Source organism: Actinomycetota bacterium, from assembly GCA_041658625.1.
GTDB lineage: Bacteria > Actinomycetota > JAHEXW01 > JAHEXW01 > JAHEXW01 > JBAZZW01.
Genome location: JBAZZW010000004.1, coordinates 1 through 52650 on the forward strand (window position 1 = coordinate 1; position 52650 = coordinate 52650).

At 52.5% G+C, this 52650-nt stretch carries 63 protein-coding genes and 1 tRNA gene; 25 read left to right on the forward strand and 39 right to left on the reverse strand.

All coding sequences use genetic code 11. The annotated features are described in order from the left end of the window. Window positions 1–80: 80 nt before the first annotated feature. The 7 genes from WC891_08630 to WC891_08660 form a co-directional block, all read right to left on the reverse strand. Window positions 81–512, reverse strand: coding sequence for a hypothetical protein (locus tag WC891_08630; protein ID MFA5867998.1), 432 nt, complete (start codon window positions 510–512; stop codon window positions 81–83). Window positions 513–1045: 533 nt separating this feature from the next. Next, the gene (locus tag WC891_08635; GenBank protein ID MFA5867999.1) at window positions 1046–1252 is read right to left on the reverse strand and encodes a hypothetical protein; all 207 of its coding nucleotides are present in this window, start codon (window positions 1250–1252) and stop codon (window positions 1046–1048) included. A gap of 157 nt (window positions 1253–1409) precedes the next feature. Then, a complete protein-coding gene (locus tag WC891_08640) occupies window positions 1410–1841 on the reverse strand; it encodes a hypothetical protein (protein ID MFA5868000.1) in 432 nt (143 codons plus the stop codon). 110 nt (window positions 1842–1951) lie between these two features. Continuing rightward, entirely contained in the window at window positions 1952–2242 is a 291-nt protein-coding gene (locus WC891_08645) for a hypothetical protein (GenBank protein ID MFA5868001.1), read from the reverse strand. 658 nt (window positions 2243–2900) lie between these two features. Next, a complete protein-coding gene (locus WC891_08650) occupies window positions 2901–3506 on the reverse strand; it encodes a hypothetical protein (protein ID MFA5868002.1) in 606 nt (201 codons plus the stop codon). Next, complete coding sequence (locus WC891_08655) at window positions 3503–3667, reverse strand: hypothetical protein (protein ID MFA5868003.1); 165 nt, start codon at window positions 3665–3667, stop codon at window positions 3503–3505. The genes WC891_08650 and WC891_08655 overlap by 4 nt, the downstream gene beginning before the upstream one ends. After that, window positions 3668–4006 (reverse strand): hypothetical protein, encoded by a 339-nt coding sequence (locus WC891_08660; GenBank protein ID MFA5868004.1) that lies wholly within the window; start codon window positions 4004–4006, stop codon window positions 3668–3670. A 204-nt stretch (window positions 4007–4210) separates the two neighbouring features. On the opposite strand from WC891_08660, the gene WC891_08665 reads away from it, so the two are divergent. Further along, on the forward strand, window positions 4211–4456 hold the full coding sequence (locus WC891_08665; protein MFA5868005.1) for a hypothetical protein: 246 nt from the start codon (window positions 4211–4213) through the stop codon (window positions 4454–4456). 38 nt (window positions 4457–4494) lie between these two features. Here the strand turns inward: WC891_08665 and WC891_08670 are convergent, their stop codons facing one another. The 25 genes from WC891_08670 to WC891_08790 form a co-directional block, all read right to left on the reverse strand. After that, a complete protein-coding gene (locus tag WC891_08670) occupies window positions 4495–4662 on the reverse strand; it encodes a hypothetical protein (GenBank protein MFA5868006.1) in 168 nt (55 codons plus the stop codon). A gap of 291 nt (window positions 4663–4953) precedes the next feature. Continuing rightward, window positions 4954–5211, reverse strand: a complete 258-nt coding sequence (locus WC891_08675) for a hypothetical protein (protein MFA5868007.1) — start codon at window positions 5209–5211, stop codon at window positions 4954–4956. Further along, window positions 5183–5578, reverse strand: coding sequence for a hypothetical protein (locus WC891_08680; GenBank protein MFA5868008.1), 396 nt, complete (start codon window positions 5576–5578; stop codon window positions 5183–5185). Before WC891_08680 ends, WC891_08675 begins: the two co-directional genes overlap by 29 nt. Beyond that, a complete protein-coding gene (locus WC891_08685) occupies window positions 5571–5831 on the reverse strand; it encodes a hypothetical protein (protein ID MFA5868009.1) in 261 nt (86 codons plus the stop codon). Before WC891_08685 ends, WC891_08680 begins: the two co-directional genes overlap by 8 nt. 194 nt (window positions 5832–6025) lie before the next feature. After that, on the reverse strand, window positions 6026–6775 hold the full coding sequence (locus tag WC891_08690) for a hypothetical protein (GenBank protein ID MFA5868010.1): 750 nt from the start codon (window positions 6773–6775) through the stop codon (window positions 6026–6028). A gap of 19 nt (window positions 6776–6794) precedes the next feature. Beyond that, window positions 6795–7004, reverse strand: a complete 210-nt coding sequence (locus WC891_08695) for a hypothetical protein (protein ID MFA5868011.1) — start codon at window positions 7002–7004, stop codon at window positions 6795–6797. Window positions 7005–7019: 15 nt separating this feature from the next. After that, window positions 7020–7313, reverse strand: coding sequence for a hypothetical protein (locus WC891_08700; protein MFA5868012.1), 294 nt, complete (start codon window positions 7311–7313; stop codon window positions 7020–7022). Between the two features lie 220 nt (window positions 7314–7533). Beyond that, complete coding sequence (locus tag WC891_08705) at window positions 7534–7779, reverse strand: hypothetical protein (protein ID MFA5868013.1); 246 nt, start codon at window positions 7777–7779, stop codon at window positions 7534–7536. A 226-nt stretch (window positions 7780–8005) separates the two neighbouring features. Next, window positions 8006–8803, reverse strand: coding sequence for a DUF5131 family protein (locus WC891_08710; protein ID MFA5868014.1), 798 nt, complete (start codon window positions 8801–8803; stop codon window positions 8006–8008). Window positions 8804–9125: 322 nt separating this feature from the next. Continuing rightward, entirely contained in the window at window positions 9126–9785 is a 660-nt protein-coding gene (locus WC891_08715; GenBank protein ID MFA5868015.1) for a hypothetical protein, read from the reverse strand. Window positions 9786–9831: 46 nt separating this feature from the next. Next, window positions 9832–10539, reverse strand: a complete 708-nt coding sequence (locus WC891_08720; GenBank protein ID MFA5868016.1) for a hypothetical protein — start codon at window positions 10537–10539, stop codon at window positions 9832–9834. After that, window positions 10536–10991, reverse strand: a complete 456-nt coding sequence (locus WC891_08725) for a hypothetical protein (GenBank protein ID MFA5868017.1) — start codon at window positions 10989–10991, stop codon at window positions 10536–10538. The genes WC891_08720 and WC891_08725 overlap by 4 nt, the downstream gene beginning before the upstream one ends. Continuing rightward, entirely contained in the window at window positions 10991–12724 is a 1734-nt protein-coding gene (locus WC891_08730) for a hypothetical protein (protein ID MFA5868018.1), read from the reverse strand. The genes WC891_08725 and WC891_08730 overlap by 1 nt, the downstream gene beginning before the upstream one ends. A gap of 261 nt (window positions 12725–12985) precedes the next feature. After that, the gene (locus tag WC891_08735) at window positions 12986–13312 is read right to left on the reverse strand and encodes a DUF1064 domain-containing protein (protein ID MFA5868019.1); all 327 of its coding nucleotides are present in this window, start codon (window positions 13310–13312) and stop codon (window positions 12986–12988) included. Beyond that, window positions 13309–13515 (reverse strand): hypothetical protein, encoded by a 207-nt coding sequence (locus WC891_08740; GenBank protein ID MFA5868020.1) that lies wholly within the window; start codon window positions 13513–13515, stop codon window positions 13309–13311. Before WC891_08740 ends, WC891_08735 begins: the two co-directional genes overlap by 4 nt. A gap of 77 nt (window positions 13516–13592) precedes the next feature. Next, window positions 13593–13808, reverse strand: coding sequence for a hypothetical protein (locus tag WC891_08745; protein MFA5868021.1), 216 nt, complete (start codon window positions 13806–13808; stop codon window positions 13593–13595). 3 nt (window positions 13809–13811) lie between these two features. Further along, on the reverse strand, window positions 13812–15155 hold the full coding sequence (locus WC891_08750) for an AAA family ATPase (GenBank protein ID MFA5868022.1): 1344 nt from the start codon (window positions 15153–15155) through the stop codon (window positions 13812–13814). A gap of 3 nt (window positions 15156–15158) precedes the next feature. Further along, the gene (locus WC891_08755) at window positions 15159–16247 is read right to left on the reverse strand and encodes a recombinase RecT (protein ID MFA5868023.1); all 1089 of its coding nucleotides are present in this window, start codon (window positions 16245–16247) and stop codon (window positions 15159–15161) included. A gap of 9 nt (window positions 16248–16256) precedes the next feature. After that, window positions 16257–17066: a PD-(D/E)XK nuclease family protein gene (locus WC891_08760; GenBank protein MFA5868024.1), complete on the reverse strand. Its 810-nt coding sequence runs from the start codon at window positions 17064–17066 to the stop codon at window positions 16257–16259. Between the two features lie 548 nt (window positions 17067–17614). Then, on the reverse strand, window positions 17615–17881 hold the full coding sequence (locus WC891_08765; GenBank protein ID MFA5868025.1) for a hypothetical protein: 267 nt from the start codon (window positions 17879–17881) through the stop codon (window positions 17615–17617). Continuing rightward, a complete protein-coding gene (locus tag WC891_08770; GenBank protein MFA5868026.1) occupies window positions 17878–18099 on the reverse strand; it encodes a hypothetical protein in 222 nt (73 codons plus the stop codon). The genes WC891_08765 and WC891_08770 overlap by 4 nt, the downstream gene beginning before the upstream one ends. Next, on the reverse strand, window positions 18096–18461 hold the full coding sequence (locus WC891_08775) for a hypothetical protein (protein MFA5868027.1): 366 nt from the start codon (window positions 18459–18461) through the stop codon (window positions 18096–18098). Before WC891_08775 ends, WC891_08770 begins: the two co-directional genes overlap by 4 nt. Window positions 18462–18910: 449 nt before the next feature. Further along, the gene (locus tag WC891_08780) at window positions 18911–19126 is read right to left on the reverse strand and encodes a hypothetical protein (protein ID MFA5868028.1); all 216 of its coding nucleotides are present in this window, start codon (window positions 19124–19126) and stop codon (window positions 18911–18913) included. Beyond that, window positions 19123–19431: a hypothetical protein gene (locus WC891_08785; GenBank protein MFA5868029.1), complete on the reverse strand. Its 309-nt coding sequence runs from the start codon at window positions 19429–19431 to the stop codon at window positions 19123–19125. Before WC891_08785 ends, WC891_08780 begins: the two co-directional genes overlap by 4 nt. After that, on the reverse strand, window positions 19428–19703 hold the full coding sequence (locus tag WC891_08790; GenBank protein ID MFA5868030.1) for a hypothetical protein: 276 nt from the start codon (window positions 19701–19703) through the stop codon (window positions 19428–19430). The genes WC891_08785 and WC891_08790 overlap by 4 nt, the downstream gene beginning before the upstream one ends. A 169-nt stretch (window positions 19704–19872) precedes the next feature. On the opposite strand from WC891_08790, the gene WC891_08795 reads away from it, so the two are divergent. From WC891_08795 to WC891_08910, 24 genes are all read left to right on the forward strand, one after another. Next, complete coding sequence (locus WC891_08795; protein ID MFA5868031.1) at window positions 19873–20223, forward strand: hypothetical protein; 351 nt, start codon at window positions 19873–19875, stop codon at window positions 20221–20223. Between the two features lie 1279 nt (window positions 20224–21502). Further along, window positions 21503–21644, forward strand: a tRNA-Arg gene (locus WC891_08800). A 331-nt stretch (window positions 21645–21975) separates the two neighbouring features. Further along, on the forward strand, window positions 21976–24207 hold the full coding sequence (locus tag WC891_08805) for a hypothetical protein (protein ID MFA5868032.1): 2232 nt from the start codon (window positions 21976–21978) through the stop codon (window positions 24205–24207). Further along, window positions 24204–24482: a hypothetical protein gene (locus WC891_08810; protein ID MFA5868033.1), complete on the forward strand. Its 279-nt coding sequence runs from the start codon at window positions 24204–24206 to the stop codon at window positions 24480–24482. Before WC891_08805 ends, WC891_08810 begins: the two co-directional genes overlap by 4 nt. Next, window positions 24466–25308 carry a hypothetical protein gene (locus tag WC891_08815; protein ID MFA5868034.1) on the forward strand — a complete coding sequence of 281 codons (843 nt, stop codon included), beginning with the start codon at window positions 24466–24468 and terminating at the stop codon, window positions 25306–25308. Before WC891_08810 ends, WC891_08815 begins: the two co-directional genes overlap by 17 nt. 109 nt (window positions 25309–25417) lie before the next feature. Beyond that, window positions 25418–26572, forward strand: coding sequence for a DUF5309 family protein (locus WC891_08820; GenBank protein MFA5868035.1), 1155 nt, complete (start codon window positions 25418–25420; stop codon window positions 26570–26572). Between the two features lie 27 nt (window positions 26573–26599). Then, window positions 26600–28936 carry a hypothetical protein gene (locus tag WC891_08825; GenBank protein ID MFA5868036.1) on the forward strand — a complete coding sequence of 779 codons (2337 nt, stop codon included), beginning with the start codon at window positions 26600–26602 and terminating at the stop codon, window positions 28934–28936. Next, complete coding sequence (locus WC891_08830; GenBank protein ID MFA5868037.1) at window positions 28933–29226, forward strand: hypothetical protein; 294 nt, start codon at window positions 28933–28935, stop codon at window positions 29224–29226. Before WC891_08825 ends, WC891_08830 begins: the two co-directional genes overlap by 4 nt. Next, window positions 29226–30005: a hypothetical protein gene (locus WC891_08835; protein MFA5868038.1), complete on the forward strand. Its 780-nt coding sequence runs from the start codon at window positions 29226–29228 to the stop codon at window positions 30003–30005. Before WC891_08830 ends, WC891_08835 begins: the two co-directional genes overlap by 1 nt. A gap of 4 nt (window positions 30006–30009) precedes the next feature. Further along, window positions 30010–30315 carry a hypothetical protein gene (locus tag WC891_08840; protein ID MFA5868039.1) on the forward strand — a complete coding sequence of 102 codons (306 nt, stop codon included), beginning with the start codon at window positions 30010–30012 and terminating at the stop codon, window positions 30313–30315. Continuing rightward, window positions 30315–30668 (forward strand): DUF350 domain-containing protein, encoded by a 354-nt coding sequence (locus WC891_08845; protein ID MFA5868040.1) that lies wholly within the window; start codon window positions 30315–30317, stop codon window positions 30666–30668. The genes WC891_08840 and WC891_08845 overlap by 1 nt, the downstream gene beginning before the upstream one ends. Window positions 30669–30987: 319 nt before the next feature. Further along, window positions 30988–31128 carry a hypothetical protein gene (locus WC891_08850; protein ID MFA5868041.1) on the forward strand — a complete coding sequence of 47 codons (141 nt, stop codon included), beginning with the start codon at window positions 30988–30990 and terminating at the stop codon, window positions 31126–31128. Between the two features lie 2 nt (window positions 31129–31130). Continuing rightward, on the forward strand, window positions 31131–31874 hold the full coding sequence (locus WC891_08855) for a hypothetical protein (protein MFA5868042.1): 744 nt from the start codon (window positions 31131–31133) through the stop codon (window positions 31872–31874). A gap of 171 nt (window positions 31875–32045) precedes the next feature. After that, a complete protein-coding gene (locus WC891_08860) occupies window positions 32046–32267 on the forward strand; it encodes a hypothetical protein (protein MFA5868043.1) in 222 nt (73 codons plus the stop codon). 10 nt (window positions 32268–32277) lie between these two features. Further along, window positions 32278–32463, forward strand: coding sequence for a hypothetical protein (locus WC891_08865; GenBank protein MFA5868044.1), 186 nt, complete (start codon window positions 32278–32280; stop codon window positions 32461–32463). 5 nt (window positions 32464–32468) lie between these two features. Continuing rightward, window positions 32469–34439, forward strand: a complete 1971-nt coding sequence (locus WC891_08870) for a hypothetical protein (GenBank protein ID MFA5868045.1) — start codon at window positions 32469–32471, stop codon at window positions 34437–34439. Continuing rightward, window positions 34439–34900, forward strand: coding sequence for a hypothetical protein (locus tag WC891_08875; GenBank protein ID MFA5868046.1), 462 nt, complete (start codon window positions 34439–34441; stop codon window positions 34898–34900). The genes WC891_08870 and WC891_08875 overlap by 1 nt, the downstream gene beginning before the upstream one ends. Then, on the forward strand, window positions 34901–35476 hold the full coding sequence (locus WC891_08880; protein ID MFA5868047.1) for a hypothetical protein: 576 nt from the start codon (window positions 34901–34903) through the stop codon (window positions 35474–35476). It abuts the gene before it with no gap. Between the two features lies 1 nt (window position 35477). Continuing rightward, window positions 35478–36365: a hypothetical protein gene (locus WC891_08885; GenBank protein MFA5868048.1), complete on the forward strand. Its 888-nt coding sequence runs from the start codon at window positions 35478–35480 to the stop codon at window positions 36363–36365. Then, window positions 36365–41455: a hypothetical protein gene (locus WC891_08890; protein MFA5868049.1), complete on the forward strand. Its 5091-nt coding sequence runs from the start codon at window positions 36365–36367 to the stop codon at window positions 41453–41455. Before WC891_08885 ends, WC891_08890 begins: the two co-directional genes overlap by 1 nt. 11 nt (window positions 41456–41466) lie before the next feature. Continuing rightward, a complete protein-coding gene (locus WC891_08895) occupies window positions 41467–42444 on the forward strand; it encodes a hypothetical protein (protein ID MFA5868050.1) in 978 nt (325 codons plus the stop codon). Between the two features lie 66 nt (window positions 42445–42510). Further along, complete coding sequence (locus WC891_08900) at window positions 42511–43554, forward strand: hypothetical protein (protein ID MFA5868051.1); 1044 nt, start codon at window positions 42511–42513, stop codon at window positions 43552–43554. Window positions 43555–43562: 8 nt separating this feature from the next. Continuing rightward, entirely contained in the window at window positions 43563–45110 is a 1548-nt protein-coding gene (locus WC891_08905) for a hypothetical protein (protein ID MFA5868052.1), read from the forward strand. Further along, window positions 45110–48871 carry a hypothetical protein gene (locus WC891_08910; GenBank protein ID MFA5868053.1) on the forward strand — a complete coding sequence of 1254 codons (3762 nt, stop codon included), beginning with the start codon at window positions 45110–45112 and terminating at the stop codon, window positions 48869–48871. The genes WC891_08905 and WC891_08910 overlap by 1 nt, the downstream gene beginning before the upstream one ends. Here WC891_08910 and WC891_08915 read toward each other — a convergent pair. The 7 genes from WC891_08915 to WC891_08945 form a co-directional block, all read right to left on the reverse strand. Beyond that, the gene (locus tag WC891_08915; GenBank protein MFA5868054.1) at window positions 48868–49227 is read right to left on the reverse strand and encodes a hypothetical protein; all 360 of its coding nucleotides are present in this window, start codon (window positions 49225–49227) and stop codon (window positions 48868–48870) included. The genes WC891_08910 and WC891_08915 overlap by 4 nt on opposite strands. Before the next feature lie 16 nt (window positions 49228–49243). Next, a complete protein-coding gene (locus WC891_08920; protein ID MFA5868055.1) occupies window positions 49244–49477 on the reverse strand; it encodes a hypothetical protein in 234 nt (77 codons plus the stop codon). Window positions 49478–49603: 126 nt separating this feature from the next. Then, window positions 49604–49777: a hypothetical protein gene (locus WC891_08925; GenBank protein MFA5868056.1), complete on the reverse strand. Its 174-nt coding sequence runs from the start codon at window positions 49775–49777 to the stop codon at window positions 49604–49606. Between the two features lies 1 nt (window position 49778). Beyond that, on the reverse strand, window positions 49779–49967 hold the full coding sequence (locus WC891_08930) for a hypothetical protein (GenBank protein MFA5868057.1): 189 nt from the start codon (window positions 49965–49967) through the stop codon (window positions 49779–49781). Window positions 49968–49970: 3 nt separating this feature from the next. Continuing rightward, on the reverse strand, window positions 49971–50579 hold the full coding sequence (locus WC891_08935; protein ID MFA5868058.1) for a site-specific integrase: 609 nt from the start codon (window positions 50577–50579) through the stop codon (window positions 49971–49973). A 759-nt stretch (window positions 50580–51338) separates the two neighbouring features. Beyond that, window positions 51339–51773: a hypothetical protein gene (locus WC891_08940; protein MFA5868059.1), complete on the reverse strand. Its 435-nt coding sequence runs from the start codon at window positions 51771–51773 to the stop codon at window positions 51339–51341. Window positions 51774–51813: 40 nt separating this feature from the next. Then, complete coding sequence (locus WC891_08945; GenBank protein ID MFA5868060.1) at window positions 51814–51942, reverse strand: hypothetical protein; 129 nt, start codon at window positions 51940–51942, stop codon at window positions 51814–51816. Between the last annotated feature and the right edge of the window lie 708 nt (window positions 51943–52650).

Consider the following 52650-nt stretch of genomic DNA (forward strand, 5'->3'; position numbering starts at 1 on the left):
CCCCGCCACTACACCCCTACCCCCACCCTGAAAACGCCACCACGTCGATCCTACGCATTGCATTCTGCAAGGTTTGGGCGTTATTTCCGCTTTCCCTTCACTATCGGCTCCAAAATGACCTTGAGGCGCGGCCAAACTTCCTTGATCTTCAATTCCTGATTCTCCTCCAGGATCGCGGCCACCTCCTCGAACGCGCCCTGAATCTCATTCTCGAACCACTGCACACGTCGCCTTGCCTTGCTGGTATCATACGCCTGTAGCCCTCGCAGCATGCCGGTGAGTGTGTCATCATAAGCCTTCACTATCGGAGCAAGCAACTGGTGTGTGCTCAACCAGCCGGCATACGCTTTGTCGAAATCCTCGCTACTCTCCAACTCCTCAAATTTACACAGCCGCAGGAACCAAGCTGCAAGTTGCCACCGGTCACTCCCTACACCGCCATCGAGAGTATCCAACATTAGGGTCATTGGTGTGTGTCCGTCGATCGAGGTGATTCGTTTTTTCGGCCCCATGTGGTTAATCCTTTCGGTCTCCTGTTGTGTGTCTGTGTCTTTCCAGTAGTGGCTCATTGGCTGACCACTTGGTCAAGTTCGTTACAATGCGTCTCCATTCCCTCTACCCCACTATCCATTAGTTGCATCATACACGACATAAGCGTGTCGCTTTTGGGGATGAAAGGCGACATTTACGTGATTCAGTGCGCCCATGCCCTCAGTAGCACGCCCGCCCATGTCGTGCCATGCAGGGCCACCCGGAGGGGAGGGGGCGGACGGGGGTGCCTCGATTTTATATATATTCGGGTCCTCTTTAAGTGACATTCATATATCCTGAGCTTCCCACTGTTTGGGGTGTTCGTAAAGGCTTGGAAGATGGCGTTTATTGGCCCAGTTTTTAACTTGTCGCGTGTTGACTCCACAGATACGGGCTATGGCTTTGAAGTTCGCGCCTTGCCGATAGAGCCGTTCAAAGTCGGGGTATAACCGTTCCATTTCTTTGCGTTTTCGTCTCACGACCTACCTCCCTTCGCCATGTTCGTGAATCATGGTCATTTCACACCTTTCAGCCCCTTGACTAGGGCATAGAGGTTTTGTCTGGCTTCCCACCACTTTTCTGCCTTGATTTGGTCTTCGGGTGGTGGCGTTTCGATGAGGTCTTTCATGAGCGACGGGTTGATGAACAGGATTACGTTTGGCGGCATCGCGTCATGGCAGGAGACATGGACACCTTCGATGTCTTTTCGGGTTATGCTCATTTCCCCCATCCTTTCTCGACCAGGGCCAGGGTTCGGTTCATGATATTCTGTGCGGTTTTGAGGTGGTCGAATCTACGGGCGATGACTTGGGTGCCGCAGTAGGGGCAGGGGAATTGATCCCCGGCTTTTCGGGTTGGTGAGGGGTCAGGCATGGTTTTCATTTGAGTTCTCGTCTTTCTTTATCTGTATCGTTGAAGTCTGTCCAGGGCGCGTGGTCTTGCTCCTCTTTTTCAAGTTGGTCGATGAATCTCAAGAAATCTCCGTAAGAGACGAGGCCACGTTTAACGATATCGACTTCATCCCTCAGTCGATCCCACTTGGTTTTGGGGGGTGGGGGTGAAGGTTGGACAAGTTCCCTCATTTTTATGGCAACTTGTTGAAACGCAGCTTTGTGGCCCTCATTGTATTTGATTTGGTTCCATCCTATGCCGCCAGTGGCACCGGGCCCATTCACATAAGCAGACAGATTCACCCACGCCTCGGCGACGCGGAGAAGGACCATAATGGCATCGGATACTTTTAGGTTTTTGATTATCCACTCTCGGTTCTCATTGATTGTTTTAATCGCCTCTTCGATTGTCATGTTCATGGGTTCCCCCTTGGCGGGTCGGTTTGTTTTTATTTTTAATCCACAGCTGGGGCATATATCCCACGGCCCGGTATCTATGAGGCCCACCCTACACTTAGGACATGAATAGCTCATTCTTCAAACCTCCAGGTTCCGCCTTTGCGGTCGGCCTCGGGGACTAGGGAGAGGGCTTTGGAGGCCCGTATCAAGTCTGGATCTTCTTTGTCGGGCTTCTCATGCCCACCACAGACACAATAATCGGCTGATATTCGCGCAGCACACTCTACCAGGGCTTCATTGAGCGCCTGGATGATGGCGTGGAACTCCTCGACGTGTTTCCTGCTTATGAGGCAGTAGGAGTTGCCGTCCTGGTCCATAAAGCCCTGATCGGTCTCGTTTATTATGACACTCGTTTCACTCATCGCTTTTCACCTCGAAACTTTCCTTGGCCTTGGTGTAACAATCCTCGCAAAAGATCGGGACAAGCTTCCAAGATCCCTTCCAGACTTGTTGTTTGCATCGGTTACATCGGATAATAGGAGATTCCTCCTCGGCCATGATCTGCCGGCCAAGGTAGCAGTAATGCCTAAGGGGCCATGGGATGCGTTTGCGTTGCGGCAAGAGCGCACATTCATAATCTGTATATGTCTCCAGTGGCTCTGATTTCACAACACACGGGCAGTCCTTACAGAATTTCTCTTCCATGGTGCGCTCCTTTCACCACCATCCAAGGTGTTTGCCGCACAAAACGATGTACCCGATAGCGGGCACAATCACAATTCCTCTGCTCACCATTCCGGCCCCAGAGTTGTCTTTTGCTATTAGGGTGACACTTATGATCGCGAGACCAGCCATAGCCAACCCAAAATAAACCATGATTTGCCACATATCATCCTTCCTTTCAGCATTCCTGCATTATTTCCCAGTCTTGACAGGCCATTTCTTGTTGCCAGATGCAGTTGGGAGGACCAAAGAACCCGAGAGTACCCTCAATTTTCCAGAGATACCACTCGATCGGCCAGGCTCGGCGGCGGAAGTGTTGGCCTACTTTGGCCAGTTTGTAGCACTCAAAGAAGTTCATCACATTTCCTCCAAGTCGAGCCTAACTGGGGGCATGTACCCGAGACCTACTTGCTTTACAATCTCCCGTACGGGGATTTCGAGCAGTGGTTCAAGCCGCGGCGCCACCCATCCGTCAGCCGGCCCGAAGTGTTTACCCGCGATGAACTCCCCGACTTTCCGATCGACAAGATACCCCCGAGCGGCATAGTCTTTCAAGATACTCTGAACAGCACGCCGGCCGCCCTTCTCGAAGGCGAAGCGTTGAATGAGCTTCTTGCCGCCAGAGATCCAATAGTTATACTCATGCTCACCACGAGCGCTCTCCTCATCGTTCATGGACATGCCGTAGGTTTGCCCTGTGCATTCGTGGTACGCGCGTGACCAGTCGGCCATGAAATCGGAGGGGTCCCAATAGGTCAGGTCGAGGAAAACCTCGTACAGTTCGTCTACGGTAGGGAAGTGCCGGAACTCCTGGATTGCCCGATTGACGGTTTTCTGGAAGTTGGCCGGCTCGTAGAGGCCTGAGAATTTGTCGAAATACTCCTCGATCTCGAAAGCTTCGGGGCCGGTCGCGAAGTGGTTCCGAAGTTTCTGGAAAATGGATTCAAAGGTTTGTCGGGTCACAGTTTTCGTTCCTTGTGAGCTTGATCCTTCTGAAATTTAGTATTAAGTTCCTCGTGGAATGCCTCACGTATTCTTCGTGACAATTCTTTTGCCTCTGCTTCTTCCTCATCGGTTAATTCTCGCCATTTGAAATCGTCGTTACCTGCGCTTGGGTCCATCATTCACCTCTCCCATGTAGATTTATCGGGGATTTTGTCTGCCTGCTTCCGGGCGATGGTTTGTTGCCTATCACGGGCCTGTTGGATCTCAGCGAGATGGAACTCCAGGGCATTGTGAAAGGTCCGGTTCCAATCCACATAATTATTGGGGTTGCGTCGTGAGATTTGGCTGTTTTTGAATATCGTGAACCGGCTCTCGACGTTGATGCCCCTCCACTCGTACTGTTTCTTCCAGTGTTCCACCTTGACCTGTTCGTCAATCTCCTTCTCTATCTGCTCCGGATCGTGTGTTGCAGGCTTCTTCTCTATCTTTGGTTTTGACTTATCCACAGGTTTATCCACAGGCGAGTCCCCCTGAGTGTCAACGAGGGGGGGTTCTTGTTCTTCTCTTCTCTTCTCTGTATTAGTTCTTAATGTCTTAGTGTGACCATTTGGTCGTGACCTGGATGTCATGGGTGTCAACTTAGTTGACGAAAAATCAGGCTTACCCGTGACCTGTGGGTCATGACCATTTGGTCGTGACTCCTGAGTCATGACCTGGATGTCATGGGTGTCAGGAAATTTGACAGTCAGGGAAGATGGACCGCCGCGGTGTATGATCTTCTGACAATAATCCTTGACGACGAGGCGGTCTATCACCCGTTGCGCATGCCGGAATCCATAGCCGGCACGTTTGGCAATCCCCTGAATTGGGGTCACGCAGCCCTGTCCATTAATCTCGAAGGACTTGATTGCGATCCACACGACCTTTTCAGCCGCGGTGAGATCGCTGCCAAAGATCCTCTGGTCTAATGTTGTGAAGCTTTCCATTGCAGCCCTGCATCCTTATTTCAGTTCCCCACCATCAACTCCATAATGACAACCGAGTCTTTGCCCCCAGAGAAAGCTAGCCCGATATTCGAGGATTGCCCAGCCTTCTCTTGCAAGAAAGCGATAGCCTCCGTTTCTAGTTCGGTAATCTTCATCTCAGGGAGCAATCGCTCTTGCTTAACGATCATTGCACCACCCACCATATCCCGTAGATCAATGCTTTCACTGTAAGGTAAACCGCCGCCAGCGCGCCCAGGCACGCGACGACGAAGCCGAGTTCGTAGGAGTTAGGGTTCATTGCCTGCACCCATGCAACCAAGCATAAAACTTTGACCGCCGGCCTCTCTCTACTTCGGCTCGCTCTTTTTGTTGTTTCCACTTGTAAAAATCATCCTCATTTACTAACCCCTCATTAACCAGGTGATTGAATTCCACTCCGCATTGTGGGCAATTCTGCCAACCACATTTACAATCCATCTTTACTCTCCCGTCATTCCGCAATTACAAGGCCCATTTGGATATGCAGGCTCGTTGTGAACAGCGCAATCTGAAGCGTGGGTGTTTTTCAACTTGCTTTTTTGCTCCTCAATAAAAGCGAGAAACTTTCGTTCAGCCTCCAGGAATTGTGCCTCGCCCATCTCCGCGCAAAGTTCAGCTCGGATCTCTTCGATTGTTTGTCCCTCTGAACTCCCGAGAAACTCAGCAAGGTTATCCATGAACTGCAATACGTCTTTCATCTTCTCCCTCCACGTATTCAAACTCGATGCGGGTTATCATACGATCCGGTGTGCAATGGTGCCCTTTACAGAACCACGTCACGAAGTTAGCCGGGTGCATGTCGGGGAAGCCTTCAAGGGAAACCTCGCACCAGCCGTAATCGAGGTCGTCTATCATGCGGCGGAGAGGTTCCCTGCGTGCCTCGACAAGGCGGATGACTCGAATTTTTTCAACGTGTTCGCCTTTCTTGAGGCCCATGCCCTTGACGACGCCCTGAAGTAAAATCCCGGACTTGCCGACAAGTTTGAGCCATGCAAGTCGGCGGGTGACTAATTTGGAGCCATCGCGGATTTGTTGGGTTGTCATGGAGAAGGACATGTTACGCATCTTCCACCTTCCTTTCCGCCTCTTCCTCATCTTCTAATTCCAGGTAAATCCAATCTGCTCCGGTGTGTAGTCGTCCCGCTGGGGTCCAGTTGCACTTTGGGCACACCTCAAGTCCACCGAACACACCACCATCGTAAACGGGATAGTTGTATCCCTCCCATCCGCATCGTAAGCACTGGCCGTACATTACCTCGTCGTACACATTACAAGCATCATGGACGCCGGGGATATATTTGCTGGCTCCCTTTATCATCTACGGTTCCTTTACCGTTTTCCTTTCCGCCTCTTCCCTGGGCATACCTGCGTCAGTGGCGGCTTCTTCATCGTGAAGTGAATCATAAGTCCTACATTTGGGGCATATGTGCCAATCAGGGTCAACATATGAGGGCGCGAAAGCTGCCGACAACGGCCCACTCCACTTACAGCCAGACCTCCAGCAATACCAGGTCATAGTTCCTCCAGGGGCTTGACGGTCCAGCAAGGTTTGACTAATTCCTCCCCTAGTATCGGACCATCGACAGAATGCCAGTCTATTGTGCAGCACTTGGGGCCAACAGCACCTTCTGGCCATTCCCACCAATAGCGGTCGCGTTTGGCCTTAGCGCGCATACCTTGAATACTTTCAAGGCGCATCCCCGGCCCAAACTTCGCCAGGGCTTCGGCAAGGGTTAAGGGTTGTTCGGCCTCCATTTTTTTCATTGACTGCCTCATTCCAGATGCCTTGCGTTCCCGTTCAATGCAACGAGTAGCTGAACCAAGATCGTGTTTCATCAAAACCACCCCTCCCCATTCCGTCCCGAAGGGCTCACGCGGCGCGGGTTTGTTGCGGGGATCATATTTCTGTACGCCAGCCCGCACGATCTCTAATTGTTGATAGAATAGCGTCAAATTCGGTTCTAATTTCTTATCATACAGATAGCCAATTGCATCCGCCATGCGCCCCCACGCCTTCTCCCATTCCCGGTTGCGCTGCTCGGAGGCTTCGAGTTTATATTTGAGATCAAGTCGTTCTGTTTCCGCCTCTTGATAAGCATCAGACCAATTGTCTTTAAGTCGTTGCAACTTTACGAGTTTGGCAAGGGCCTCATCACGCTCACGGATTGCGGCCACGATGAAACGCACAACGTCTCGGCTCCAGGGATTTGTATAGTCACGCACGCGACACTCAACAAATTCGATAACTTCTTTACTCGTCATCGGGTAGACTCCTTTCGCCTCATTTCCCATAATGGGCGTTGACAATAGCCATGCCGTTTTTATAATTGTCTATTAATGCTTCCAATTCCCGCACCTTCGCCTCAAGTTCATCCACACGGCGAAGGGCGGCGGCACCTCCAGTCAATGCCGCCACATCATGTTGCGTCTGACCTATAATGAAGGGTATCAGGTTCTCTATTCTTTTTGCCGCTTCCTCATTGCTCATCATGGGCGTGTCCTTTCATCAAACCAACTCCACATCAAGACATTCTCGCAGTTCCTCTTGCAGTGCCTCAAAAGGCAGACCACAAAACAAATCCTTGCGAATCGTGGCACAAGGAATGCAAGTTTTGAAATCCATAAATCCGCCATCACTCCAGAAGCCTTTGACGTGCTCGTATTGTTGTCCTGGCCGAATCTCTTGATGACATTCACAGCACTTATGGATTTTCCGTGCTGTCACTACCTGCGTCCTCGAAAATTCGGCATACTCGCCATCACCACCGTAATCACAAACACAGTCGTTCATTTCGGTCATGGGCGTGTCCTTTCATAGTTCGACACAGGCTCTATCGGATCAATTCGACTTTTCCACTTGTATCCACAGGTTTTGCAAGTTATGGTGTCCTTGTTTCCAACTTTATAACAGTGAAGTACATCCCAAACACCGTCTAAACATAGGCCGTATTTGAATACCTGGTTCATTAGCCCCTCCAGATCATTTCCGCCACATCTGGGGCATTTCCATTTTCGTCGTCTCATTTCCCTTGCTCCTTAAACGGGTCCCTTCCTTGTCCTCGCTTGAAAAACTCCCTCGCGGTCTCGATCTCGATAGCCTGGCGTTGCAACTCCGGGCGCAAATCCTCGTCTTGAGGGAATTGCCATTCGTGATAGACCGGCACAGGCACGGGTTTGGGCCAGTAGGAATCCCAATAGGCCAACTGGCCGAGCCAAAAGGCCGACACGAGGGCCACGGCGATCAGGAGTCGGCGGGTGAGGGTCATTTGAAACTTACCCCCTCCCATTCGTCTTTGTCGTACCTGAACCTGTCAGCCCTGAATGGTAAGTCCCGAGCATTGGGTTGTCGCGCCTGATGCAAAAAGAAATAGGTCAATTCCGGACGCGGATGTCCACTGCGGTATGCGATGTCTTCCAACGTTAAGTAGGTCCCCTCGGCCCATTTCGGCTTACGCACTGTTCTATAACCACAGTTGATAGCTTGCTGCAGCGTCATTTCCCCTCCGGCAGTTCGGACCACTCGCGGTTGTCGAGAAGGCGTTTCGATTCAGGAGTCATTGATGTGCAAGTAAATTCCCCGATAGACCATTTTTCACGATAGCCCGCTCCAAACGACTTGAACCAGAAAGGGATCTTTGCAGCTACGCACTGGTCCCGCAGATCGCGAATCCATTTAATGTCCGGTCGCCTCGCTCCCGGCCCGGTCTCGCCGCCCACAATTACCCAATCCGGTTTGGACATGAAGTGATTCATATCCACCGGCCCGAGTAGCGGTTCAAATGATACATAGCGTACCGCCGAAACTAGGTGATTAATGTCCGCCCATCGCTGGTCGTACCGCTCTTGATTTTCGGCTGTGATACCCAGCCATATACGGCAGTGCATTTCTCGGAGGTAAAGCCAATGCAGACGAAGTCTCGCCATCTCGTCGGCTCTTTTCGTCAAGAAACAATAAGTATGTTGGGGTGCTTTTAATGGCATTTCTATAACGTGATTGATCCAATTATCCGCGTAAATATGTCCATCCTCGGTAGCTGTCTCAGTAATTTTAGTCTGGAACATATCCGTCAAACTACCTACAAAGTACCGCGTGGGTCTCTTTCGGTTGAGCGGAGAATTGGGTGTGTTAAATCGTTCAGGATAATAACGAATTTCCCCCGGCTTCTGTCCATCCCTGAAGCGCCGCAAAAATCCCATCGCCCAACAATGGTCACACGCTTCTGAAATTGGCGTGCAGCCTTCAATCGGGTTCCACGACTTATCCCACCAGTCACCCGGTTTTTTGCTCATGTCTTACTCCTGCAATTGTTCGGCTTCTCGTGCCGCGGCTTCGTAACGTTCCCTGCTATCGGGATATTCTTTGGCCCACCGCCTTCTGTTAGATGCGAATATCCTGATAGATTCCTCTAGACTCTTGCCGTAATGATCGGAGATCCTTTTTTTGTTTATGCGGAAGACGCGCGTGTCAAACCAGAGGAAGCATGGTGTTTCTCGGGTTACTCTACACTCCCTTACGAAGAGCTTTTCGCCCTGTCTGTAAATAACCTCATAATATGTATCGCCAATCATCCTATCCCCACCATTCCTATCTGTCTGGTTCGGTCCTCGATCATCACTTCCTCATTATCCACCAGAAGCTGTGATTTTTCCGGGCATGAACTTGATGGTCATGCCTCATTATTGGGGTGCGATCCTGCACCATAAGAAATAGATCCACCGGTTCCCACCCGGTCGCTTTCCAATCTTCCCAGATGTCACAGTGGAACCAGAACTGCGTTCCATTGTTCACCATGTCCTGACATTTGATGATCGCTAATCCACCACGTTTTAGGACGCGTCTAGCCGACAATCGACACCTGAGATACATCTCGTAAATATCGGCGGGGCCATTCCCGCTTTTGAGGCTGTAACAACGCGCCAAGGAAGTCTTACGGCCCGTGGTTGAGCCCTGGCCATACGGTGGGTCAATTACAATCACGTCAAGGCTCCCATCCCTGTACGGCAGGCGCGTCATGTCGGCCTGGAATCGCAGGAATTCATCAAACGCGTGAACCTGCGGGTTGAAGATCCTATCCGACAAATCGCTCGCCAGGACCGTGTATTTCGAGTTGTCAACCAACTTCCAGAACCAGCCATGTCCGAAAGTCACGTCGGCGATGACTGACCCTTCGGGGACGTAGAGCCTGAGAATATCCGCGAACTGCTCGGCGTTCTTGCCCACGCTCGCGGTGACAATCGGCTTATCGGTTATGGGGAGGGGCCGAGATTTCATAAATACTCACGGGCGTCGGTGTAAAGCACGGTGTTGGTGTAGTCGATCATATCAAATCCCTGTATCCGTCAGGCTCTCGGTCCTTCTTTGGCCCCCGGGTAGCCGATTCAAGTGCCTTGTCAGCTTCAAGCGCCCAAAGGACATAACCCATTGCAGCCACGACCGGATGGTCTACGATATCCTTCGGGTTCGCGTGCCGCCCCATGCACCATTCGATTTGTTTGCATTGGGGATGCAGGAGAAGGTTCTTTTGGGCAGCCAGGCTCAGATAGAGGTTGATCCCTGCTTCCGGCCGGGTATGGATGAAATCGGGGACACCTCGTAAGATTACTGCGGTTTTCTCATGGCCGCGGGAGTATGGCCATTTCTGTTCCGGATTCTTCTCCACATACAGTTTGCGGTTAAACACGTCATACCCGGCATGTTTGTACAGAGTCAGGCCGTCAATCTCCCGGATGGTCCGAATGACCCCTATGTTGGTCGGATCGCACCATATTCTCCGGAGCCAGAAACGATCCTTGACGGAAATGGCTGCTTCGATGACGTCATGCAGTAGGCCGGTGTGTTCCTCGATCAGGTTATGCCGGCCGTCTTCCTGTTCACCACCGAGCACGAGGGCATGAACAGCCTTCTCTTCGATATCGGGATTGGGCAGCATCCACCCAAACGCTGCTTCAAATCTCTTGAAGCGCCGGTCCAAACCGTCGAGTTCGTAAATCCCTTCGGATTCGATGTGTTTGGAGACTTTGATCATTGCTCGCGACCTCGAACTAGAAACAGATATAGCCTCTGTATCTCGTAATTGAGAAAATCATGAATGTTGAATAGAATCATTGGCGGTCCGTTTTTCAGTGTGATGTGTAGCTGGCGTTCTTCAATCTCGTCAACCTTGAATCCTCCAGAAAAGACAAGACCGTAAAGGAAGAAATTATGGAAATAATATTTGTGAAACGACTCGACATCTAATCGCGCCAGAAAACTTGCTCGTTGATGTGGCAGAATGCCGAAGTCCCTAAGTCGGACAACAAACATGGCCCGCACTACATCCTGGGGAGACCATTTGGATTTTGCGCCTTTGGCATGGGCAGGGATTGTGGGCCGAACTTCGTGTGTAATATGAATCAACTCGGAACCCTTGATCCCCAGAAAAGCACATACATCCTTAGGGTTCAGTGCAGCATCGTGGGGCAACATGAGATCAGCCATTAATCTCCCCTCTCGGCCCTCGGCCATGAGCTGGCCTGTTTGGGGGCGAAGAGTACGCCCGTGTAACACATTGCGCCGCCCATTATCAGGTCATCCTTCGGTCGAACAGCGCCTTCCTCTTTGAAGCTCTGTTCAAAGGTATCCTTTTGGGTGATGGAGCCCTTGGTTGTGACAAAGACCTTCGGGGTCAGAACAAGCCCCTGCATCTGTTGGAGTACGTCCAGATCGGAAATCTCGATGGTTCCTGCATTGAACGCCTCGGCATAGTTCAGAATGATGCGCTCTCGATCTCCTCTGCCAGTATGGAATCCGATCCTTTTCTCCATTTTCATTGTGTCTTCATTCAGCTTCATGACGCCAAATAGTCGGTCTTTATCGTATAACGGAATCTCCCAACCCATTTGATTGAATCCATGCGCAAAGAGTCCGACCGTGGTCTCTCCGATTCCAATTTGGTCGATGACCAGGAAAGGCAGTCTCCCGCCAGCACGAAGATATTCTGAGAGTAAATAAATCTTCATTGCGAATTGGTGAGCAGGGATGTCATTTTTCTTGTACACGGCAACCAGGCTACACGGGGTCCGTGTAAAGAAAATTGCGGCACTGTCATCGAGCATAACGCCTTTGCCGGTATCTACTCCCCCAGCTACCTGGTCAGTAGGCTGCACTTCCTTATAAAGCTTCAAGGGTCCCCTGCGATCCGTCTCCGGTGGGGGAGGAATCAGTTTTGGGATTAACGGTTCCAGCGGATCAAACCAGATGTCCCCTTGATAGAGCGGTGTAATTTCAGGTGGAGCAACTGTGCCGTCATCCTTGGCTTGGGGGGTTATCAGTTGGATCCTGTTGGCGATAAGGTGTTGACTGAAGACGTAATTTGCCGAACTTGCCCAGGCCAGGGCCTCAGTCCCAGGGAACTGTCTATGAAATTCCGCCCACCGGCTGCCACACAAATCTATGAGAGTCCGATGCACCCAATATTGTTGTTGGATATCGAGGATAAGATCGGGGGTCTCCCGTTCGATCAATTCATAATACGCCTGTTCATCCTCGTTGGGTTTCCATTGCGGCGCCGGTTCCAATCTGCATTCTGCATCATCCCAGGGGGGGAAAAAAAAGAATTGCCACGGGGAATCGGGCTTATGCGCCAAATCCACATAGTACTTGAATTCGCCCAGGCCATTAGGCGTAGACTCGATATCGAAGATCGAAAAGTGAGGCCTCTTAGCGATGCACTTGTTCAGCGCCTCCATTTGAATTGAAGCGTTCGGCCAGAAGGCCATTTCAGACGCATGGATGCCATTGTATCCGGCGCCGGCCACGGGCGCTCCGGCTGCTGTCAGGACCGCGCTTCTATTGTACCAGGGCGCGGCCAAGGTGAGATGGCCCCTGGATTCTTTCTTTCCACCCATAAGGGGAGGCCGAATATCGTCTGGCAGTTCGCGGTGAAACGTGCGTTGCATGTCGAAGATAAACAAGGCCGATGGTTCGCAATGTGCCAGGGTCAGAAACTCCATGTGGTTGCCGTGGGACAGGAAATAGGCGAAGTCGCCCTGAGTGTTAGTTGAATGTCCATGGCGCCGAGATTTGAGTGTTACCGACCAAGCCGGTCGATTCTCATCGAAGCACTTCTGTCTGAAATTCGTAACCCGCAATTGCACGGGCCGGTGTTTGAATGGAACGAGACCCCCTTGTTCCGGGCGGACCCTGAGATTGGCTTCCTTCCATTCCACCATCCGCGGCCATGTCTTCGCCTGCCGAGAGGCTTCCTTGGCCGCGATGTCTGTACGGAGTGAGTCGAAATCATTTGTAGGGAGGGGAGATTTCATACGTTTGCCGTCCAGCGATGTTGGTTGTAAATCCGTTTCAAGTTTTGATACAGTTTCCTCATGCCTACCAATCTTACAGAGCCATCAAGCATATGCCGGTAATTGCTGCCGCTCGGCATTTTGGAAACTGCCAGCTTTCGCAATCTTTTCGCGACGATCTTTCTCATTTCAAAATTCCTCAAATTCCCAATTGTTGTTTTTCCATTGCACGGCCACGAATTTGACTGGATGAACCTCAGCAGCCGCTCTTATTCTCACCTTGGCTGCTTCACGCCAAAAGCCTTTGGTCTCATGGGCTTCAAGAAAGCCATCAGCCGTCATCAGTGTAAAATCGGGCTTGTAATACGCCCCTTCACCTAACCGGAAACGCCAACCCTGAGTCATCCACCAAAGAATTTCCCCAGCCTTGAGACGTAGATCAAGCAATTGGGCGTACCGTGCCTCCAGTTCGTTGCGTTTAGGAATCTTGATTCTGCCCTTTGCGCGAAATCTCATTGCAAAGCCTTCCGGTCATCATTCACCAGCCTTAAATGCTTAGGTGCTTTGCACGCTTTCAGTTCATTCCGGTATTCATGGACAGCCGCCAAAGCGTCTGTGGCAACCGATTTCATGCGTGCCATTTCAGACACGTGGTAGCAGTGCTGCCCGATGATGACTGCGACCAGGGCGATAATTACGATGAAGAGGGTTAGGTACATGTCCATATCTCCATTAAAAGTGGGTCACCGCGGCGGTCCATGAGGGGGCAAGGTGTGAGCCGCGGCAACCCAAGACGTTACTCTTTCGGCGGCTTCCAGCCTTCCATTTCAAGCAGTTTGCCAACTTCCCGCATAGCGATAAAAGTTGTCGAGTACATCATCTCAATACGATGAATTAGGTTAGGGTCGCCGCTCAGGTTTGCAGCCTTGTGCGCATCACCGAGACCATAGGAGATGCTGCCAAAAGCCGAATTGATCTTGATTCTCGTGTCTTCTACGTCTTTCGGGAACATTGTCTACCCCTGCTTCTTTGCTTTGATCTCGCCGTCTTCGAGAAAAAGACCGACTTTCCCGCTGTCGTCTGTGATTTCCATCCAGATTTGATACTGATTATCAGCCGCCATCTGACGGATGACTTCACGGTTCTTGCTGTCGAGAAGCGAGCCGTCACGCACGAACATCACGCGGAGTTTGGGGTTCAGGGCCATGCCCATAGCGACAGAGACCCGGAGTCTTTCCTCAGAAGAACACTGCTTGAAGGGGATATCGTTGAACCGGACACCACTTTCGTCGAAGGATAGTCCATCAACCGGCATATTTGCGGCTTTAAGAGCATCGGCTCGTTGCTGGTCAAGGATAGAGAGGCGTTTCGTGGCGGTATCGCTTTTACCTTTGTGGAGGGCGAGGTTGTCTAATAGGCGGGCGTATTGCTTTTTGGTTCGGACCTGTCGGTTGATCTCCTCCACTTCGGCAATACGAGTCTCGAAGACAGAAAGGTCAGGATCTATTAACGCGGCTACCGCCGCGGATCGTTTTTCAAGAAACTCACTCGCTTCTTTAACGTCGCCATTCAGATGTGTTAGTTTCAGTTGCGCGACACTCAATTCCTCTTTGAGTCTCACAATATCGGCCTCTGCTCTCCTTGCGTCCTCACGGAATCCTATTACTGCGTCCTCTGCCAGGCCGAGCTTTTCCCTGACTTGTCTATTCGAGTCAATAACCGCCTGGGCTTTCCGTTGCTCTTCCAAAACCGATGCCGCTGAGATTTCCTCATCCGGGGCATCTTCTGGGACCACGAGCCCCTTGACTTGCCCCTCTAATTCGGAAATCAGTCGATTTATCGCTGTCCGCTCGTCGTAAACCTCTCGCCTCTCCAATCCCCATTGCTCAAGATCCAAGCCGATATCGACAAGATTAAGAAGCGTGTCGAGTTGGTCTTTCTCTCTGAGATTTGAGAAGGCGAGCGGATCAAACGTCAAGTCTCCGATAATCTTGTCAAGCATGGATTGGGGACTCTTGAACACCGCTCCATCCATGTTCTCAAGTTTCAGATAAGAACCCTTCTCCGTCCACGTCCGAGTTGCCTTGAGGTTCGGTTTGCACTCGATCTCCTTGCCGTCATCTCCATACTCAGGGTCACCGAGGTAGAGATATGAAATGGCCTTTTTCTCGCCACGTCGGACAGGTTCCTTGATATTCTTGGTGGCTTCCTTTTCGGACAGTATTAGTTGAATCGCATCCAGGACCGAGGTTTTGCCCTGTTCGTTCGCACCGGACAGGATAATCATATCCTCATCGGGTGTGATATCGACGACTTTGAGTTTCTTCACGTTCTCAACGTGTAGACCAGTGATTCGCATGCGCTACCCCCTCACCATCGGAATAAGGTCGTGTTGCTCAAGATCCTGGTAGAGCACTTCATTCAACCAGGCGCCAAATTCCACCGCATTTTGATCGGGGATCTTGTTCAGGCCGGTGTGATCGACGGCCCATTTGGCCAGCATCGCGTCGGTGATAAATTGCCGCGCTTCCACAGACATTTTCTTGAAATGCACTCTCACCTTGAATTCCTCCCATGCTTCTTTGCAGGTCGCCCAGGGTTGGGGGTCAGTGACCTTCTCGCTGAAAAGGGGTTGAGTTTGGGGCGCTCCCAGCGGGTCCCTCACGTCGGTATGATCTTCGGGGTCGCCGGGGTGGATATCGTCAAGGCTGATTGTGGCGTGAGCAGGCTCGGGGCGGGACGATGAAAATTCTATCTTCTGATCGTGGTCGATGGCCTCTTGAGTCTCAATGGACAACGGGAGCAACTTGCAACCGTGCCTGATAACCGTCTTGATGCACATGGCGGGATACCATTCTTTCCAAGGCCCACTATTCCCCATTTTGCTAAACCGGCGAATCTTCTCAATTTCTGTACGTGACATCACATGAACATGGTGTCCACCGTCCATGAAACGAGCGATCATGTAGGCTTTGACGATATCTTCATCCTTTCGTTCGGCCTCGTAATGGGGGATATGTTTGAGCGTTTCTTCAAGGCCTTTGGTGTGTTCAAAGAAATCCTCTTTGTAAACTACATCAGCGCTCACGCTCCGCACGTCGCCGCTATTCCGGCAGAGATCAATCAGACCTAGATATCCAATAATGAACTGCGCTTGATTTCCGTAGGGGATAACGTAGGCCCTTCCAAGCACACCAGAGAAATCAAGGCCAAGTTGAGCCCCGGTCATCACTGCCTTTAAGAAGCTCTCCTGAGTGCATTGCAAGAGTTGGGGGTTTCTGTTCGTGGCAATCAACGCCATCTTGAGGAGTTTATCCGGTGTCAGGTGCTTGGCGATGACTGCGGCAAAACTGAGTCGTTGGGATTCGAGTAGTGCTTGGAGAGTGCCCCTTGTCGCTACGGCCTTATTTGGTTCATATCGAACCGGGACTTGTGCTTCTATCTCTGCCATTTCAACTCCTTACCTGTGACGGCATCCATTCTTGAAGAAGCCGCAATAAGCGCGGCTGCATTTATAGTTACTCGGGTTTGTGGGTGGGAAATTTCCCGCCAGGATCGTTTCGTAAATCGCGGCTACACGATTGAAAAAGGCTTCATAGTCTCGTGCTGTCTTGCTTCCCACGAAAGTTTTGACCTTCGGGGTTTTTAACTTTACGAGGTAATCCAATGCCAAAGGCGGTGAGTAACCATCGTATTGTTTTGACCACAGGGAATAAAGGGTCATCTGAATACTGCTATCTATGGGATCTCCGCTGGGGGTAGCACCCACGGTTTTCAGGTCGTGGAGAATGCCAGGTATTTCAGTCGGTTTCTCTTGCAAGTCGAGTTTCCCTGCGAAACTCACCGGGTAGTTACTAACTTCAAGGGACCATTCATGCTCGATGCGGTCTGGCACTAAAACAGGGGCCAACTTGTCGTGGTGCAGCGTTGCTAAGGCAACCCCCATGTCTATTGTTTCAGCCAGTATGGCCTTCTCGCCCTTCGCGTCCTGTTCGTCGTTTATCAGTCTAGGCCCGCCGACTTCATCAACCGACCGCTCGTAGGAGGCCATTATAGTGTCGCGCGCCGTGTCCTGAACTTCCTCAAGCGGTAGCAACTCACCAGCATCTCTCTTGTGGGTCAGATCCTTTGCAGAAGATCCGTGTGCCCCATCCCCGCAGAAAAGTGCGAATCCCGGCTTCGACCGTTTCCCCAAGATGTGCACAAGTTCAAACTGAGCCAAGCAATCACATGCCATGTTTAAGTGTGATGCGTGCATACGGTAGGTCACAGCAACCTCCTTGCTGTCTTTTGGCTGGCTCCTTCCACTTGGCTGCCGATGTAATTCCTCGTGACCCGATCTGCCGATGACATCCCGACTTCGGGTACCCTGGAAGGATCATAGACTCTGCGTTTGTTACCGGTCTTCGCCTTCCACTCCTTCTCCGGAATCCAGTGTGGACAGGTGAAGCAGGTCTGAAACATTGCCCGTGGCTTGCCGGTGGAGGGGAATAGTCTGACATTGCCGAGTTGCCGTTGTACGCAATGGCGTTCTTCCTGAATCTTGAGCGGGCATGGAGGGGTCATTGCGACTTCCCGTAACCTGATCGGTACGGTCTCTTCCCAACACATAGGCGCCTCTCCTCGTTTCGTGCCCCCGCATTTACCAAACCATACACGCGCATTTGCTTGAATAGGCAGATTATGGTTATGCCTCCAAGTTCGGACAAACATCGAGCTACATCCCGTTATCCGCTCTATGGCTCTGTCTGGTGCTCCTAACTTATAAAGGCATTCCATAAGTGGGACCATGCGTATTGCATGTTTAAGTGTGGTCATCTATTCCTCCGATTCGGTCATCGCTTGCCGAAACTTCTCAGCCATTGTCGGCGTCTGTTGGATCTCCAGGACTTTGATTGGCCAATTGTAGCCGTGGGCCTTCAACGCATTTTCCAGGCAGAGCTTTATCCCGTTCCGCGAGTACCCGACAGCATCATTGAGGAACGCGTCGATGATTACTGTGGCTTTGCCTGCCTGAAGCCGCTTTGTGTTTGAACCATCGCGTGATTTAAGCGGGGCATCCGGGTCTAACGGGGATTTGCTCATTTTTTCGGTTCCTCCTCTATCCCGCCATCGTTCCAGCGGTATTCAATAGTCTCCTCCGGGAACGCATTCCCCTTTCCCCACCAAAAACCCTCACCACACCATGAGTCCGCGGCTTTGCTCCTGAATGTTGGTATCCTGCGGCATTGAACCATCTTTTTGCTGCTGGCCGTGGCTGCCGAATAATGGCACTTCGCGCATGTCATCTCAGAACGTTTCATGGCGCTGTCTCCAGTGGGAGTTTTTCCTGCAATTCGGCGGCAGTCATGGGCGTTCTTTCCACTTCGGTTTGTTCATCCAGACGTGTAACGATTTTCATCCTAGATCCGTAATCAAAGACCATTTCGCACTCTATGTCTCGAAATTCGTATCCATCCTTGACATGAGTAGCCAGGCGGCTAATTTCAGTCTCTAGAGATGCAATGCCCGAATCGAGACTCTTGACCGTTTCCTTCTTTTGGAGTTGCTTTTGTTTCAGGTCATTGACATCGTGGGCCAGTTCGTCGGAGAGTTTCTCTTTTTCTTCTCTCGTGAATGTGTACTTAAGATAACGCTTGCACGGTCTCTTTTCTGATTTGCTCATTTCTCCCCTCCCGTCTCATCGCCTGCCCGTGCCTGCCGCAGGGCCTCAGATTTCCCGATTGCCGCCGCCGCGAGCAGTTCAAATTGTAGGAGCCAGTAATCGAGAGAGGGGGGCTGGTCCCACACCGGCAAAACTGCACGTGGAGCGCATCCCTGCATGGCAAGGTGAAGCCCCCCGAGCGCATCGTTGAATTCGCGGGTGAATTGAACCGCGGGATCTGGTATGGCTTGTCTTTCGCCGCCAGCGATCGGTTCAGCCGATGCTCCTTCTGCTTCCTTGTTTCTCCAGTATGGGAATGCCATCTGATTTTCCTCCTTTTGGTTTGAGCCCGGGACCCGCGAGCGAGGCGCTTTTCCGTCGCCTAAAATGAGGCCGGATCAACTATTAGGTACGCCTCTCGGTTGCGCCCGCAGTATCCCAGGTTTAGGGCAACCTGCATCGCCCTTTCGTTAAGGTAATTCCTTGCCGATGAACTTCTCCACGCTCTCCCGGCTGATTGCCCATCTCGGGGCATACGGCGAACCGTCCTCCTTGCGCCGGCCTTCGTTCTGATCTTTGGCCTTGAGGACTCCCTGATCCATCAGCTCACGGATGCTTGTCCGCTCCCGGCCGGTGAGGTGCGCCACTTCCGAAATCTTGAAGACCTCGCGCTTGAGTGGGGTCATGGGCGAGCCCCTTCCGGTGGATTCTTCACGATGCGGTAGGTCTTTTGACTTTCTATGTGATAGCCTGCACGCGTCAAGACTCCGTACAAGGATTCGCTAGAGGCGTATCCCAACGCGAGCGAGATGCTGGCGATTGATGGGAAGTTTACTCCATTGACCAAGGTCTCTATTCGGGCACGCCGGTTACGACCCTGTGAACGCACCACCTGCCATATGGCCTGTTTTGAAACGCCGAATATCTGCGCTATGGAAACCAGGGTTGCCCCACAATTCCAAAGGCACTTGGCCTCATCGATGTCGATCATGGGCGGGCCTCCCCCTCCACATACCGCTTGAGCCGCTTATTGAATTTCACCAACTCTTCCGGCCCAGTGCCGTCATAGAGCCACATCGGGCTTCTGCCAGTGCATTTCGCTAGTTCGTGGAACGCGTCCAGCTGAGGTTTGTAGAAGCCGTTAAGCCACATCCGGACGGTCTCCAGGGGGAAACGTGTAGAAATTGCTTTCTCTTCAGCCAGTTTATTGAGCCGCCTGACAAAATCGGGGACGCTTTCATTCGGCTGTATAAGTGATTTCAAACGATCTGCAAACGTGGAGGGCATGCCTGACCCCTTTTCTCTTGACACCACACAAGAAGTTGTGTATGCCGAGAAGAATGATATGTGAGTGGTAAGTCGTCGTGTAATGTCGAGTGTAGCGACAGCCGACACCCCTTGTCAAGACAATTTTGCAAAGTGGCTGCAAAAAATGGGAAAGAAGTTTGAAGTTGAGAAGAAGCTTGAATGGTCTCATCCTATGCGTAGGATATGGGTTTTTATCAAGCCAGAAGAAAGGGAAAAAGAGGGACCGTTTCTGACACGACTAGGATGGTCGCGGGATTTTAAGAGTAATGCTAAAGATAATCCTGATCTTATTTCAGTAGGTATGATGAAAAGATTGGCAATAACCCTCGGGGTTCCCAAGAATCAACGTTTGTGGTTTTACGAGGGCGATGGTCCGCCCCCGGCAATAACCCTTCTTGAACCGCCCGGTGGGAGGGCAAAACGAGAGGTGGCCCACGGGGCCACCGGTAGTACTAAAAGGAGGATTTCAAAATGAAGGCCATTCTTGTCGCGATTGGTTTTTTGCTTGCACTTGCAACCGCCGCGAGTGCCCAAGGCTACGGCTATGGATCAAATCCGAGAAGCGGAAACGTCGGGGGGTACTACCGCTCTGACGGCGGATATGTGGACAGTTATCAACGCACCATGCCAAACCGCACGGATTACGATAATTACAGTACTCGGGGAAATTACAACCCCAACACTGGGCAGACAGGGAACCGGATACCGCGGCGTTACTAATGCCTGTTTACGTCCGTTGTCCATATAAAGATTGCAAACGGCTTGTCCCTTATGAGCGGGACACCTGTAAATGCGGTCGAAAGCTGCCCATAACCGGGCGATATTATTACCTCTGGTTCAGGCGGGGGGGCTGTAGAGTAAAGTTATCATTAGGGAAATGCACTCTCGAATATGCGAGGCAAAAAGAGGCGAAACTCTCGACAGCCGCACCTTCTCAAAAGCCGTTGACATGGCGAGAAATTAGGTACGCGTACCTTCGCAAGCTTGAAGCAGAGGGATTATCCGCAAAGTATCAGAGCAATACTCGGCTTTACTTGCAGCGTTTCGGTGAATTTTGGGGGGATGATACTACTGCGGATCAAATTACTCCCGCATTGATCAAGGAATTTCAATTGACCGTCCTTGAGACTCCCATCAATCCCAAGCACAACAGGCTCAAATCCAAGTATTCCGCGGACCGGCAGCTTGCCGCGGGTAGGGCTGCATTCGAATACTGCGTTGACGATCTGCCGAATCCATTCCATAGGGTCCCCCAATACAACCCAGACAGGACCGTGAAGCGAATCCTCACCATTGGCGAGCAAACGAGGATGCTCGCCAAGGCACAAGAGATTTTTCCGCCTCTATTCGAAATGCTCGTTGTGGCCCTGAGTACGGGGTTGAGAAAAGGCAATGTGCTACACCTGAAACGCTCTGAGGTTGATCTCAAGAGAAATGCTTACACCGTGGTAGCCAAGAGAGGAAAGGAACATTCTGGTTTTTTCAACTCAGTCGCGAATGATATTCTCGCTGCGATCCCGGACAACGGCACAGATTATTTTTGGGTGAATGCCAGAACCGGCCGGCCTTATCATGTGGACTGGCGGAAGACCTGGGAGCGGGTGAAAAGGACTGCGGAGATCGACCCCAAGTTTCGGTTCCATGACTTACGGCACACCGTGGGGACCATGGCTTATTTAGTCACCCGCGACCTACAGGCCGTACAGCACCTGCTTGGGCATAGTGACCTACGCACCACGCAGATATATGCCGACGTGCCTGAGCAGGTGATGCGAGAACTGGCAGAGAAACTTGTCCCCCCTTTGTCCCCACCCCCCCAACAAAAGTAATAAATTCAACCCCTGCGTCTGACTACGGATCAGAAGGTCGGGAGTTCGAATCTCTTCGGGCGCACCAGAGATATCAAGAGGTTGTGATGAAAATCACAGCCTTTTTTGATGGTCAAGGGTATCAGGGCGACTGCAACATTCCAGTAACTTACAGAAGTCTGCAACCTGGGTTGTCCCCACCTGTCCCCACCTTTTTTTGTTGACACGACCCCACCTCTGAGATAGCCTTCCCTCAGCGACAAACCAAAGACCTACCTCTACATCAGAGAACCCGGTAGAGCCCTGCCGGGTATTTTTTTGTCGTTTTCCCTTGACATAAGATTTCCTTATATATAGATTCCCCCATAAGGTAAGTGACACTCACTTACCGCTAGATGTTGTATCGACTCGGGGGAGTCATGACACAAATGGACCCGTCCATGATGGCGGGCTCCAATAGTCCCGCGATTGATCCATACGCTTCTGCTTACGGGATGTCTCCGGACATGCCGCCGCCCGAACCTCCCCCGTTACCCCCTCCGTACAAAAAAAGACCCGAACCCCCGACGAGTAAAAAAGAACTTGAAAAGATCCAGAAGTATGTCGGCGCTTTTGCCAAGGCTTCCCGGGCTTACATGAAGGCCAAGGAACCGGATATCAATCGGCGGCGAGCACTGTACGAAAACCTTCTTAATTCCGATCAATGGCAGGCGTGGTACAAAGGTGAAGCCTACCCGCCATCGCAGTCCCGCAAGGATATCCGCAATTTTTATCAGACAAAAGAGGAATCAACCCGCAGCAAATACGTCCATTCCATAACTGACAAAATAGATGCCACGGTTGATAGTGCTTGGCCCGCTCTATTTGATGGACCTGAATGGCTCACGATCGTGGATGCCTCTACCCAGCCCAAAGCGCCTACCAACGCGCCGCCTGATAGCATTTCCTCGCTGACTCTGGCTGATGCCGTGGGGAAGCTCCTCACAGATAAATTGGAACACACACAGGCTCATTCTCGCTTGACCGATGGGCTCAACGCCTGGGTCCGGGACGGTACAGTGGTCTTTAAGATTTCCTTGTTCACGGATCGCATCCCAATCACCACAGTCACCACGGAGGTGGACCCTGATTTTGCCCGTGTGAGAATGTACCGTACTCGAGAGGTTGAAGAGGACGGATGGGAAACTCTTAGGGAAGATCCACTGATCGAAGTCATTCCTCTGCACCGTTATCTGCCGGACCCCCAAGCCCGCCATAACGATGTCCAGCGATTCCGCATGGTTGGGCATTGGACCCTGGTTACATACGAACAGATCCTGGATCGCTTCAGTTCCGGAATGTATGGGAATGTCTGCAAGTTGAGCAAATTCAAAGAGCGGTGGGACGGATTAAAGAACGAGAATCCACCCGCGGAAATAGATACCGATCCGGATGCGTTAATTGATTCTGACGAAGATGCTCACCTTAAGGTGTGGGAACTCCACGGCAAGGTGCCCACAGATGACGGGTTAAAAGAGGGCTTGTTCACCCTTATCACCGAATCCGGCGTTGACGATCCCACGGATGGATTACTGGTCCGACTCAATTGGGGACCCGTGATCGACAGCGTTGAATGGGCTGCTCGTCCGTTCGCAACAGCTCATTTTTATCAGCGTGAAGGACCTCTTGGCGTGGGTATGCTGGAACGCGAAGAATCACTGCTCTGGTTGTTGTCTCAATTCATCGGTCAAGCTCAGGATATAGCCCGCAGGTGCGCGAATCCCGCCACACAAATGCCTCCGGGGATGATGCGGTACATTGACGATAAATTCCCCAATGGTTTGCCCGTCGGAGCGAGACTTCCGTTAGAACTCGCGGGCGAAAAGGCCGAGCCCCTGCACATGTTCGATGTCTCGGCAATTCAGCTTATAGAGAATGCCATTAAGCTCTTACTCTCAATGGTTGAACTCCACACCATGTCCGAGGTGATGCAAGGCGTCGGCAAGGGCGTCGAGACCGCACACGAAGCCAATATTCTTCAGAGTAATTCACAGCGACCTATTACTACCCGCATTTCCCGATTCGCCATGACGTGTCTCAAACCCGCACTCAATCAGGCATTAGGGTTCATCGTTCAGTATTGCGAGGGCGACCAGACCGTCCACATTCCGGGGCGTGATGGCGCCTTCATCCCGTACACGATTGCTGAGGACGATCTCAAGAATTCTCGATTCGTGGTTTATCCCGTCCTGGCCAAACAGGATCATACCAGGCTGGTCAGGGCTCGGGCCATTCTTGACATGCTGAACAATGCGGCCAACTTCGTGCCGCTCCTACAGCAGGCCGGGTACGTGTTCGACGCGGGAGTCTTTATTAAGGACGCGTGTCAACTTCTCGATGTTGATGCGAATAACCAAGGACTACGGCAAGTTTCCACGTTCGAGCAGCAACTCATTCAACAAATTCAGCAACTTCAACAGCAATTGCAAATGGCTGCCCAGCAACCGGCACCAGGATCGAATGGGAAGGGCAAAGCCCCCGCACCTGTGACTGATCCTGGTATCCGGAATGGTGGACCGCTCGGTCCTGAGCAGACTGACCTTAACTTGATGATGCAGGCCAGTCAGATGGACCCGACAGTCAATCCGGGTGGAGGTTTTCAGGAAGGATGATCCCTTGGGCGCTCAAAGACTGGGTTGAATGGAATGAACCGGACGCGGAGAAAACGGCGCGGGACCGGCTCAAGGAATTGGTCAGCCAAAACACGAAGGTCCGGGAGGCTCTAACACTCTTGGCTGCATTGAACCAGGTTCGCCATTTCGGAGCTGTGGTTGCGGTTATGAATGGAAAACTCAAGGAGCACACGTATTTAATGGCTCTACAAGAGCTTGATTCTGAATTTGAAACTCTACTAAAGGAAGGAAAAAAAGATGCCAGCCGACAATGATGAATTTGTCAGCGACGAGTTGAGTCCGGACGTTGACGCGAAGACCACAGAGGAGACCACCGCGACCGCTACGATAGACCCCGCGGAACATGCACGGCTCAAGACTGAGAAAGAAATCTCAGACCGTGAGTTGGCCGACCTCAAACGGGAAAAGCAAGAACGGGACGCCGAAAAGGCCCGGATTGATCGTGAAAAGGCCGATGCTGAACGCGCGAAGCTGATGAAAGATGAGGGATTCAAGCAATTTGCAAAGCAGCTTACCGAAGTGAAGGCCCTGGAAATGCGTGCGAAGTCGTTAGCCGACCAAGCCGAATACGCCGAGAGCAAGGGCGATATGGCCAAGGCGGAACGCTTGAATGGCCAAGCCGGGCAGGTTTGGAACGAGTATTTGCAGACATACTACAAACGCATTCAGGGCGAGAAGGCCGCGGATATCGAGGCCCATGTCAATGCGGCCAAGGGTGCATCCAAACAGGAGCGTGAGGCGCAAAAAGTCGTGGAAGAAACCCGAGCCGGCATGCTCATGGATAAGCGATTTGAGGATCTTACCGAAGCACAGGTCGAGTACGTCATCGGTCAGAGCATCATGCGTCGAATGACTGTTTTCGATGCAGCAGATGAACTTCGGCAGGTCATGGGCGTTCCAGCTGGGCAGAAGGCCCCACGGCCCAGGTTACAGGTTCATTCGGGCGGTCGTGGAGGAGCGCCCCGCATGGAAGGTGTCGATGATGGTGGTCGTGGTGAGGACCGAGTAACTGAAGAGGATCAAAAAACAGAGGACAGAGAAGTCAAAAGATACGCCAAACGCTTGGCGGGACTTGCGTAAAGGAGATTAAAAAATGACTGCATTTGCTACGCAATCGGATTTTGGAAAGCTTTGGACACAGTCTGGAGTGGCAGCCGAAAGGTTACTCAAAAAAATCATATTGGCGGGGATGGATGAGATTGGGAAAGCCATGTCAGACATCCGGTCCAAGTTTGGAAGCGCAGAAACGCTCAATGGGCCGGTGGCTCGATGGTTGGAGGAAGAAGATTATCCCGACGCAGTAACCGCCACATTATCGGACTACGCTGGCACGCCGACGCTGACGATTTCCGGTAATTTGCAGAATGCCGCGGTATCAAAGGAATCAATCCGGCGTTGCATTCGTGTGGGCACAATCCTTGAGCGGCAGAGCGACGGGGCGCAACTGAAAGTATCGTCAGTTGCAGGGATCGACGATGCAGCCGCGCCCTGGGTATGCACTGGAGCCGCTTATGGCAACTCCACATTGTCGAACGATGGCGGCGCGGTGACATGGGACATTCTCCATGAGGTGTGGTCGGATTTCAAGGATGCGGACGAAACCCGGATGTTGACGCGGACGACTCGGGAAGTTGGTTCACAAATCTGCGCGGAGACCTTCGAGATTGGGAAAACCCGGGAAAATACCTCATATGAGATTGTAGGCGATGAAACGGAACATCAGGTTGCGGCATTGATCCGCAAGATGCGCCGACAGGAGGCCAAGACTCTTCTACGTATGCGACCGTACTACAATGCAGGATTCAAGTTTGGGAATGCAACTGAAGAGCCGACGCTTTGCGGTCTTTTCACGTGGCCGATAATCGTCCAGGCTGAAGCCGCGAACACGAATGTGTACAAGAATCTTTCCGGCGGACAACTCTACAAGTCCCACCTTGACGATTTGGCAGAGGCCATGTGGCTGGAGGAAAACGCGGAGTTTCAAACGGGCGACTGGTGGATTGTATGTCATCCAAAGGTTCACAAGCAGATCCACGATTTCGACAACGTGTACCGTGAGATGACCAAGGGTGATACCTCAATCGGTTTCAAGGTGTCCACGTTCGACGCGAAGATCGGGAAGGCATTCCCGATTGTTTCCGACCAGTATGTCCGCCCGGACGTAATCGGCATCGTCAACTTCAAGAACATGAAGGTCGGATACTATGCCAATGACAAGTTTGACCGGAAGGAACTCCAAACACAAGGGCGTTATCGGAGGTGGTTGGTTTCTTGGCAGGTTTACGGTGTCATCGCGCGCAAACCGCGCCAAATCGGCATGATCTACGGAGCAGCCACAAGCTAGACCGGAGCATGAAAGGAGGTAAGGACCATGTTATTTACGATTCCCGTAACGCCCCGGTCGCACGTGATTACCACAGGTCAAGCCCTGAATCCGAGGGATTTCACTTCCCCGGAATATACACACTGGGTAGCTACTACTGGCGGCGTAACGCATACGATGCCCACGCCGGTCAAGGATCTGGCCGGGTTCATAATGGGACTCATAAACGATTCATCCGGGAATGTGACGTTCTCGGGAACCTTTCTCGCCGGCACGAGCATGACCCTTGCCACAAAGCAAGCTACTCTCGTCGTGTGTATGCCGCTCGCGGGGACAACCTATAAATGGATGAAGCTCAGTGAGCTGGGAGCGAGCACTGAGTTATCCGCTGATGAGTTGGCGGGTATTCAGGCCGGCGCGCCCACGGCTCTTGACCCTGTAGTTAAGGTGTCCGGTGTTCCTGTCAAAGCCACGGGCGCTGCGGTTGATATTGGCACGAACGACACGGACTTCTTGACGCCGAAGGCCATTGAGGACTCGTCTTATGCAAAGACATCGGCTATCCCGACTGTGGCCACAGGAGCGGAGGTCAACACCGGGACTGATAACGCGAAGATGGTGACGGCCAAGGCAATGGCCGATTCTGATTATGCCAAGACCTCCGACATTCCGGACGCATCGGCGGGCTTCGATTACGTGCGGACCGGCCGAGTTGGTGGGACCGCTAACGATCTGGATGGGATAGCCTATGCCCTCATTTCTGATGGTGAAAAGGCATGGACAAACACATCCGGTTCGATTGCCACGTATCATTACGATGCCACAAGTGCCGCGGCCGAAAGTGACCCAACAGTCATCAAGCCGGATGATGCAGGCGCAAGTAATGGCCGATGGTTGATTGATACAGTCAACCTTAGCATGATTTCCGGCCTCGTCAATGCAAACGTTGCAGCGGGTGCGGCCATAACTGAAGCCAAGCTCGCTCTTAACTACGCCACACACTCAAACGCAAACGACATCACAGTCTATGCCGACCTGACCGCGGCGGAGTTGGCAACGAGCGTTGATGGAAAGCTCTGTTGGGTTAAATCGCTCGACACCTTTTATGAAGGTTTGGCAGCCGGGGGAGCATTCACGCGGGACGCGACCTATGTTCTTAATACGGCGGACGCCGGGGATACAAGATGGATCGGATATGCCGGGCTGTACGTCTACCACACCCTGAATGTCAGCGATGGCACCAACAAGGCCGCCGTAACCGCCACGATGATGAAGGGTATAGAGAACGCGGCAATAAGCGCGACAGACATTCCGGCAAAGGCCAGTAGCACGGGGATACTCAGACGGTATGCGGATCTGACCGCGGCGGAACTAGCCACAAGCGTTGGCGGCTTAATGTGTTTCGTGATTTCACTTGGCACTCTCTACGAGGGACTTGCGTCCGCCGCTGCGTACACGAGGGATGGGACATTCGTACTTAACACCGCCGATGCAGGAGATACGCGATGGGTCGGCAGGTCGGGTAAGTATGTTTACAATTCCCTCGAATCTTCAGATGGGACCAATAAGGCTGCCCTTACCGCATCAATCCTGAAGGGGCTTGAAAATGGAGCGCCCACACCGACAGATCCCGTAGCAAAGATGTCGAATGCTCCAACAGCCCTTCAATTGGCCGCTCTTCCCAATTATGAAGCGACCGCTCTCACGGGTGGCGGAGCCGGTGCACTTGATTTGTTGGCAACGGCAGGGACCGCAACTGTTGGTGGCGAAGAGTGCGTTGTTACCCTGGGGGCTGCTCCAACTCAGACGTTTGCGCGGTACCGGTTCCTAAAGACTGGAGTAGCTGCCGAGAGTTCTCCGGATGTCATCCGACCGGACGATTTCGGGACTGACGGTCAGGGCAACTGGAATCTGGTGCTTTACGATGGGACCGCACTTCCTTATGGCACAGCGGCCGACACTGTTTGTGTAGGCAACGATACCCGGCTTTTGACTGCCGATGAAAACACGGCCCTCACCGGGTCTCTCAATTGGGGGGACTGGTCTCCGACCATTGCGAGCGTGCCGGCCGTGGATACGACGGTTGCTCGGTATCAACGGGTCGGTAATTCCGTCAGTGGCTATGCCGATGTACGCGGGGCTGATGGCGATGCCTGGACCCCAAGTACCTTCTCTCTTCCCGTGGCCCCGGTGGATTTGAATGCCCGGATACCCTGTCAAGCTTATCAGAAGGTTGGTGCAGCGGCTAAGATAAACATGTTGGCTGAGATTGACGCCGAAACTGGTGGATCTTTGAACATCAAGTTTAATGCGGCTATTGCCTGCACCAATGCTGAAGCTTGGCAGATCCAGGTCCATTTCGGACCTTATGAGGTGTCTGCATGAGCGCCATAGACTGGAAGGGCATTGTCAAGAGCCGGGATGACTGCCTGAGAATGAGCGCCGTATTTGAGGAGGGCGGCTTACCCCGTCCCTCCTGGCGCTCCATTGAAGGCATTTGGATACCCGAATGGTCAACGGAAGTTGATCAGACGCTGGTGGAGAAGATCGCACGGGCTGACAAACCACTGAAAGCAACAGCGGCCAAAGCGAGTCCTTCTCCACCAACCCAAACCGAAACAAAGCCACATACCGGCGGATGGCGCAAAGGACACAAGCGCAAGGGAGGTGACTAATGGGTGATTATAAGCCATGTGTTGTCACCGCCAATGATCAACATTTAATACCACTGGGCTCCGAGGTGTTCTGCGATGCCAGGACACTCACATCCTCATTCGTGCCGTTTCAGCTCGCGGGGGATATCAAGGGATTCGACCTTTACGTGATATCCGGCACCGCGGTTGTCCGTGGAACCTCGCCGGTGAGTGTGGCGTTACTGGACGCCGGTGCGTTGACGGATAATGGCGATGGCACGGTGACGATTCCCGCAGCAAATCATGGGTTCGCGCATGATGGGTCGGTGTATGCCACCATCGCCGGCACCACCTACTATGATGGGTATTGGCTCCTTGAGGCTGCGAGCGATGCGAATAACCTCGTCATCACGCCGACTGCCCATGTGGTCTACCTCGATGCTGCGGCTGCGGTGGATAACGGGGATGGAACCGTAACATTGCCCTGTGCAGCGCATGGCTTCATTGACGGGGATACGGTCACAATCGCAGGGACCACGAACTATAACGGTGCTGAGGTCTTGGGTGTTGCTTCGGATGCGGACAACCTGGTCATCACTGCGGCTTATGTCGCGGAGACTTTCGACGGGACTGAGACAGCTACCGGCATGGTGGGTGAGACAATCCTCGCGACAGCCACCGCGACAAGTTATCGGGATTGCTCTATTGCCTCCACGGCCATTCAGCCAAGATCATTTCCGGTTGCTGTTGAAGCGAATACGACCATCTGTGAACTCAAGTCTGCTGATGCCGCAGTGGTGAACATCATCGCGTGGAGGTAAGCGAGTGGCTGTAACTCTCGATGCTCTAGGCGAAAAAGTGGATGCTCTGATTTATTCTGTGGATACCCTTCGTGGTAGTCTTGGAGAATTCAGGGGTTTTTGCCGTGAGGACATGAGGTTACACGAGGCACGTTTGCAGGTTTTGGAAAAAGCTCAGGTCGCAACTGAAACAGAAGAGGGCATCGAGTTGCGTCGAATCAAAATCCGGCCGCACTGGCACATTGCAAAGGCGACCTATATGTTGGGCTTGTTCACGTTCCTGTTGGCCCTGGATATCATTTTGAGAATCTTTGCTCATGTGAGGTACTGATGGATTCCGAACAACTAAAAGAGTGCGAGGATTCGGTCGAGGTCCAAAAGCACCGCGAATTTCGTAAGGCGGCTATCGTAGTCGGTAGCGGTTTTGTGTTTATGTTCGTCCTTTGTCTCATCAGTCCATATTTTCAACCCGAGGCAGATCCACTCGGGTTCATAGCGAAAATGATTTGGTCATCGGGCCTGGCTACTTTGGCGGTAGTCACAATTATCAGCCTCGTATGCGCTTTCAACTGGGTGACGAAACATGATTGGTGGGAAGAACTCAAACAGGGCAACCTTGCCGTGGCCTATGTCATTGCTGGGGCTTGTGTGTCTATCGGTCTTGCTCTTTCCGGGATTCTGTGAGGCTCTTGCTCCGGAATATCAGGCAAGAGTCGAGAGAAAAGCCATTGAGCATTACATCCGCAAACCCGCGTACATCTATCGGTTGGGCGGTGACCCTGCAAAGGGGTTCATTGATTGCTCGAAGTTCATACAAAAGCTTTTCGAGGATACCGGCATAATCACCGGACATCCACGCACTCAGGCATGGAGAATCTTCAAGGGTCATGATGGATTCACGAATAGGGAAGTCCTCTCGCATGAAGAGACGCAGACGGCTGATATACTTTGCCTCGCGGTTCCCGGAAGCCTACAAAGGCCTTATGGCATTAATCATGTCGGAATGGTCATTCGATGGAATAATGACTGGGCCGTTATTGACGCGAACGCCTCAACCAAGGGCATCAGAATCATGCCGATAATAGGTATTTGGCTGGAACATTTGCATCCGGAGGGATGGAGAAGGGTTACGATAGGAGACTGACAATGCGCGATCTTATCAAGTTATGGTCCCTTATTTTGCTGGTCCTAATCTTGGGCCTCTGCATGCCGAAGTGTTCTCCTGCGGAGATGCCGGTGGCTGTGTCTCTCGATGCCGGGCCCCTGTTCGCGCAGACCCTCGTGCAACTCTCTCGCGGTGACAATGAGGCCACAGTCAAGGCTAGCAAGGCTTTGTTTCAGTTCGCGGCTAGAGCGGCTATGCAGGGCACCGGTGAATTCGCCTACACCCTGACAACGGGCGCACGAGGGGACACAGAGATCATACCGCAGGGTCTTTTGCAATTTGGGGCTCTGGAGTTCGGAGAAAAGAACCAGGGCAGCCGGCAAAATCAGAAGCCTGTTCAATTCGATCTTACTCAGGCGGCATCGCATCGTCTCGAACTTTATACGCAGACAAAGAGCCTCCTGCAGCCTGCATTGGTAGCCGAGGTTTTTGATGCGATCTTAATGGCCACGGGTGAAGTCAAGGGCAAGCAAGTATCAGACACGGAGCGATTTCAACGGATTGTCGGTGGGCTGGGCGCTCGATTCATCTATGAGACCCCGCCGTTTTGGGTATCGCTGGTCGCGGCAGCATCGGCAAACTACCAATTTGTGCGAGCGGATCTGCTTTACGAATTGACGGAACGATGGGGCCTCGGTCTTGGCGGCGAGCATGTCAAGGCCAAATTCGGGGATGTTACGATATCGAGGGACGGATTCATGATCAATCTGGAGGTGGTGTTTTGAGCGGTCAAGTCATCGAACTTGACGATTACAAATCCCATGATGTTTTCACCGCGGTCTGTGATGCGTGCTGTGAGAAGTGGATCGCTGTCCATCTTGCAGGAGAGCCCCACAACTTTCTTGAGTGTCCTAGTTGTGGACAAGCACGAGGGGCACAAGTAAAGGAGAAAGTCAATGGCTGACGAACCAGTACAAGTGCAATCGCAGGACTTTTGGACGATGCGAGCCGTGGTGATGGCACTTTCTGCCGTCCTGCTGATCGCAACTATTGGGCTGATTTTATCACCGATACTCGGGATTACAAAAGCCTCTGAGTTGCCGGGGATCATTCAAATGATCATCGGCGGTATGTTGGTGTACATCAACCCGCTAACTGTCGCAGCCCTGAAGAAGTAACGGAGAGGCAATGATTCTTCCCGGAGATATGCGAGATCGTGTAGCCCGGTTAGTTCAGGGGGTGTTTGAAACACTACGGGAAGAATATCCTCGGGAGAAATATCCTGATGTAAAGGATGCGACCATCTTCGCGATCATACAGACCTACGCGGAAAAGTACAAGTGGTGGGCATTGCCCACAGACGAAGATGGGTGATTCGTGTGGCCAATCTTCTTGATCAATTCAAAGCACTTTCCACAACATTGCAGCGGCAGTTGGCCTATGCCCTGCTCAAGACCGGTTTCTTTGCGACAAGGACTGAAAGGTACACCGGGACCGAAGTTCACGGCAATGAGGCGCACAGTCCCGACTTTGCTTCCGATACCGACCTAAGCACACACACCGGCGCCGCTTCCCCTCATTCAGCACATGCAACGCTTGTCGGCGGGAAAGTCCCTGTTACTGAATTGGGCTCCGGAACCGCGAACGACACAACATATTTACGTGGAGATCAAACGTATGGGGTGCCAGTCGGCGCGGGCATGGCGGTCCATAATAACGATTACCATGACCCGGATTATGTTGCTGTGAATGCGGCGATTACAGGCGCAACCAAGACCAAAATTACTTATGACGCAAAGGGTCTTGTTACCTCTGGTGCTGACGCGACATTCGATGACATAGGAGACGGCACCACGAACAAAGCCTATACCGCGACCGAAAAAAGCAAACTTGCGGGGATAGCAGGGGACGCGAACAAAAAAACCATCACTCAGGCCGGCCACTCCTTTGTCGCCGGGAATCCGCTCTATCGCAAGTCCGATTCTACGTACGCGCTTGCCAAGGCTGATGTCGAGACTACCGCGGAGGTCGTGGGTATTGTTGAAAGCGTTGCTGGTGATGATTTTGTGCTCGTCATGGGAGGCTGGATAACTGGCCTTTCCGGTGGCACGGATGGGAGTGTCGGTTTCCTTTCGGCAGCTACCGCGGGTGCAATCACCACGACCGAACCCGACCCAGCACTTTACATTTCCAAACCCATAATTGTCTATACCGGGACCACGACCGGCATTGTGCTGAACATGCGGGGCCTCACACAGTCCGCGGTGTCAGCAGCCTCAGTCGTGGATGTTGTCGGCGGTCGACTCGAATACGTTTCCACAACCTCCATGAAATACGGATTCCTCCATAACAATCAGTTCATTTCGCATAATGGCACGGATTTGCGGCTCGTAAAACTTGCAGCGGAACCAACCCTTTCAAGTACGGCGAACGATATCGCGGGTGTGGCTCAGACCTACGACATTATTTATGATGTTTTCGCCCTGGACGATTCGGATACAGCCTTCTCGTTGATCGGCCGTAAATGGGCCGTTTCCACGGCCGGTTCAAGTTCCAGAACAGCAGTATGGGTGACATCGACAGCCTATAAAAAAGGTGATGTCCGATCAAATGGTACTCCTGCTCACTATTACCTGTGCAAGCACGATCACACTTCAGGAGCATCGACGGAACCGGGCGTTGGCGCATCCTGGGCGGATGAATGGACTGATCTTGGCGTTGCGAATGGTTCCAATGTTGGCGAGGGTCTTTATCGACAGGACGGGATTTGGGTTCTCGGGCCGAACGACATAGGCACGAATCCCATAGATGGCCGTAGATACAGATGGCTAGGAACATTTAGGTGCATAAATAGTTCGGGTGCTAAATTTGCGATGGGCAGCCAACAGTGTTTCATATCTAATTTCTATAATCAAGACGCTTGGCCGCTTGCGAAAGTCGGCGGGACTAATACCGTTGAGGTTATCACCTGGACCTCACCGCAATCGTGGGATGCAAACGGCGATGCTTTCAAATTAGAATTTGTGTGCTCCAAACCTATGACCGTTGTATTTATCGCATCCGCAGTGCCTGAAGCACCCAATGTCACATCAGACATATGCCCCGTTATAGGTATTGGGATAAACGCGAAAACCCTTGCTGCGGAAAGCAGTACTGGTGTGGTGTTAGTGTACACCGCCACAGCCATTGCTGGTTTTAAAGCCCCTGCGAATTGCGTGGCACGCAAACGGTTCAGCGCAGGATATCATATTGCCTATCCGTTGGTTTGGGCCTATGGCTCAGCAGTTGGGGCTATCAATTATAATCGTCTGGGCATCGTTGCATCATTTTCGACAGAGGTGAAAAACTAGTGGGTTCAACATTCTCAGTCAGCGGCCCAAAAGGCGACGCGGGAACTCCTGGAGTAGACGGCACAGACGGTGTTGACGGGCAGGATGCGCCCACGATCTACCTGCCGCTGACCTACACGATTGACAACGACACCAGCGCGATTACCACGGGTGACAAGCAGGGACTTGTTATTCCATTTTCGGGGAGCATCATCGGATGGACAGCGTTGTCGTGGGGTGGAATCAGCGGTTCCATTGTTATTGACATTTGGAAAGATACTTACGCGAATTTCCCGCCGACTGTAGCGGATTCGATTTGCGCGAGCGCATTGCCCACAATCAGTAGTTCGACAAAAGGGCAGAGTTTCGTGTTGACTGGATGGAGCCCAACAATCACCGCAGGAGACATACCAAAATTTAATGTTGTCTCCTGCACGGACATTAAACGGGTTACGCTCACGCTCTGGGTACAGTTAACGTAAATGGCGACTCAAGAACGACTCCCCAATTCATTGGTGTCGAATGTCGGGTGGACAGGAGCCTATACCGACATAGATGACCCTGTTGGCGCTCCGGATGACGATACTACTAAAATTACTCATGTCATGGGTTCGCCGCTAGCCACGATGAAGGTAGGTTATACTCCATTCAGCGTTCCAGCAGGATCACTTATCAATTACGTCCGGATTGTGAAGCGAATATGGAATGAACAATCCGGAATTAATCATTCCGCAGTAGATAGCTGGATAACGACAAAGGATGGCTATGTAAGCTTACAGAGCGATCACTCCGATAATACTTGGGGGACAGTCAACCATACAGCCACTGTTAATCCTCATACCGGAGTAGCATGGACGGCTGACGAGATAAATGGGACAGGGACCACTGCACTCGATGATGAATTTTGGATATCCGATTCTGGAACATCTGGCTATGAAGCTCGATGTACACAGGCTTATATCATGGTCGATTTTGATTGTCCCGAATATGCCGCGGGCATTGTTGGCCCGGGTTCGTTCAAGGCCGCGGCAGGCTACTCGATAAAGATAGGGGGATGATGTGACCATAGCGTTTGCTGGACGATGCTTGAATATAGTTAACGATGTACGATTCTTCCTCCAGGAAGAGAATTGGAAGGACACTATTTCTGACGAGATGATCCTGCGTCTCATGAACCGGTGCCTTGCTGAGGAGATTTCTACCGGTGGGAACATACGGGATGATGCGGACATTGACCTGGTGCAGGACCAGGAGGCTTACGATTACCCCACTGGGTATGTGAGCCTGATCTCCGCGGCATGGAATGAGGATCATCTACCCATTGAATGCACATCGAACCAGGGGGACTTCGAGGGATATAAAGCCTACGTTCTAACCTACGAAAGGGTCCTTTACATCTGCCTTCGGCCTACGGACTTCCTCGTGTGGCCTGTGCCGAGTGCAGCCGCGGCCGCGGCAATGAATTTTGTGTTCAACAAGCAGGGCGCATCACTGACCGGATACCAGGATGTGAAGGCTACCATAACCTATTTCAACAGGACTGCGGCGGATACCGGAATCTTCAAGACCGCGGTGGCTGGGAGTGATGTCACAGTTGGCAGCGGTCAGACCAATGCGAATGTCGTGGTGGGCTCCGTGGCTCAGATCAATGGCGCGGCTTATGCAATCCTGACGATCAATGGGACGGATCATAAGACTGTAACTCTCGATGGCGACCCTTCAAGTGGCACGGTGACGGATATTGTGGGCGACAGGAGTGTCCCCCCGGTACTCGAGGTTTACGACAAAATCTTCACATGGTTTTGCCTGAAAGAGACTTTCGCCCGGAAGCAGGGAAAGAAGAACGCGCCGAGTCTGGTCCAGTACTATACCGGCCTGTTCAACAAGGCGATGAACGACTACTGGATTAACAATTCCACCGGCGGGTACATAGGATCTCCAAGATAATGGCAGATTCAGTAATAAAATTCAACGACTTTTCGGGCGGATTCATCAATTCCGGTGAGTCGCTGTTCGACTTTCCGACGAATGCCCTGACCGGCACATCGAAGAATCTCGAAGTCACGAATAAGGGGCTCAATACCCGGAAGGGATTCGAGATCAGTGGGTATCTATTCAGCAACCCGGCCACCGCGGGGGATGAACTTGGCCCCATTACCGGGTTGAAGCAGGTGCGTTTCCAGACTGAGGACCGGAAGTTTCTGCTGGCGGAAGGGGTTTTTTGCAGGGAGGATGCGAGCAATTGGGGACATTCGTTGTTTTCATTCGTTGGGACATTGCCCACTGCGGGGTATTTCGCTGAAGAATACCAACTGACCCCTTATGAAATTACGCCAATTGGATGGACGCTGCTCTCTCCCTCTGGCACAGCGCCTACGCCACGGAATCTGTACGCCGTGGCGCTCGATACTGTTAATCGCCAATTGGTCTACTTTGGCGGCGAGTTGCACGACAGCACTTATACGAACGAAGTCCACAAGTACAACATTGATACGAATACGTGGAGCGGAGTTGTTGCTTGTGGAGGTGTGGCCCCGACTGCAAGATGGGGGGCACGTGCCTTTTATGATGCCTCAAACCATCGGATGATTGTTTATGGTGGGAAAACCGTCGCATCACCGGCCACGTTTGTTAATGATGTTCATTATCTGGATCTGACTACAGACACATGGAGCGGCGCGGTTGCGACAAGCGGCACTCCACCACCGGCCAATGCGTATGGTTTTTTTGCCGCGGCCATTTGGGATAGTACGGCCGCGAGGCTGGTGGTATTCGGAGATTTGGGGGGGCAAAGCTTGCCCTATATTCGAGCATTTGACCCGGCTACAAGTGCCTGGTCTGCATTATCAGAAACCGGGGCATCGCCATACTTTTCCAATGGCTATACGATGTGGGGCGTCTATGACGCATTGACCAATACTGCACGTTTTATGACGTATTGGACAAGTCCAAAGGGCCTATATACGTACAATCTCTCAACCGGAGTATGGACGCTGGTAGCAGATTCCTTACTGAGCGATTGGGCTCCGGTGGTCCATGAGCGCAGGCTATTAAGCGTCTACGCCGGGGTCTCCCCCGAGGCCGTCGGCATTAATCTTGATACTGGAGTGCATATCGGTCCTTTTGCGCTGGCTGGAACCGCGCCGACTTTCAGCAGTGGTGCAGGCCCTGGACCAGTTTATGATGCGGTGACGGATCGGTTCTTTTATTTCGACAATGGCGATGCGTACACTAATGCAATCAATGATATCTATGAACTTGATCTGAGTACTATCGAGACTTCTTCAGCCGTGGATGATCGCGAATGCTCCATCACATCCCTGCTCGACGCTGCAATCATAGCCAGTGATTCAGCCGCCCCAGTCGTGTTTAGCGGTGCGAAGGCAGTTGACGCGTCCAACTGGCCGTACCCTCTCCATGTCCTCTTGAGTCTCGAAGGTGGGAGCTTTGACGATATCTCCGCAGATGTGTGCGATCCCGATTCCGACACCACGGCGCAAATTGGGGGCATCCGTCCTGAGGGCGGGATACTGATTTGCACCCGGGACCCGCTCAATTCCGCAATTTGGGTTGAAGTGGTCAGCCCCAATACCGGCGGCGTGACGGTGTTGCAGAGCAACGTTTATATGCCGTTTTCCACATCGAGTTACATCGACCGGACAAACCTCAAGAGCACAATCACGAATTGGGTGCTGGACACAGAGGCGAACAAGACCGGTCATTTCACAGACGGGGTGAATCCTGTGACCCTCGGGGCGGGCAAGACCGCGCCGGATGTTGAAATCGGTCTTGTGGTTGTGGGTGCGCTCGGGACCTCATTCATTCTTTCCATTACGCCGGATGGCGAAGGCGCTGATGAAGTGACACTTGAGGATGCTCTCGCTTCCCAGGCAATCACCGGGATCTACGGCATACACCTTACCGACGATGATGTGGTGACAGTCGCTTCCGGTGAAGCGGCTACAATGGCCACAGTCTATTCCAAGACTTTGGCGGGTGGGCCGCAACTCTCCGGGTATAGTCTCAGGATTATCCTCTCAGCCGCGGATATCACCGCGAGCGGCAATGGATACATTCAGGTCACATTCAAAAACACCACGGCGTACCCGGTCACAGTCGATCATGCCGCTTTCGGGCAACGATCCGGGACCTCCGATGATACCGTAGCAACTCCCGTGGAATTGCTCTTCGGAGGCGCAAGCAGCTTCATCCTGGCCTCTGCGGGTGAAATTACCTGCGATCGCACAGCTTTCACGCTCGATGAGACATTGGCTCACCTGTGCATTGTTGATATCGCTTATGAGACCGAAACTCAGCAGTCCGGGGGCGGGACACAACTCGTTGATAACCCGGCCTATGCTGCATGGCTCATTCAATTCAATCAGTTACGGACCAGTCAACCGGGGAGTCTGATTTCTGAGACCTACTATGTTGGTAATGTGCCGTACACGCATACGGTGACTAACCCGGCCTGGACAACATGGAGTGCCTCATATACGGCGTGCTTGGCATCGCAGCCGCCCGCGAAGATCAGCGAAACAGTCCCGGTGCAGGAGACCACATTCGCAATTGGCGGCTTCGGTGAGGCCACGGGTTCCGGGTACTACAAGAAGGCCGCTACCGCTTCTTATGACACCGCAACAGTCACGGGATTTACCCTAGTCTCCGGGATGACTCTTGGCGTGTCACTCCTCACCACGAACACCAATCCACCGGTCATTCCCGCACCGGGGTACGTAGTACTGACCACAGACACGAGCCACGGGTATGTTGGGCATGTCGAACACTTGACCGGCCTAGATTTTGATTACACGGCTCCTGCGGGCACGGCCTTGTTCGGTGCCGTGAGCTTCGACGGACGGGCGACATTCTGGATTTGGAAATCTGCGGCCTGGTATGAGGTTGTCCGAGAGAATGCAGGGCTCTGGCAATACCGGGACACCAATGGAACATTTCAGAATGCTTCGACCGACGATTTGAAAGTTGCCGTTAAGCAAGCTCTTGCCGTTGCCATTAACCAAGTTGCGCCCGCGGCTTATGAAGCTTTGATTCAAGCCAACATTGAAAGCACAAACGGCTTCTTACCGCACCAGACAAACTACGTGGACTGGGCTTTCTTCATGGATGGGTCGAGTACTGTCGTCCCGACACTCACTTCAGTGAAGGTATTCTTTGAAGACCTGGGAACCACGGCGGTCACAGCATGGGATGGCACGACCTGGAATGAAGGCGAGGGCTGGACGGATGGCACCGCGGTCGCGGACGTCTGTTTCGCCCAGTCCGGCATAATCGAATATGATGGAGCCGCGCCGTTCGAGGCTGAGTACCTGAATTACAATAATATCCCCGGCTATTGGTACAAAATCAATGTCACCACAAGCGCGGATTGTGAAATCTCACAGATCCGGGTGCAGCCGCCGACGCAACTCCTGTCGAATATCGGGGATGGCCAGCCGGTCGCGCCTCTGGCCGTGCTCTATAACGATGTGACGAATGCGAATGTCACCGACCATACAATTACCTGCACAGACAACGTCTGGTCGGACCTGAGCGCCGCGGTCATTGCCATGGACACTGCTGCAGAACTTTTCATCGGCATGGAGTTCGAGAAGTTCGGTGAGATTGAGATCATTCCGTTTGTGGGCAATGAAGAAGATGCGGATATTCGGGGTTTCTACTGGAACGGATTGCAGTGGACACCGATAGGCGTTTCCGATGGCACAGCCAATGCAGGCAAAACCCTGACCAAGCGGAGCAAAATCACATGGGCCATACCGGATGACTGGCGGACGTGTGTCCCGTTATCAATTGGCGCACCACGGGCCTACTATGTGAAGTTGATGGTATCTGCCACACTATCCACGACTACCTCCCTGGCAGAGATCGCGATCTATCCACAGCCGCAGCCGCTCAAGAAATACAAGTTTGCTGAAGCGTTCAATGGCCGGCTGGCCCTGGGTAGTCGTAGCGATGCACCGGACCAGGTGGATGTTTCGAGACAATTTGCCGAGTATGGATTCTGCGGCGCGGATTCCTGGAAAGGGAAGGGGAATTCCATCGGCGGTATCACCGCAGTGACCACATTCCAGGATCAATTATTCGTGAGCAAGGTGGACAGTTGGAACCAACTCACGGGGACCGATCCGAGTAATTTCAGCCTGCAATCGATCGAGGCGGCCCGGTACACACCAATCAATTCCGAAGTGATTATCAAGGCAAAGGCGGATTTTGGCAGTGGTCTACAAGAGGCATCGTACTTCATAAATCGTCATGGGGCATTTGCTCAATCCGGGCTGCACCTACAGCAGGTTTGGAATACGGCGCGGTCTATGGGATTCTCGAAGTCGGTTTCATGGTGGGATGAGGAGGGATCCTACCCGAGGCTGGACCTCGACAATTTGGGCTGGTCCTGCGGAGCCTTCTACCCTCCCAAGAACTGGCTCTGTTGGGCCGTCCCATTTCTGGCCGCGGTTGATACTCCATTTGCAGGGAACACCCATTTGATCGTGCTGGACCTGAACAAGAATGTCTGGCTTCCGCCCATGGCATTCGAGGAATTGATCGCTGATGCAAGCACTCCATTCACGATATGGAGCCTGGCGCTTTGCTACCATGATACCGGGAGTGTCGGGCTGTACGCGGGGACGGATGGCGGTCGCATGATCCGGCTGCTCACCGGGGACACGGACGGGACTGGTAACGATGCGAACGATATCGAATGGATTGCCGAGACCGGCTGGTTTGGAGACGAGCAAAACGTGTTGATATTTACCGGCCTCACAGTCTACGGGTCACAGCAAACAGCCGACTCAATTACTGTGGAACTGTTCACGGATGGGAATCAGACCGCGATTGTGTTCGACCAGGCATTCACGATAAGCACTCTAGCCGGCCTATCCGGTAAGGATTTTGCAGATTACTTCATCGGTCGAGACATAAAGGCGAACTTTTTCAAGCTCCGATTCACCGGCACGGGATGGGTGAAGGATCTCCGGTGGACTGTTGGGCTCGATGCAGATGAGGACAGGTTGGCATAAGGAGAAATATTATGGCTTATTCATATGTAGCGCCAGACAAATACGCAGGAACTTCTGGAGGTGGTGTTGGAGGCCAAGTATCCGATTACTTCAAGACGAACTCCTACGAGGATCCTTACAAGGAATATTTGCCACAGTATCAGAAGTACGCGGACCAGTACCTCGGGGGCACGAACCCCCTAGCGGGCGGTGCACAAGGCTTCAAAGATTATTTCGGGTATTCGAGCCTCAATCCGAGTGATCCTCGCATTGGCGGCTTCCTTGGGAACCTTCAGGGCGGGGTGAGGAACGCGGTCAATGAAAACGCAGGCCGTATGTCCAATGCTGGGATTGCGTCGTCACGTTCCGGAATGGGGGTTCGCGGGGTTCCGGACATGCGAAGTGCAGCCTTGCGCTCGGGGAATGAGACCGTGGCAAATAATTACGCGGATGCTTACGGCCGGTCGGTGGACTGGACACGGGACGCGGTAGGACTGGACAATCAGGGCGCAAATGCAATGGCAGATGCTTACAAAGCTCAATTGGGCGTTGGCTCGAACATGATGCAGATGCTCCTCCAGGCCCTCCAGTCCGGGGACGCGTCCGCGATGCAGTGGGCGAAGATGCAGCTTGACGCGTTCGGTCAGGACACCGCGACATCACAGCGGCTCCGTGAGGGTCAACGTGCGTGGGATTGGCAGGCCGCGGATAGACAGCAACAGCAAAATGCGGCAAACTCAGCTTCGTACGGTGCTATCAACAACGAGAATCTTATGCGGCGGGTTGCCATGCAGGGCGGCACTCAAAGCCGTTATGACCCAAGTGTCGATCCTGGAGCTACAAACTATGCTCAGTTGATGGGCCTCTCCCCGTACTGGATGGGTGGCGCGGGGAAGACTGGGGGCGGCGCGGCCAACTCCATGATGAGCGGTAGCACGGGCAGCACCTATAATATGGGGGACCTCGAAAAAATGTTCGCGCCAGAAAAACGCACATCAAGGTCCTATTAGGAGGGCATCATGGGCCGACAATTCGATTATCAGGACCCGAATTGGGATTACTAGAAGGTGTTTTCGATGAACCCATACGAAAAAGCATATTACGATCAGGGCGATACAGGTGGGAATCCCTCCTTCGGCCAACAGTGGGGACCATCCCCGGATGTGTCGTGGCTGACTGATGCCTTGAAAGCCATGCAAAGCCCCTTACCCGCGGATTATTGGCAACAGCCCTTTGATCAACAACTCGCTGGGCTGGGGGCGGAAGGTCTTGGCATGGGTGCGACGGGGCCGCTGGGAGTGGGGGGTGTATTGAAACGAGTAGGAGCCTACGGTCCTGAAGAAGAAGGGATTCGTACCTTACAGTCCTGGCGGGGAACACCCCCAAAATTGCGAGGGGAGGCGAGCTATGAGCATCTGGGGCCTGATTATCCGCCGACATGGAACATGATCTGGTCTAATTCTCCTCTGGCCACTGGAGAAATATGGAAAGGTCTAGAAAAGGAATTAGGGCCAAGACTTGATGAAATGGTTTTGAATCCGATGCTCCCCGAAGCAATTCCAGGATGGGAAGCTTTCGCTAAAAGCAAGCGCACTGATCCCTATCCGAACTTAAAACGAAACATGCTCGAGTACGCGCGAATAGGCAGGGAAACTAATTTACCTTCTGACATCCCCCAAAATACTTATGCTACTAGAGCAGGTAAGGGTTACGCTGAAGGTCGTTCCCTGCCTGATGAAATTGATTGGGATCGCATAGGTGTCACGAGAGAAGAGGCGCTGGCCTCTGGCTGGCGTCCCGAACACGAGTTTTCTCCCCAACAACTCCAAGACTGGGGATACACCGGCGTTACTTCACGGGTGCCGGGGGAACCGGGTAGCAATGCAAAGCCAGGGCAATGGTTGTGGGATCAGATGCACTCCAGCTCACAGGATATGGCCGCTCAACGCCTAGAGGAATTGGCAACTCAACCTATACCGGATGCCCTACAGGCGATACGAGAATGGGCAGAGCGCAGACCATCTGAGTCAACAACATGGAGAGGATACTTAGAAACAATACTTGACCACTATCGCACACTTAACGAAAACCGCACAGTCGGCAACTGGTCGTTGGACTAGGAGGCATCATGCCTGATTACCGTTTATATACTGATGAAGAATTAGGGCCTTACGCGAACCCGTACCCGACTATGGAGCAGGACAACATGGGGAGGTACAAGAACCCCCTTGAGATCCTTCGGCAACTCGCAAGCCAGACGATGCCATACGGCGGGTTCGATCCTGAATCTGACACCTTCTCTGATGCACAATCCGTTTACCGGGACATGATAACCAATGCCCGCACTCCGACAAGATGGAATTCACTGAACCAGACATGGCAGCGAGGTGGTGGGCCGTTAAATACCCGTGCCAATTATGGTCCGAACCCGTGGGAGATGGAGAGCTTCAAGACCGCGTTCGAGAATATGCAGAAGCAGAGCGAAGTTCAATATCGCAGACGACGCGACAAGCAGAACGCCGCTGATGCTGCAAGTTGGCAGATCCCCAAAGGCCAACCGGGATATCGTCAAGGCCCCACAAGCGTAAGCGGTGGCTTCCCGGAAGTGGGTTACAGCCCCTTCTTCCATCGGGTAGGTATGCCTAGCGGAGCACCGGAAGAAGCGCAGTATCGGTTTGATAGGCCATTCGGGAAGCCGAACCCACTCACGACCAATTACATGGAGCAGGGGCCGGAAGGGCAAGAGGCTATCCCTTCTGTTAGCGACACAATTGAACCCTCCTATCGCACGGCATCGACCACACCCGGCCGTCCTTTGCAGCTTACCGGCCCAAATGCCGAGAAATTCCAGGTCCCCTCGTTTTGGCGCAACATGGAGGACAAGGCCAATAAGCCAGACGCGGACCTGCAACGTCAAACCATGCAGGACTATCTCAATGCACGCATGGGTGGGATACGGGATGAGGTTCATAATAGGGTGGGTGGTTCGGATTTTGAATCCAATAAAAGGAAAGCAGCAGTTGAGGCCAACGCCGAATCCCAACTTGAGCAACTGAGACAAACGCTCGCACAGATTCATGGTGTCCAGTATCCATACCAGACGCCGAAGGAAAGAGCGGCTGATAAAGAGGCGGTGATAAAGGACCCGCAGTTGACGCAAGACATCAAGACCGCGTTGGGTAACATCCTCGATCCATCGGGGCGCAAGGATGCTGAGGGCAACGTCCTAAAGAAATACGGCCCAAAGCCGATAGCGCAAATGGCCAGGATGTGGGCACAAGATGTTAACTCACTCCCTCCCGAAGTCCTGGCCGATTTGCCTGAGAAGTTCCGCCAACAGTACCGCACGCCGCGGCCTGCGTTGCCGCCGATGAACCCACAGACTGAGCAAAATGCACCCGCGCCGGCCCCGACATCGGCAGCGCAGCCCACTAAGGGTGAGCAGGCAATGGATATCGCCAAGGGGATAGGGAACATGGCTCGTCCCTTCATGCCGCCCGGTATAGAATGGATGAAGAGGGGAATAGAAGCGGCGGCACCCTACATACCAGGCCCCTCAGAGGATCTTAAACAAGCTGGGCGCAATCTAGCGCAACTCCCCAGCGATCTTCGCAACAAAGTCTGGCCGCTTATCCTTAAACTCTACATGCAACAGTACGGCCTGGGTGGTAAGTAATGGCTTTCGAGGATTACATTCAGACCTTCGGCTCGGATCTTCCGCCCGCGCCCACGCAAAGCGGCTCCATCCCGAGGCATGTCCTTGACGCGCTGGCATTCTTCGGATACCCCGTCAATGCACTCGCTGGTTTGACACAGGGGCTCATAAGCGAAGATCCGAACGAGTCGGCTCTGAGTAATGCTTATCAGGGTATCACCGGGAAGCGTGCATTTCATTTCGGCGATATAATGGGAATCCCGCGGCCTAACGATGATGCGCCCTGGTCAGAGTACCTTCCCCAGTTAGTGGCGCATGAGCTGCCGCAATTTATGCTAGACCCTCTTAATGTTGTCGCCGCGCCGGCCAAGGCTGCGGGATTATTTCCTCGTGTGGCAAAGGCCGCGTTCCCATTTCTGAAAGAAGGCCAATCCCTCGCGGGGAAGGGCGCTGAATTGGCGGGCGCGAATGTAGCGAAGGAATACTTGGCTAGTGGTCCATTGGGCAAAGCATTCATGCGGCGAGCCCCGGAGAGCATCCCCGGGGCGAAAGGTTTTGAGGAGGCGGCTGACAGGATCGGGTACGAGCATGACATAGCGCCCATTCAGAAGCAGTGGGTTGAAGCTGACGCGGCTTTAACCGGAGCCATGAAAGATTATCCGGGAGTGACCAAGGCCGATGTATATGACGCCCTGGAACGTGAGGGTAGCCGTCCTGACCTTCAGCCCCTTGTCGATATTGCCAGGCCCATCCAACAGATCCAACGGGACTTCTACGAGAAATTGCAACAGACCCGTGATGCCGTAGGGCGCGAGTCATACCCTGCGTTAGAAATCCCCGGTGAGTACAACTACATGAAGCACATGGAGATTCCTACTCCTGGCAAGGGCGGCGCCAGGGGACAATTGGGAGATCCAAATGCGTACAAGGAGCCGGGGCGCACAATTTGGAGGTATGAGGATGCTACCGGCAAAGTAATTGCTGTTGGCAAGGACAAAGATCCTCGAACGGGAATTGTTCAAATCCCTACAAGCGGTGAACCCGAAACTTGGTTTGTTGGGAAGGACAATATAAAGAAGGGCAGGAGTGGCCTAAGAGTCAAGCAGTTTGCTGAATCTGACCCCAATCGGCAGGGGCTAAAATTTACAGATCCTGACACTGGCAAAGTTGTCGCTCTCGGTGACGTAGGTACAGCCAAGGCGGGCGTTGTGGCCGTGAAGAAAGCAACCGGCCAAGTTGATGCGAATGGCAAGATGATCTTTGAGACTGAACACTGGCTTGTTGGCCCTGACAACGTGAGGAAGGGAATTATTAAAGTCACCCCGGAGTCACCCGGCTATACCTGGGCGGACCAGAGCGGCAAAGTCTATGCTACGGGACCAGCCACGCCTGAGACCGGCATTGCCACAATGAGGAAGGCGACAGGCCAACTTGACGACAAAGGGAACATGATTTACGAGACGGTGTACAATTACGCACCTGGGAATGTTGACAAGGCGGGGCATGTCCGCGTTTGGCCTAAAGAGGGAGTGCATGACTGGATAGATAGGGAGACCGGAAAGATTGTAGCCAGTGGCCCACTAGGCAAGAATGCAACTGGCGTAACGGCGATGGAGACCTCTGAAGGCCCCCGGTTCATGTACAGCGGCGAGAATATCAAGGGCGGAAAAGAGATCCCCGTTTGGCCACGGCAGGGTCAATATGAATTCTTTGACGATGCGTTGAACAAGGTAATTAAGACCGGAGAAATCGGAGAGAATGGCATCATCAAACTTGGCAATGAGTATTTTGATATCGGCACACCCGCCGAACGTGCCTTCAGACGCATAACTCCCATGGGCAAAGCGTCCGGCGAGACAAAGAACTTCGTACCTGAAGAGTCAATGGTTCCGGTCCAGGCTCGTCCGTTACCCCTCGATGTGATGCCTGGGATGGAAGTCACCGCCTCACCACATCCCATTGTTGAGCCGGGAGTCACGGTCAAACCGACCCCTAATCCTATCACCGAGATAGGCACAAAGGTTGTCGGTACACCACAAGAACCGGTTATGCCGGGGTTCCAAGTCTTCAAGAAGCCCGCGAGCCTCAAGGAAGTCCAGGCCGTTGCTCCGAATCGAACATGGCTTGATGATCCAATGGCCGCGATGCTCCTGGAGATCACGAGACGTAATGAGCAGACCAAGTACATCAAGATGCTTCAAGCCGGGATTGATAGCGGCCTTGTCGAACCAGGATTGACCGCACGTGCAGGGTTCAGGCCGCTCGCCGTCAAGGGTTTCGAGGATTTTCAGGCGCACCCTGCGATTGCCAACCGTCTCGAAAACATGGGCAAGGGTGTGTTCGATCCTGAGAGTGGCGCCGGTTCCATCGCACAATTGTTGGACAACGTTGTCAACTCTCGCGCAGGGCAGGCATTACAGAAAGGAACCAACTTTTGGCGCCGTCTAGTCCTCGGCCATGCCGGATGGCTGTCCGGAAACCTCGGAAGTAATCCATTCCAGCAATTTATGGAAATGAACCCGCTTATGTGGCCATACCGAACAGCGGAAGCTATCGGGCAGCAAGTCAAGGGTGGTCCACGTTATGAGGAATGGCTTGCACGAGGGCTGGAAGAGAGCGGGCAATACGGTGGGGTTGGATCAATAGGGCAGCAGGTTCAGGAACGTCTTGGTATGGCAATGGGCAAGGAGCCTCCCGGAATGTTGGGCAAGGCAACCGGGGCGCTCGGGAAGGTATTTCTGGACCCGATATTCAAAGTTGGTAGCAAGGCCGAGGGGAATGCCAAGATTGCCGTGGCGAATGACTGGATTGCCAAGAATGCGCCGAACCTAAAAGAACTCCCAATTGAAGAACAAAAACTCATGCTCAACCGTGCCGCAAGGGTAGCTCACGAGGCCCTTGGTAATTACTCACGACAGGCCATGACCCCCACAGAGGCGAACCTCGCCGCCCTGCCTATCCCCTTCTATGGATGGTTGAGCCATGTTGCACGCTCGACCTGGAAGAATGCTACGCAGCAACCACAGAAATTGAACCGGCTGGGAATGACGCTTGACACTGCATTCGAGCCGATATCTCAGTCCGACAAGGATATTGCAGACCCGTGGATCAAAGAACAGTCCCCGGTTCGCAAATTCCTTGGAATGGATTTTGGAACATCGAGTACCGGATTGCCGAATATTGCCATGCTGGGTAGGTATCTCCCCCAGGGGAATCTTGAGCAATTCCTGAAACGTCCGACCGATGCCGCGCTCTCCTGGGTCAATCCATTCATCAAGGGCCCTGCTGAATTGGGCGCGAACAGGTCCGCGTTCAAGGGTCGAGAGATCGACGCGGTGGCTGGAGGATTCCCGCAGAACTTAATCAACCCCATCCGTAGCCTGATACCTGGGCAGGAACGACCCTATGAAATGGCCACCAACAAATTGTTCGGCCAGAGCGTACCAGCCGGCTGGGATTACATGTTGGGTCAATCCCCGTGGGGTAGGCATCTGAAAGAAACTGATGTCATGGGTGAAGGGTTGGGCTTGTGGAGAGATCCCAACCGTGAGCCATCCTCACCGTGGGAGGCTGGGGCGTACACTGTGAGTGGCGGGAAATTCTACCCGTTTGACAGGAGCAGGTACGAGAAAAGCCGGAAGTGGGAGGCGAGTCAGATCGATCGACGTTTGGCGGCTGATATCAAGTACGCCCAAAAACGTGGGGACACTGTGAACGAAGAGCGGTACAGAAAAATGCGCGAGCAGGAGCGATCCCGTCGCGCTGGGATGGTCGAGAATTAACGGTACGGCCGGCCACAACAGGGGCAACTTCCAAATACTATGGCATTACCCCGCAAGGCAGCTTCAAGAGAAACACCGTTCAAACCGAAGCAATAAGGGGATTGACTGAAATAATTCGGCATTGGTTGAGCATAACTTTGTTGCTCACGCGCTCTGACATCCTGCATCATTTCAGCTTCCCATTGGGCCTTCTCATGAGTTATTTTACGCTCCATCAGAGATTTCATGTCCCTAATTTCCCCATCTAGCCAGTCAAGGTACGGGGAAATGGTGGGTTCTGGCACTGGTCTCGTTCGTTGTTCTGTGCCGAATATGTCAAACGCCCATTGTTTCCAGAATTCTCTCCAGGTTACCATCACACCCTCCTTGTCCTCAAGCCGTTGTGATCAGCCGAGTGAAATTGTCCTCATTCACTGACGGGGCTATTTGCCAATTATCGTGAATGATAGCCCTGTTTCCCTTACGTTCGACAATGGGGCCACCTTCAAACCACTGAATAGATAAATCATCAACTTCATACCCACCAGCCAGCCACCACATCGCCACGGCTGTCATGCGGATATTTTGCCCCTCGATAATTTGGCGTATGCCAGTAAGGCAGAGCATGTCCTCACCCCCTTGTCCATTTCACCACCACGCCCCACAACCAGTAGAACGCTGCGGCGGTTATGAGAAAGAGCAGGCCATTCATTTCGCCTCCTTTTTCAATATCTTGGTTTGCAGGTATGAACCTCATTCCACGTCAGAATCATTTTTCGTCATCCAAACTATGTCTTTAAAAATCGGATCGTCCCACATGGCGCCTTCTGAATAATGAAAAAGGGGTAGAGGCTCAGTTGAAACTTTAGGGAGGACACAGAACGGCCCCTCAACCTCAATCCATTCTTTCATGGTCGGTATGTCCATATTACTCTCCATAGATGTATTCTCCATCAAGTTCCCATGCAGCTATAGCGACGTTGCTCGGATCTAAAGACAACATCTCAGCCCTCGCCTGTGCCTTGCCCTCGTTCGAGAATATCCCGTGAAGAATCATGCGAGGATACTCGGAGCATCCTGGAATATCCTGGATTTCATTTAGTGCGTACACCACCATCTTTCACCCCGCAATCCTAAGTGCTGGTTTATCCTGGCACAAAGCTACGCTCCACCATTTCGGCGGCTCAGTGCTGTACGCGGACTCCGCGACGGCATGGCCGTAGTAGTTCATGGTAATCTCAATGCGAACATGCCCGAGGAATTTGGAAACCTGGAGTATATCCAGCCGCTTCGATCTCAATTCCTCAGTGGCCCATGTGTGCCTTGTGCCGTGCATCCCTGCCAGGTTCGGGAGGCCGGCCGCGGCACATAACTCATTCCACCATCGTTGAAGGTGTCGGGTGGTGTACGGCTCACCATTTGACTTGTGGAACAGGTACTCTCCCTCTTCCATCTCCTCAAGCCATGAGCGCAAAAATGGGGCAAGCTCGGGTGTGCAAGGAGTCTCCCTCGGTTTGTGGTTTTTGGACCACTCAGCGGCCACGTGCGCAGTGATTTGATCGTTTCTATCCACAATGGTCGTGCCTTTGGCCTGATGTACGATCTCGATCTCACGGAGGCCATTTCCAAGTGCAAACCTGGCCAAGCGGCACTGTTGCTGCATGGCTGGGGTGTGCTCGTTGGCTCTGATAAACGTGTAGAGGCTGACCAACTGGTCATCCGTGAACACGCGATTCTTCTGCACCCGCGGAACCCGGGGTGGCGGGGGTGGATAAAACCGTTCGAGAAGGTCTGTGAAGTCGTCCATTAATCACCTCCGCATCAGGATTGCTTTTGCCGTTTGACATGCCGCGATTGCCGACACGATAAGCCACCATGCAAGTAAGATTTCCATCAGTCGTTCCTTTCTGCCCGCAGGCGAGGGGAGTCATTGTCGCCATTTCTCATCTATTCTCGAAATTATTGGTCGTTCCTCTTTTTTTTCGTGGATCGGGATGTTGCCCCCTGGATGTTTTATCGGCCATCCCATCATCCAGAGTCGCCGTATATTGCTGCGGATATCTGTGGCATGGTCAAGGGGATTTAGGTTACCGAAAAGCGCCTTTCTTAGATCGTCAATGGTGCCTCTCATTGCTCAATCCTTTCTTGCCCGCAGGCAAGGGGTGGGTTAGTCGTTCCATGTTCCGGGCCGGCCATCACAATCGGAGCATGGGCAATACCCATTATGGATCCCGACTTCTACTGTTCTCACGGTAGCATTATAGCGGCCCCAATGAATCACACCCTGGAATTTTGCAAGATTGGCCAGTGATTTAATTCGTACGTGGCATGTGTAGGGTTCATGTTGATAAACATCTGCCCATGCCCTGAAAGATTCTCCGTTTTCTGGTTTGAACGTGTGCAGTTTCATCGTTCGACCTCCTATGGTCTGATTTAAGCCTTGACAGCTTGCCCCTGCCCCTGGTGAAAGAGGCAGGAGCGAGGAAGGTCAAGCCCATTTTCCAGTTCTCAAAAATTCCCTGACTTCGTGGTATGCCTGTGCCCGGCCAACTGCGATCTCTTCACAAGGTTCACACTCAGGATCTTTGTTTCTCAAGATCGAATCGAGTTCTTCAACGCGGGTTAGAATGGTATCCACATTAGTAGGTGGTGTGATTCCTTGAATCACAATTTCTATTGCCCGCATAAATGCTTGTTTCTTGCCTGCCCAGTATGCAGGAGACCCCAACAGACCAGGTTCCCATTCAATGCTCGGCTCGTTTTTACCGTGAAGGCTGTGCCAGTTTAAATCGGCCTCTTCTTGTAGTTGAGCCAGCCGAGAAACGATATCATTAGCCGGAACCCTGTTTGCAATACAAGCCCGGCACACCGTTTCCCCGTTTCTGGATGCGTGATTGAAGTTGAACTGAAACTCGTCTTCCACAGTGCCACACCGTTCGCAAGTATAGTGGTCCATAATCTCCTCACTTTCTCATATAGACGATTGCAGCGTAAGGATAGCCGTCAAGCTGAATCCAGACAGGCGGGAATCGCGTTTCTTGCTGGCTGGCCTTGACTTCACTCTTCTGGTGGGTTAGATTCGGTGTGTTCATGGTGCTTTCCTTATTAAAGCATCCTGGACTAGGCTCCCTAGGGTAGTGACCTGGGGAGTCTTTTATTTCTGAGGTAAATACACTCTACCATGAGCCCCCCCACCTGTCAACACAAACACGACATATTACAGAAAAGTATTACGTGCTACTAAAGAACCCTGCTTAATTATATCAATGCCTTACAAGAATCAACCCCAATAAATCTGCAATTCCCTGTGCATAACCCTGTTCATCAATTGTTCATAACCATTTCGTGTGCGAAGGTACGCGCCCGATTTCCGCTCCTGAGTGAAGTCATATAAGGTGAGGTTATGTCATGGAGCGTCCGGGGGGCTCCCCCCAATATATGAGAAACTGAATAACCTAAAATGATAATGATTCCACGGCAAATCCTTTCAACTGGTTAGTAATACTCACTCACCCTGTAATGAGCCAAAAACACCACAATCTCAGGCACTAACCTGTTTTCCTTGACATTGCATTCTGAAACGTTCATATCTGTGAATCTTCCCGTACCACCCAAACAGCCGACTACGGAAGCCACAGAAAATACAGTCTACGAGCCAGCACAGCCCAAAACACCCCGCCACTACACCCCTACCCCCACCCTGAAAACGCCACCACGTCGATCCTACGCATTGCATTCTGCAAGGTTTGGGCGTTATTTCCGCTTTCCCTTCACTATCGGCTCCAAAATGACCTTGAGGC

Coding starts and splice junctions, on each gene's coding strand:
- WC891_08630 (MFA5867998.1), bottom strand. CDS start 512: ATGGGGCCGAAAAAACGAATCACCTCGATCGACGGACACACACCAATG.
- WC891_08635 (MFA5867999.1), bottom strand. CDS start 1,252: ATGAGCATAACCCGAAAAGACATCGAAGGTGTCCATGTCTCCTGCCAT.
- WC891_08640 (MFA5868000.1), bottom strand. CDS start 1,841: ATGAACATGACAATCGAAGAGGCGATTAAAACAATCAATGAGAACCGA.
- WC891_08645 (MFA5868001.1), bottom strand. CDS start 2,242: ATGAGTGAAACGAGTGTCATAATAAACGAGACCGATCAGGGCTTTATG.
- WC891_08655 (MFA5868003.1), bottom strand. CDS start 3,667: ATGATGGACCCAAGCGCAGGTAACGACGATTTCAAATGGCGAGAATTA.
- WC891_08665 (MFA5868005.1), top strand. CDS start 4,211: ATGGGTGTCAGGAAATTTGACAGTCAGGGAAGATGGACCGCCGCGGTG.
- WC891_08670 (MFA5868006.1), bottom strand. CDS start 4,662: ATGATCGTTAAGCAAGAGCGATTGCTCCCTGAGATGAAGATTACCGAA.
- WC891_08675 (MFA5868007.1), bottom strand. CDS start 5,211: ATGAAAGACGTATTGCAGTTCATGGATAACCTTGCTGAGTTTCTCGGG.
- WC891_08680 (MFA5868008.1), bottom strand. CDS start 5,578: ATGCGTAACATGTCCTTCTCCATGACAACCCAACAAATCCGCGATGGC.
- WC891_08685 (MFA5868009.1), bottom strand. CDS start 5,831: ATGATAAAGGGAGCCAGCAAATATATCCCCGGCGTCCATGATGCTTGT.
- WC891_08690 (MFA5868010.1), bottom strand. CDS start 6,775: ATGACGAGTAAAGAAGTTATCGAATTTGTTGAGTGTCGCGTGCGTGAC.
- WC891_08695 (MFA5868011.1), bottom strand. CDS start 7,004: ATGATGAGCAATGAGGAAGCGGCAAAAAGAATAGAGAACCTGATACCC.
- WC891_08700 (MFA5868012.1), bottom strand. CDS start 7,313: ATGACCGAAATGAACGACTGTGTTTGTGATTACGGTGGTGATGGCGAG.
- WC891_08705 (MFA5868013.1), bottom strand. CDS start 7,779: ATGACCCTCACCCGCCGACTCCTGATCGCCGTGGCCCTCGTGTCGGCC.
- WC891_08710 (MFA5868014.1), bottom strand. CDS start 8,803: ATGAGCAAAAAACCGGGTGACTGGTGGGATAAGTCGTGGAACCCGATT.
- WC891_08715 (MFA5868015.1), bottom strand. CDS start 9,785: ATGAAATCTCGGCCCCTCCCCATAACCGATAAGCCGATTGTCACCGCG.
- WC891_08720 (MFA5868016.1), bottom strand. CDS start 10,539: ATGATCAAAGTCTCCAAACACATCGAATCCGAAGGGATTTACGAACTC.
- WC891_08725 (MFA5868017.1), bottom strand. CDS start 10,991: ATGGCTGATCTCATGTTGCCCCACGATGCTGCACTGAACCCTAAGGAT.
- WC891_08730 (MFA5868018.1), bottom strand. CDS start 12,724: ATGGTGGAATGGAAGGAAGCCAATCTCAGGGTCCGCCCGGAACAAGGG.
- WC891_08735 (MFA5868019.1), bottom strand. CDS start 13,312: ATGAGATTTCGCGCAAAGGGCAGAATCAAGATTCCTAAACGCAACGAA.
- WC891_08740 (MFA5868020.1), bottom strand. CDS start 13,515: ATGTACCTAACCCTCTTCATCGTAATTATCGCCCTGGTCGCAGTCATC.
- WC891_08745 (MFA5868021.1), bottom strand. CDS start 13,808: ATGTTCCCGAAAGACGTAGAAGACACGAGAATCAAGATCAATTCGGCT.
- WC891_08750 (MFA5868022.1), bottom strand. CDS start 15,155: ATGCGAATCACTGGTCTACACGTTGAGAACGTGAAGAAACTCAAAGTC.
- WC891_08755 (MFA5868023.1), bottom strand. CDS start 16,247: ATGGCAGAGATAGAAGCACAAGTCCCGGTTCGATATGAACCAAATAAG.
- WC891_08765 (MFA5868025.1), bottom strand. CDS start 17,881: ATGAGCAAATCCCCGTTAGACCCGGATGCCCCGCTTAAATCACGCGAT.
- WC891_08770 (MFA5868026.1), bottom strand. CDS start 18,099: ATGAAACGTTCTGAGATGACATGCGCGAAGTGCCATTATTCGGCAGCC.
- WC891_08775 (MFA5868027.1), bottom strand. CDS start 18,461: ATGAGCAAATCAGAAAAGAGACCGTGCAAGCGTTATCTTAAGTACACA.
- WC891_08780 (MFA5868028.1), bottom strand. CDS start 19,126: ATGACCCCACTCAAGCGCGAGGTCTTCAAGATTTCGGAAGTGGCGCAC.
- WC891_08785 (MFA5868029.1), bottom strand. CDS start 19,431: ATGATCGACATCGATGAGGCCAAGTGCCTTTGGAATTGTGGGGCAACC.
- WC891_08795 (MFA5868031.1), top strand. CDS start 19,873: ATGGGAAAGAAGTTTGAAGTTGAGAAGAAGCTTGAATGGTCTCATCCT.
- WC891_08805 (MFA5868032.1), top strand. CDS start 21,976: ATGACACAAATGGACCCGTCCATGATGGCGGGCTCCAATAGTCCCGCG.
- WC891_08810 (MFA5868033.1), top strand. CDS start 24,204: ATGATCCCTTGGGCGCTCAAAGACTGGGTTGAATGGAATGAACCGGAC.
- WC891_08815 (MFA5868034.1), top strand. CDS start 24,466: ATGCCAGCCGACAATGATGAATTTGTCAGCGACGAGTTGAGTCCGGAC.
- WC891_08820 (MFA5868035.1), top strand. CDS start 25,418: ATGGATGAGATTGGGAAAGCCATGTCAGACATCCGGTCCAAGTTTGGA.
- WC891_08825 (MFA5868036.1), top strand. CDS start 26,600: ATGTTATTTACGATTCCCGTAACGCCCCGGTCGCACGTGATTACCACA.
- WC891_08830 (MFA5868037.1), top strand. CDS start 28,933: ATGAGCGCCATAGACTGGAAGGGCATTGTCAAGAGCCGGGATGACTGC.
- WC891_08835 (MFA5868038.1), top strand. CDS start 29,226: ATGGGTGATTATAAGCCATGTGTTGTCACCGCCAATGATCAACATTTA.
- WC891_08845 (MFA5868040.1), top strand. CDS start 30,315: ATGGATTCCGAACAACTAAAAGAGTGCGAGGATTCGGTCGAGGTCCAA.
- WC891_08850 (MFA5868041.1), top strand. CDS start 30,988: ATGGTCATTCGATGGAATAATGACTGGGCCGTTATTGACGCGAACGCC.
- WC891_08855 (MFA5868042.1), top strand. CDS start 31,131: ATGCGCGATCTTATCAAGTTATGGTCCCTTATTTTGCTGGTCCTAATC.
- WC891_08860 (MFA5868043.1), top strand. CDS start 32,046: ATGGCTGACGAACCAGTACAAGTGCAATCGCAGGACTTTTGGACGATG.
- WC891_08865 (MFA5868044.1), top strand. CDS start 32,278: ATGATTCTTCCCGGAGATATGCGAGATCGTGTAGCCCGGTTAGTTCAG.
- WC891_08880 (MFA5868047.1), top strand. CDS start 34,901: ATGGCGACTCAAGAACGACTCCCCAATTCATTGGTGTCGAATGTCGGG.
- WC891_08890 (MFA5868049.1), top strand. CDS start 36,365: ATGGCAGATTCAGTAATAAAATTCAACGACTTTTCGGGCGGATTCATC.
- WC891_08895 (MFA5868050.1), top strand. CDS start 41,467: ATGGCTTATTCATATGTAGCGCCAGACAAATACGCAGGAACTTCTGGA.
- WC891_08900 (MFA5868051.1), top strand. CDS start 42,511: ATGAACCCATACGAAAAAGCATATTACGATCAGGGCGATACAGGTGGG.
- WC891_08905 (MFA5868052.1), top strand. CDS start 43,563: ATGCCTGATTACCGTTTATATACTGATGAAGAATTAGGGCCTTACGCG.
- WC891_08910 (MFA5868053.1), top strand. CDS start 45,110: ATGGCTTTCGAGGATTACATTCAGACCTTCGGCTCGGATCTTCCGCCC.
- WC891_08915 (MFA5868054.1), bottom strand. CDS start 49,227: ATGGTAACCTGGAGAGAATTCTGGAAACAATGGGCGTTTGACATATTC.
- WC891_08920 (MFA5868055.1), bottom strand. CDS start 49,477: ATGCTCTGCCTTACTGGCATACGCCAAATTATCGAGGGGCAAAATATC.
- WC891_08925 (MFA5868056.1), bottom strand. CDS start 49,777: ATGGACATACCGACCATGAAAGAATGGATTGAGGTTGAGGGGCCGTTC.
- WC891_08930 (MFA5868057.1), bottom strand. CDS start 49,967: ATGGTGGTGTACGCACTAAATGAAATCCAGGATATTCCAGGATGCTCC.
- WC891_08945 (MFA5868060.1), bottom strand. CDS start 51,942: ATGAACACACCGAATCTAACCCACCAGAAGAGTGAAGTCAAGGCCAGC.